This is a genomic window from Gordonia sp. YC-XJ4 (assembly GCF_059511865.1).
The window spans coordinates 3,566,681-3,622,243 of sequence record NZ_CM183447.1; the positions used below are offsets into that span (position 1 = coordinate 3,566,681).

Annotated in this window: 60 protein-coding genes, 2 tRNA genes, 3 pseudogenes and 2 other annotated features (1 of these 67 running past the window's edge); of the genes and pseudogenes, 40 read left to right on the top strand and 25 right to left on the bottom strand. The window is 64.9% G+C overall.

What is annotated here, in order from left to right:
• Positions 1–96 precede the first annotated feature (96 nt).
• The 13 genes from AC5ZH6_RS15790 to AC5ZH6_RS15850 all read left to right on the top strand — a co-directional run bounded on the left by AC5ZH6_RS15790 (position 97) and on the right by AC5ZH6_RS15850 (position 6,657).
• A complete protein-coding gene (locus AC5ZH6_RS15790; protein WP_265076603.1) occupies positions 97–1,446 on the top strand; it encodes a recombinase family protein in 1,350 nt (449 codons plus the stop codon).
• 376 nt (positions 1,447–1,822) lie between these two features.
• On the top strand, positions 1,823–2,020 hold the full coding sequence (locus AC5ZH6_RS15795; protein WP_265076604.1) for a hypothetical protein: 198 nt from the start codon (positions 1,823–1,825) through the stop codon (positions 2,018–2,020).
• Between the two features lie 575 nt (positions 2,021–2,595).
• Entirely contained in the window at positions 2,596–2,910 is a 315-nt protein-coding gene (locus AC5ZH6_RS15800) for a hypothetical protein (RefSeq protein WP_265076605.1), read from the top strand.
• Positions 2,910–3,101, top strand: a complete 192-nt coding sequence (locus AC5ZH6_RS15805) for a hypothetical protein (RefSeq protein ID WP_265076606.1) — start codon at positions 2,910–2,912, stop codon at positions 3,099–3,101. The genes AC5ZH6_RS15800 and AC5ZH6_RS15805 overlap by 1 nt, the downstream gene beginning before the upstream one ends.
• Complete coding sequence (locus AC5ZH6_RS15810) at positions 3,098–3,628, top strand: hypothetical protein (protein WP_265076607.1); 531 nt, start codon at positions 3,098–3,100, stop codon at positions 3,626–3,628. Before AC5ZH6_RS15805 ends, AC5ZH6_RS15810 begins: the two co-directional genes overlap by 4 nt.
• Positions 3,625–3,813, top strand: a complete 189-nt coding sequence (locus tag AC5ZH6_RS15815; protein ID WP_265076608.1) for a hypothetical protein — start codon at positions 3,625–3,627, stop codon at positions 3,811–3,813. The genes AC5ZH6_RS15810 and AC5ZH6_RS15815 overlap by 4 nt, the downstream gene beginning before the upstream one ends.
• Positions 3,813–4,157, top strand: coding sequence for a hypothetical protein (locus AC5ZH6_RS15820; RefSeq protein WP_265076609.1), 345 nt, complete (start codon positions 3,813–3,815; stop codon positions 4,155–4,157). Before AC5ZH6_RS15815 ends, AC5ZH6_RS15820 begins: the two co-directional genes overlap by 1 nt.
• Before the next feature lie 151 nt (positions 4,158–4,308).
• A complete protein-coding gene (locus AC5ZH6_RS15825; RefSeq protein WP_265076610.1) occupies positions 4,309–4,647 on the top strand; it encodes a hypothetical protein in 339 nt (112 codons plus the stop codon).
• Positions 4,644–4,997 (top strand): hypothetical protein, encoded by a 354-nt coding sequence (locus AC5ZH6_RS15830; RefSeq protein WP_265076611.1) that lies wholly within the window; start codon positions 4,644–4,646, stop codon positions 4,995–4,997. The genes AC5ZH6_RS15825 and AC5ZH6_RS15830 overlap by 4 nt, the downstream gene beginning before the upstream one ends.
• The gene (locus AC5ZH6_RS15835) at positions 4,994–5,155 is read left to right on the top strand and encodes a hypothetical protein (protein ID WP_265076612.1); all 162 of its coding nucleotides are present in this window, start codon (positions 4,994–4,996) and stop codon (positions 5,153–5,155) included. The genes AC5ZH6_RS15830 and AC5ZH6_RS15835 overlap by 4 nt, the downstream gene beginning before the upstream one ends.
• 7 nt (positions 5,156–5,162) lie before the next feature.
• Complete coding sequence (locus tag AC5ZH6_RS15840; RefSeq protein WP_265076613.1) at positions 5,163–5,318, top strand: hypothetical protein; 156 nt, start codon at positions 5,163–5,165, stop codon at positions 5,316–5,318.
• Between the two features lie 27 nt (positions 5,319–5,345).
• Positions 5,346–6,023 carry a recombinase family protein gene (locus AC5ZH6_RS15845; RefSeq protein ID WP_265076614.1) on the top strand — a complete coding sequence of 226 codons (678 nt, stop codon included), beginning with the start codon at positions 5,346–5,348 and terminating at the stop codon, positions 6,021–6,023.
• 133 nt (positions 6,024–6,156) lie between these two features.
• The gene (locus AC5ZH6_RS15850; protein ID WP_265076615.1) at positions 6,157–6,657 is read left to right on the top strand and encodes a hypothetical protein; all 501 of its coding nucleotides are present in this window, start codon (positions 6,157–6,159) and stop codon (positions 6,655–6,657) included.
• On the opposite strand, the gene AC5ZH6_RS15855 is transcribed toward AC5ZH6_RS15850, so the two are convergent.
• The 3 genes from AC5ZH6_RS15855 to AC5ZH6_RS15865 form a co-directional block, all read right to left on the bottom strand.
• Positions 6,654–6,869, bottom strand: coding sequence for a hypothetical protein (locus AC5ZH6_RS15855; protein WP_265076616.1), 216 nt, complete (start codon positions 6,867–6,869; stop codon positions 6,654–6,656). The two genes, AC5ZH6_RS15850 and AC5ZH6_RS15855, sit on opposite strands and share 4 nt — an antisense overlap.
• A 24-nt stretch (positions 6,870–6,893) precedes the next feature.
• Complete coding sequence (gene fadD5, locus AC5ZH6_RS15860) at positions 6,894–8,531, bottom strand: fatty-acid--CoA ligase FadD5 (RefSeq protein ID WP_496167478.1); 1,638 nt, start codon at positions 8,529–8,531, stop codon at positions 6,894–6,896.
• A gap of 90 nt (positions 8,532–8,621) precedes the next feature.
• Positions 8,622–9,449 carry an enoyl-CoA hydratase-related protein gene (locus AC5ZH6_RS15865; RefSeq protein ID WP_265076618.1) on the bottom strand — a complete coding sequence of 276 codons (828 nt, stop codon included), beginning with the start codon at positions 9,447–9,449 and terminating at the stop codon, positions 8,622–8,624.
• A gap of 183 nt (positions 9,450–9,632) precedes the next feature.
• Here AC5ZH6_RS15865 and AC5ZH6_RS15870 point away from each other — a divergent pair, with 183 nt between their 5' ends.
• Complete coding sequence (locus AC5ZH6_RS15870) at positions 9,633–10,820, top strand: TetR/AcrR family transcriptional regulator (RefSeq protein WP_211544517.1); 1,188 nt, start codon at positions 9,633–9,635, stop codon at positions 10,818–10,820.
• On the opposite strand, the gene AC5ZH6_RS15875 is transcribed toward AC5ZH6_RS15870, so the two are convergent.
• The gene (locus AC5ZH6_RS15875) at positions 10,804–11,664 is read right to left on the bottom strand and encodes an Rv1363c family protein (protein WP_496167479.1); all 861 of its coding nucleotides are present in this window, start codon (positions 11,662–11,664) and stop codon (positions 10,804–10,806) included. The two genes, AC5ZH6_RS15870 and AC5ZH6_RS15875, sit on opposite strands and share 17 nt — an antisense overlap.
• 114 nt (positions 11,665–11,778) lie before the next feature.
• Here AC5ZH6_RS15875 and AC5ZH6_RS15880 point away from each other — a divergent pair.
• Positions 11,779–11,868, top strand: a pseudogene (locus AC5ZH6_RS15880) (acyl-CoA dehydrogenase family protein); the annotation flags it as partial.
• Positions 11,828–12,580 (top strand): GntR family transcriptional regulator, encoded by a 753-nt coding sequence (locus AC5ZH6_RS15885; RefSeq protein ID WP_006371488.1) that lies wholly within the window; start codon positions 11,828–11,830, stop codon positions 12,578–12,580. The pseudogene AC5ZH6_RS15880 and the gene AC5ZH6_RS15885, both read left to right, overlap by 41 nt.
• Positions 12,581–12,599: 19 nt before the next feature.
• Here AC5ZH6_RS15885 and AC5ZH6_RS15890 read toward each other — a convergent pair whose 3' ends face one another.
• Positions 12,600–13,025, bottom strand: coding sequence for a pyridoxamine 5'-phosphate oxidase family protein (locus AC5ZH6_RS15890; protein WP_265076620.1), 426 nt, complete (start codon positions 13,023–13,025; stop codon positions 12,600–12,602).
• Positions 13,026–13,149: 124 nt separating this feature from the next.
• On the opposite strand from AC5ZH6_RS15890, the gene AC5ZH6_RS15895 reads away from it, so the two are divergent.
• The 6 genes from AC5ZH6_RS15895 (at position 13,150) to AC5ZH6_RS15920 (ending at position 15,318) form a co-directional block, all read left to right on the top strand.
• Positions 13,150–13,226, top strand: a tRNA-Ile gene (locus tag AC5ZH6_RS15895).
• Between the two features lie 174 nt (positions 13,227–13,400).
• Positions 13,401–13,473 (top strand) — tRNA-Asn (locus AC5ZH6_RS15900).
• A 309-nt stretch (positions 13,474–13,782) separates the two neighbouring features.
• On the top strand, positions 13,783–13,941 hold the full coding sequence (locus AC5ZH6_RS15905) for a helix-turn-helix domain-containing protein (RefSeq protein ID WP_265076621.1): 159 nt from the start codon (positions 13,783–13,785) through the stop codon (positions 13,939–13,941).
• Entirely contained in the window at positions 13,941–14,669 is a 729-nt protein-coding gene (locus AC5ZH6_RS15910; protein WP_265076622.1) for a hypothetical protein, read from the top strand. The genes AC5ZH6_RS15905 and AC5ZH6_RS15910 overlap by 1 nt, the downstream gene beginning before the upstream one ends.
• A 70-nt stretch (positions 14,670–14,739) precedes the next feature.
• Positions 14,740–14,940, top strand: coding sequence for a hypothetical protein (locus AC5ZH6_RS15915; RefSeq protein WP_265076623.1), 201 nt, complete (start codon positions 14,740–14,742; stop codon positions 14,938–14,940).
• 84 nt (positions 14,941–15,024) lie between these two features.
• Complete coding sequence (locus tag AC5ZH6_RS15920) at positions 15,025–15,318, top strand: transposase (RefSeq protein ID WP_496167481.1); 294 nt, start codon at positions 15,025–15,027, stop codon at positions 15,316–15,318.
• On the opposite strand, the gene AC5ZH6_RS15925 is transcribed toward AC5ZH6_RS15920, so the two are convergent.
• The 3 genes from AC5ZH6_RS15925 to AC5ZH6_RS15935 are packed head-to-tail and all read right to left on the bottom strand — an operon-like array spanning position 15,284 to position 19,105.
• The gene (locus AC5ZH6_RS15925) at positions 15,284–15,739 is read right to left on the bottom strand and encodes a DUF6262 family protein (RefSeq protein ID WP_496167482.1); all 456 of its coding nucleotides are present in this window, start codon (positions 15,737–15,739) and stop codon (positions 15,284–15,286) included. The two genes, AC5ZH6_RS15920 and AC5ZH6_RS15925, sit on opposite strands and share 35 nt — an antisense overlap.
• A complete protein-coding gene (locus AC5ZH6_RS15930) occupies positions 15,729–17,987 on the bottom strand; it encodes a tyrosine-type recombinase/integrase (protein WP_496167484.1) in 2,259 nt (752 codons plus the stop codon). The genes AC5ZH6_RS15925 and AC5ZH6_RS15930 overlap by 11 nt, the downstream gene beginning before the upstream one ends.
• Positions 17,984–19,105, bottom strand: a complete 1,122-nt coding sequence (locus AC5ZH6_RS15935; RefSeq protein WP_496167486.1) for a tyrosine-type recombinase/integrase — start codon at positions 19,103–19,105, stop codon at positions 17,984–17,986. The genes AC5ZH6_RS15930 and AC5ZH6_RS15935 overlap by 4 nt, the downstream gene beginning before the upstream one ends.
• Positions 19,106–19,224: 119 nt before the next feature.
• Positions 19,225–19,353: a sequence feature (AL1L pseudoknot), on the top strand.
• On the opposite strand from AC5ZH6_RS15935, the gene AC5ZH6_RS15940 reads away from it, so the two are divergent.
• The 12 genes and pseudogenes from AC5ZH6_RS15940 to AC5ZH6_RS15995 all read left to right on the top strand — a co-directional run bounded on the left by AC5ZH6_RS15940 (position 19,267) and on the right by AC5ZH6_RS15995 (position 30,148).
• On the top strand, positions 19,267–20,229 hold the full coding sequence (locus AC5ZH6_RS15940; RefSeq protein ID WP_496167487.1) for an IS3 family transposase: 963 nt from the start codon (positions 19,267–19,269) through the stop codon (positions 20,227–20,229). (Overlaps the previous feature by 87 nt.)
• A gap of 111 nt (positions 20,230–20,340) precedes the next feature.
• Positions 20,341–20,607, top strand: a pseudogene (locus AC5ZH6_RS15945) (transposase); the annotation flags it as partial.
• Between the two features lie 89 nt (positions 20,608–20,696).
• On the top strand, positions 20,697–21,818 hold the full coding sequence (locus AC5ZH6_RS15950; protein WP_496167486.1) for a tyrosine-type recombinase/integrase: 1,122 nt from the start codon (positions 20,697–20,699) through the stop codon (positions 21,816–21,818).
• The gene (locus AC5ZH6_RS15955) at positions 21,815–24,073 is read left to right on the top strand and encodes a tyrosine-type recombinase/integrase (RefSeq protein ID WP_496167484.1); all 2,259 of its coding nucleotides are present in this window, start codon (positions 21,815–21,817) and stop codon (positions 24,071–24,073) included. Before AC5ZH6_RS15950 ends, AC5ZH6_RS15955 begins: the two co-directional genes overlap by 4 nt.
• A gap of 40 nt (positions 24,074–24,113) precedes the next feature.
• A pseudogene (locus AC5ZH6_RS15960) lies at positions 24,114–25,512 on the top strand (IS3 family transposase).
• Positions 24,544–24,675, top strand: a sequence feature (AL1L pseudoknot). (Overlaps the previous pseudogene by 132 nt.)
• Positions 25,513–26,595: 1,083 nt before the next feature.
• On the top strand, positions 26,596–26,874 hold the full coding sequence (locus AC5ZH6_RS15965; protein WP_265076625.1) for a hypothetical protein: 279 nt from the start codon (positions 26,596–26,598) through the stop codon (positions 26,872–26,874).
• Between the two features lie 549 nt (positions 26,875–27,423).
• Entirely contained in the window at positions 27,424–27,654 is a 231-nt protein-coding gene (locus tag AC5ZH6_RS15970) for a DUF515 domain-containing protein (RefSeq protein ID WP_265076626.1), read from the top strand.
• A 175-nt stretch (positions 27,655–27,829) separates the two neighbouring features.
• Positions 27,830–28,036 (top strand): hypothetical protein, encoded by a 207-nt coding sequence (locus AC5ZH6_RS15975; protein WP_265076627.1) that lies wholly within the window; start codon positions 27,830–27,832, stop codon positions 28,034–28,036.
• Positions 28,037–28,825, top strand: a complete 789-nt coding sequence (locus tag AC5ZH6_RS15980; protein ID WP_265076628.1) for a hypothetical protein — start codon at positions 28,037–28,039, stop codon at positions 28,823–28,825. It abuts the gene before it with no gap.
• A gap of 129 nt (positions 28,826–28,954) precedes the next feature.
• Positions 28,955–29,212, top strand: a complete 258-nt coding sequence (locus AC5ZH6_RS15985; protein WP_265076629.1) for a hypothetical protein — start codon at positions 28,955–28,957, stop codon at positions 29,210–29,212.
• 200 nt (positions 29,213–29,412) lie between these two features.
• Entirely contained in the window at positions 29,413–29,619 is a 207-nt protein-coding gene (locus AC5ZH6_RS15990) for a hypothetical protein (protein ID WP_496167488.1), read from the top strand.
• Positions 29,620–29,887: 268 nt separating this feature from the next.
• Complete coding sequence (locus AC5ZH6_RS15995; RefSeq protein WP_370530137.1) at positions 29,888–30,148, top strand: HNH endonuclease; 261 nt, start codon at positions 29,888–29,890, stop codon at positions 30,146–30,148.
• Here the strand turns inward: AC5ZH6_RS15995 and AC5ZH6_RS16000 are convergent.
• Entirely contained in the window at positions 30,074–30,343 is a 270-nt protein-coding gene (locus tag AC5ZH6_RS16000; protein ID WP_265076631.1) for a hypothetical protein, read from the bottom strand. The genes AC5ZH6_RS15995 and AC5ZH6_RS16000 overlap by 75 nt on opposite strands.
• A 301-nt stretch (positions 30,344–30,644) precedes the next feature.
• Between AC5ZH6_RS16000 and AC5ZH6_RS16005 the strand changes: the two genes are divergently transcribed.
• Together AC5ZH6_RS16005 and AC5ZH6_RS16010 are read left to right on the top strand one after the other, a co-directional pair.
• Positions 30,645–31,202 carry a DUF6932 family protein gene (locus AC5ZH6_RS16005; RefSeq protein ID WP_440939896.1) on the top strand — a complete coding sequence of 186 codons (558 nt, stop codon included), beginning with the start codon at positions 30,645–30,647 and terminating at the stop codon, positions 31,200–31,202.
• Positions 31,199–32,176, top strand: coding sequence for a calponin homology domain-containing protein (locus AC5ZH6_RS16010; protein ID WP_265076632.1), 978 nt, complete (start codon positions 31,199–31,201; stop codon positions 32,174–32,176). Before AC5ZH6_RS16005 ends, AC5ZH6_RS16010 begins: the two co-directional genes overlap by 4 nt.
• A 61-nt stretch (positions 32,177–32,237) precedes the next feature.
• Here the strand turns inward: AC5ZH6_RS16010 and AC5ZH6_RS16015 are convergent, their stop codons facing one another.
• From AC5ZH6_RS16015 to AC5ZH6_RS16040, 6 genes are all read right to left on the bottom strand, one after another.
• Entirely contained in the window at positions 32,238–32,627 is a 390-nt protein-coding gene (locus tag AC5ZH6_RS16015; protein WP_265076633.1) for a hypothetical protein, read from the bottom strand.
• Between the two features lie 439 nt (positions 32,628–33,066).
• Positions 33,067–34,290: an IS4 family transposase gene (locus tag AC5ZH6_RS16020; RefSeq protein ID WP_496167491.1), complete on the bottom strand. Its 1,224-nt coding sequence runs from the start codon at positions 34,288–34,290 to the stop codon at positions 33,067–33,069.
• A 26-nt stretch (positions 34,291–34,316) separates the two neighbouring features.
• Positions 34,317–35,408: a tyrosine-type recombinase/integrase gene (locus AC5ZH6_RS16025; RefSeq protein WP_496167493.1), complete on the bottom strand. Its 1,092-nt coding sequence runs from the start codon at positions 35,406–35,408 to the stop codon at positions 34,317–34,319.
• A gap of 254 nt (positions 35,409–35,662) precedes the next feature.
• Positions 35,663–37,087: a wax ester/triacylglycerol synthase domain-containing protein gene (locus AC5ZH6_RS16030; RefSeq protein ID WP_265076635.1), complete on the bottom strand. Its 1,425-nt coding sequence runs from the start codon at positions 37,085–37,087 to the stop codon at positions 35,663–35,665.
• Positions 37,084–38,571 (bottom strand): HAD-IB family hydrolase, encoded by a 1,488-nt coding sequence (locus AC5ZH6_RS16035; protein WP_496167495.1) that lies wholly within the window; start codon positions 38,569–38,571, stop codon positions 37,084–37,086. The genes AC5ZH6_RS16030 and AC5ZH6_RS16035 overlap by 4 nt, the downstream gene beginning before the upstream one ends.
• Positions 38,568–40,814 carry a glycerol-3-phosphate 1-O-acyltransferase gene (locus AC5ZH6_RS16040; protein WP_496167497.1) on the bottom strand — a complete coding sequence of 749 codons (2,247 nt, stop codon included), beginning with the start codon at positions 40,812–40,814 and terminating at the stop codon, positions 38,568–38,570. The genes AC5ZH6_RS16035 and AC5ZH6_RS16040 overlap by 4 nt, the downstream gene beginning before the upstream one ends.
• A 569-nt stretch (positions 40,815–41,383) precedes the next feature.
• Here AC5ZH6_RS16040 and AC5ZH6_RS16045 point away from each other — a divergent pair.
• Complete coding sequence (locus AC5ZH6_RS16045) at positions 41,384–41,548, top strand: hypothetical protein (protein ID WP_172398841.1); 165 nt, start codon at positions 41,384–41,386, stop codon at positions 41,546–41,548.
• A gap of 77 nt (positions 41,549–41,625) precedes the next feature.
• Here the strand turns inward: AC5ZH6_RS16045 and dnaG are convergent, their stop codons facing one another.
• A complete protein-coding gene (gene dnaG / locus AC5ZH6_RS16050) occupies positions 41,626–43,542 on the bottom strand; it encodes a DNA primase (protein WP_265076637.1) in 1,917 nt (638 codons plus the stop codon).
• 67 nt (positions 43,543–43,609) lie between these two features.
• Entirely contained in the window at positions 43,610–44,911 is a 1,302-nt protein-coding gene (locus AC5ZH6_RS16055) for a PE-PPE domain-containing protein (protein WP_265076638.1), read from the bottom strand.
• A 332-nt stretch (positions 44,912–45,243) separates the two neighbouring features.
• On the opposite strand from AC5ZH6_RS16055, the gene AC5ZH6_RS16060 reads away from it, so the two are divergent.
• A complete protein-coding gene (locus tag AC5ZH6_RS16060) occupies positions 45,244–47,511 on the top strand; it encodes a glycoside hydrolase family 3 C-terminal domain-containing protein (RefSeq protein WP_265076639.1) in 2,268 nt (755 codons plus the stop codon).
• A 45-nt stretch (positions 47,512–47,556) separates the two neighbouring features.
• Here AC5ZH6_RS16060 and AC5ZH6_RS16065 read toward each other — a convergent pair whose 3' ends face one another.
• The 4 genes from AC5ZH6_RS16065 to AC5ZH6_RS16080 all read right to left on the bottom strand — a co-directional run bounded on the left by AC5ZH6_RS16065 (position 47,557) and on the right by AC5ZH6_RS16080 (position 51,901).
• On the bottom strand, positions 47,557–48,879 hold the full coding sequence (locus AC5ZH6_RS16065; protein ID WP_026920027.1) for a deoxyguanosinetriphosphate triphosphohydrolase: 1,323 nt from the start codon (positions 48,877–48,879) through the stop codon (positions 47,557–47,559).
• Positions 48,872–49,375: a cold-shock protein gene (locus AC5ZH6_RS16070; protein ID WP_014360458.1), complete on the bottom strand. Its 504-nt coding sequence runs from the start codon at positions 49,373–49,375 to the stop codon at positions 48,872–48,874. Before AC5ZH6_RS16070 ends, AC5ZH6_RS16065 begins: the two co-directional genes overlap by 8 nt.
• A gap of 116 nt (positions 49,376–49,491) precedes the next feature.
• Positions 49,492–50,892 (bottom strand): glycine--tRNA ligase, encoded by a 1,401-nt coding sequence (locus AC5ZH6_RS16075; RefSeq protein WP_020170821.1) that lies wholly within the window; start codon positions 50,890–50,892, stop codon positions 49,492–49,494.
• Between the two features lie 142 nt (positions 50,893–51,034).
• Positions 51,035–51,901 (bottom strand): oxygenase MpaB family protein, encoded by an 867-nt coding sequence (locus tag AC5ZH6_RS16080; protein ID WP_026920026.1) that lies wholly within the window; start codon positions 51,899–51,901, stop codon positions 51,035–51,037.
• A 126-nt stretch (positions 51,902–52,027) separates the two neighbouring features.
• Between AC5ZH6_RS16080 and AC5ZH6_RS16085 the strand changes: the two genes are divergently transcribed.
• Positions 52,028–52,456: an ArsR/SmtB family transcription factor gene (locus tag AC5ZH6_RS16085; protein ID WP_014360461.1), complete on the top strand. Its 429-nt coding sequence runs from the start codon at positions 52,028–52,030 to the stop codon at positions 52,454–52,456.
• The gene (locus AC5ZH6_RS16090) at positions 52,453–52,896 is read left to right on the top strand and encodes a Fur family transcriptional regulator (protein ID WP_006371470.1); all 444 of its coding nucleotides are present in this window, start codon (positions 52,453–52,455) and stop codon (positions 52,894–52,896) included. Before AC5ZH6_RS16085 ends, AC5ZH6_RS16090 begins: the two co-directional genes overlap by 4 nt.
• On the opposite strand, the gene AC5ZH6_RS16095 is transcribed toward AC5ZH6_RS16090, so the two are convergent.
• The 4 genes in view from AC5ZH6_RS16095 to AC5ZH6_RS16110 are tightly spaced (at most 12 nt apart) and all read right to left on the bottom strand, a layout consistent with a single transcriptional unit that may run on beyond the window.
• A complete protein-coding gene (locus AC5ZH6_RS16095; protein WP_020170819.1) occupies positions 52,869–53,282 on the bottom strand; it encodes a hypothetical protein in 414 nt (137 codons plus the stop codon). The genes AC5ZH6_RS16090 and AC5ZH6_RS16095 overlap by 28 nt on opposite strands.
• Positions 53,279–54,100, bottom strand: a complete 822-nt coding sequence (locus tag AC5ZH6_RS16100; protein WP_020170818.1) for an isoprenyl transferase — start codon at positions 54,098–54,100, stop codon at positions 53,279–53,281. Before AC5ZH6_RS16100 ends, AC5ZH6_RS16095 begins: the two co-directional genes overlap by 4 nt.
• The gene (recO, locus tag AC5ZH6_RS16105) at positions 54,081–54,872 is read right to left on the bottom strand and encodes a DNA repair protein RecO (protein WP_006371467.1); all 792 of its coding nucleotides are present in this window, start codon (positions 54,870–54,872) and stop codon (positions 54,081–54,083) included. The genes AC5ZH6_RS16100 and recO overlap by 20 nt, the downstream gene beginning before the upstream one ends.
• Positions 54,873–54,884: 12 nt before the next feature.
• Positions 54,885–55,563 carry the end of a YhgE/Pip domain-containing protein gene (locus AC5ZH6_RS16110; RefSeq protein ID WP_020170817.1) on the bottom strand. 836 nt of this gene lie beyond the right edge of the window, so 679 of the gene's 1,515 nt are visible here — the last part of the coding sequence; the start codon falls outside the window, past its right edge — the gene reads right to left on this strand; it ends in the stop codon at positions 54,885–54,887.

Sequence of the window (55,563 nt, forward strand, 5' to 3'; positions counted from 1 at the left end):
AGCGGTCGGCTCAGTTGGCCAGACCGGCGTCCTTGCTGCCGTAGGTCGATCGCAGCGTCGGCTTCCCGACTCTCCGATTGTGACACACTTGATGCCATGAGCCCTGAGCAACGTCGTGCCGCCCTCTACGTCCGCATTTCCGACGATCGCAGGGACGGGGCCGGGGTCGCCCGCCAAGAGCAGGACTGCCGCGCCCTCGCCGACGCCAACGGGTGGGAAGTCTCCGGCGTTTACAGCGATAACTCGCGGTCGGCGTACCAAGGCAAGCGCCGCCCGGAGTTCGACCGCATGTGCCGCGACATCGAGGCCGGTGTGGTCGACATAGTGCTCGCATGGCACCCGGACCGGCTGACCCGCCACCCGATCGAGTTCGAGGCGCTGGTCACGATGATCGAGCGCACCGGGGTCGAAGTGCGCACGGTGACCACGGGACAATTCGACCTCGCGACCGCGTCCGGCCGAATGCACGCGCGCAACCTGGGGACCATCGCCCGGTACGAGAGCGAACACCGGGCCGAGCGGGTCGCGCGAGCATCGAAGGAACGCGCCGAGGCAGGCAAGCCGCACGGTGGCACCCGGCCGTTCGGCTACCGCCCCGGCGGCGCAGATCTCGACCCCGCCGAGGCGCCCGTGGTCGCCGAACTGTTCGAGAGATTCTTGTCGGGGCACTCGCTTCGGTCGCTGGTGCGAGAACTGAACGACCGCGAAATTCGCAGCGTCACCGGAAAGCCTTGGGCCGCAATAACTATCAAGGGGATCCTAAGCAATCCCCGGTATGCAAGTCTGCGGGTGCACAAGGGTGAGGTGATCGGTCAAGGCACTTGGGAGCCGATCGTGACGCCCGAGATCAGCGAAGCCGCTCGGGCGATACTCGCCGACCCGTCGCGGTCGACCGGCCACGGTGGCAACGTGCCCCGCTACCTCGGTTCGTACCTGTACCGCTGCGGGGTCTGCGACGAACCGATGTACGCCAGCGACAGGCAGTCCTACCGGTGCCGCCGTCACGTCTCGGTCTCCCGAAAATTTGTCGACCCCTACGTCGAGGGCCTGCTTGTGGGCCGCTTGGCGCAGGCCGACGCCGCTCGCGTGTTCCAGCCCCGGGAGGCGAACACTGGCCACCTCGTCGCGCAGGAGTCTGCGCTACGTGAGCGGGCAAACGAGGCCGCGCGCATGTTCGCGGACGGGTTGATCACTGGGGCGCAACTCACCGAGATCACGCGGACGATCACGACGCAGCGCGAGGAACTGGCCGCCCAAATGGCCGCATCCGCCGGTTCTCCGGTAGCCCGGGTCATCGGGCCGGATATCGCCCAACGGTGGCCCTCACTCGCTCTGGACATTCGGCGCGAGGTTCTATCGACCCTGCTGACCGTGCGGATCGACCGCTCCCCCACAACCGGCCGCGCCCCGTTCGATCCGGCCCGGGTCCGCATCGATTGGCGCTGACAGCGGCCTGATGTCGTTCGGTTCGTCGAGGATGACGCGGCGATCGGGCAGGGGAGGCCGGTTCTTCCGTTCGATCCACGACAAGCGGTCCATGCCGGTAACGATACGTCACGCGTGACGTCACGCGTCGCTTCACCTGCGTCCCTGACCTGCGGTTGATCCATTATCGTCATCGAGACACGCTGTGGCGCAGCATATCTCAATGCCATCACGCCGATGATGCTGTACTCTCAGGACGGGTCCCCTGTGGGCCTCGGGCCGATCACTCTGGGCATGTGAGCGGTTGTGGAACGTAAGGCAAGAGAACCGAGAACGGAACTGCCCGACGGTTGTGCATCCCTGCCGTCAAGTTCTCGTCCCCTTACGGAGTCCTGTCTTGGCATCCCCTGTCACACATGCGAAGTGCCGCGTTGCGTCGTTGAGTCGCAAGTGCGGGCCCGACAGCGACCAGGTGGCCGACGCCCGCCGAGATCTCGCCGAGGCGAACATCGCCGCCGCGATCGAGCGGAACTTGAGTCGCGCCCCCAAGCTCACCGATGACCAGATCGCCCGTCTGAGCGCACTTCTGGCCTGACCCATGCCCACACACCCGATCACCCGTCTCAGGCCGTCTGAGCGCGCACCCGGGCCCAGCAATGAGCCCTCGCGCCCCTCAGTCGACCAGCAGGCGCGCGATGCGATCGAGGATCTGGGCTTGCCCCTGCCGACAAACGACGAGACCCACCGCCACGCGGTGGGTCTCGTGTGCATCGAGTTGATGCCTTAGGACATTTTGCGACGTGCCGTGCCGTGTGCGCCCTACGGCCAAGATTACCAGGGTGATCCGGTTAGCCGCCGGAGTCGTCGCGGGTTAGAGCCGCATGGTTTTTCCGATCGCATGAGCGCACCCGGTGAAGGCAGACCCGGACGGGGACAGCGTGGCTGCTGTAGTCGCTCATGTGAGTATCCCGGTCCTGGGGCGCGAGTAATCCCCGTGCCTGTGGCCTCCGCGACGCCGACGCAATACCGAAAGCGACCGACGACGGGGCACACCCTTTTAGTCCATGCGACCGAGAGGGTAACCCCTGCTCAACCTCGCTCCCTCTGCTCCCTCTAACGGGAAACGTGTTGGGAGAGTGGGCAATACAACAACACTTCGGGAGGATTGACTTGCCCAAGCTCGACTACTGGCTCACCCGCACGCGTAGGTGGACCTACCGCACCGCCCACCGCATCCGGGCCTGGCGTGACCGGGTGATCGCTCGTCGCGTGATGGATGCGATGCTCGCCGACCGTGCCGCCGACGAGGTGGATCTCGTCACCGCGATGCCCACCGACAACGACGCTCTGCACGTCTACGCGACGACACAGGCCCGCGTGGTCCTGGAGCTCGACGACGCCCGGGCGGTTCTGCACCCTGACGACGCGTTCGCCCTTGCTCGCGAGATCGCCCGGTCGGCGGGCGTGGCCGAGAGGTGCGACTGATGAAGGTTCGCCCCGCCGCCGAGTCCCAGAGCCCGCGTGTCGAGTTCGTCCGTGGGCAGCACCCCATCCATGTCCGCGTCATCGGCTTGCGCTTGTGCCTCACGGTCACCCAGGCCCGCTCATTCGCCACCGCACTCGTCGATGCCCTCGACGAGGCCCGCAAGGAATGTCCCACCAAGGAGGAAAAGTGATCCCGAAGAAGTCCCCGAGTAAGGCCGATTCGCCGGCCAAGTCCCCGACCCCGACCGAGCAAACACGTTGCCCCGCATGTGGTTCGCGCGTCGCACCCGCCGACATCGACGCGCAGATGCTCGCCGCCGACGCCGACCCCACCGAGATCGACGCCCTACGCGCGCAGCGTCAGGCGCGCAAGGCTGGTGCGGTCGGTGACATCCGCGCCCGGGTCGACGCCCTCGACCTGGCGGACAAGGTGCGCGCGAACGCTGCGCCGCGCCCGGGTGATGGGCCCACCAAGGGCACCGACACGTGCCCTGCGTGCGGGTCCGAGCATGTCGTCGTCGACTCGTCGAAGCTCTCGGTAGTCGGTCGCCGCATCCTGGCCCGCTCGGCCTCGCAGGCCACCGCCAAGAGCGTTGACCAGATCCGCTCCGCCAAGTCGGCACCGAGCAAGGCGAAGATGGCCGAGGACAATAGGCGCGCTGCGGTCGCCCGTGAGGGCGCGCGCAAGTCAGCTGCGCGCCGTTGGGGGCGGGCATGACCAAGGATGAGGCCAAGGGGCTGATTCACGCCCTGGCGGCGCAGGGTAGTGCGGCCCTCCAGATGTATTTCGCGGGCCGTGATCCCGCCGACAAGGCCGAGTTTCTGGATTGTGCCCGCAAGGTGCGCCGCCTGGCCGCCGCGCGGGACACGGGCACACTGCACCTGCTGGGGGATGAGATCTGATGAGCGGTTGGTTCGTCGACTCCGAGGACTTTCTCGACGGTTTGATGCTGCCGACACGGGTTGCCTATGACCCTGACCCCGTCGAGGGCGTGCGGGCCGTTGGCAAGTTCTGGGCCGACACCATTAGCGCGCCTCTCGCGTTCATTCCTGGCCTTGCCCGGGGTGGCGTGGTGCCCGCCGCGCGCCCGACCCACCACCGCCCGAAGCCGACCGCCGCATCGGCCATCGCCCGGCAGGCCCAGGCGGCTAACGACCCGACCCTGATCGAGATGCTTGTCCGTCAGGGTCGGGCGCACTGGGGTGATCGGGAGAGTTGCAAGGCGTGTGGAGGTAAGCGCCGATGAGCCATAAATCCCCGCGCGCGCGCGTGTCCCGACCGACGACGACGCCGAGGCCATCCGGCAGTGCCGCGCCGAGGGTCTGTCACAGAACCAGACCGCCAAGCGACTAGGTCTGTCTCAGCCTGAACTCTCGCGATGGTCTCGGCGTGAGGGAATGTACTGGGGCCCGACCCCGGTACTGGCGAGCACACACGCCGACCGGATCAGAGAGCAACGTCGATTGCTCGCCGAACATGCCCTCGCCGACGCGATCGAGTTGCGTAAACGGTTGTGGGACGAAGCAACCGAGCATGTTGTCACGCGTGACGGGGTCGAGTCGGTGGTGACCGAGTTGCCCAACAGTAAGGCGGTGCGAGATCTCGCCGACGCCGTCGAGCGGCTGACACGCGTCGCCGAGCACGCGGCAGGCGGTGCGCAGGATGCCACCGCCGAGGCCATTTCGATGCTCGGTCGACTACAGGCGCAGATGCGCCAAAAGGACAGTGACACATGACAATTCACGACGCGATATCCCAACTCGCACAGGTGATTTCAGGTCAGATCAACTACCGGGACGATGTGATCGAGCCGACCCCGACCACCGAGGCAGGCCGTGCGGTGGCCTCGGTCCTCACGGACCTGCGGGCGGTGATGGATCGGATCACCTACGCCCAGACCAGCGGCCTGTGGTTCGACAATTTGAACCGCCCGACCACCGAGGCACGCTTGCTCGCCGACGCGCGCCAGCGGTTCGTCCTGCTGCGCATGGCCCTGGGCCGTCACTGCTGGTCGGACGGCCTGAACTCGGGTGACCGCGCGGAGCTGGCCCAGGCGCTCGACGCCGTCGAGGCGGCACTCGGGTGAGCGAGCCATACCGCGACCGCGCGCGTGAGTCGGCGCGCAATCTGTCGATTGTGCTGCGTGACATCGAGGCGGGTCGTGTCGATGCGACGCCGTCCGAGTACGCCTATATCTCAGGCATGGTCGCTGCACTGACGGTGGTCGCCGACGAGGTGGAATGATTCACCCGTGACCGCTGACCCTGCCGACATCGCCGCCCAACTCTCGACGTTGCTTGCCCGCGTCGAAGAGCAAGGGATCGAGATCACGCCGACCGAGCACGCGGCGATCGAGGGCGCGATCGAGGCGCTGCGTCGGGTGGCCGATCCTGACGGGTGTACATAAAACGCCCAATTCGTGTACACTAGGGGCATGAGCAAGCGCCGCACCGCCCCCGCTAACACCGCCCTCGGCTACGTCCGCGTGTCCACCGAGGAGCAAGCCCAGAGCGGCGCGGGCCTCGCCGCGCAGCGCGCGACCATCGAGGCCGAGGCTGCTCGTCGCGGCCTGACGATCGTCGCATGGCACGCCGACGAAGGGATCTCGGGCAAGGCCATCGCCAACCGCCCGGGCCTGGCCGACGCGGTCGCCGCGATGGAGTCGCGTCAGGCCGAGGCGCTGATCGTCGCCAAGCTCGACCGCCTGTCGCGGTCGGTCGCTGACGCGTCGCGCTTGCTGGAGTCGGCCACCCGTGGTCAGTGGCAGATCCTCTCGGCCGATCTCGCGATCGACCAGACCACGCCTGCGGGTGAAGCTGCCGCGTCGATGATGATCGTGTTCTCGCAGCTGGAGCGCCGCCTGATCTCGCAGCGCACCAAGGATGCGCTCGCCGTCAAGCGCGCCCAGGGTGTGCGTCTGGGCCGTCCGTCTGAGACCCCCGCCGAGGTGACCAGTCGTGTCGTCGAGGCCAAGGCGCGCGGCTTGTCGCTGCGTGCCATCGCCGCCGAGCTGACCGAGGCCGGTGTCCCGACCGTGCGCGGCGGTGCGACCTGGCACGCGTCGACCGTGCGCGCGGTGCTGAACTCGCAGGATGCTGCGGCGCTGGCGTAACCGCCTGTCGCACAACGCGTTCGGCGCACGCAGGATCGATTGCGGCACAACGGATCTCGGTCACCGATTCCGTTGTGACACAACAGACTACGAGAGACCCCCCTGCCCGGTATGGGCAAGGTACATTCTTCGCATGTGGTCAGCCATTATCGCCGCCGTCGGTGCGGTTGCAGTTGCGCTCGTGGGTGTCCTGGTCACGCGGATGGAGGCGTTCGACTCCAGGACTCGGCTGAAGCGAGATATTGAACTACTGAAGTCGCTGGAGGGTAGCGACCGCTTTTCTGTAACGCTAATTACGAGGCACGTTCAGAGTGAATTGGCCGAGTTCGCGAGAGCTGAGTGGAGTCGCCGTGAGGCTAGAGCTTTTAACAAGGGTTACAGGCGACTGCTCGGCTTGTGTCTAGTCGGCCTGGCGCTGACAATGATCTTGAAGCACGGTGCGGGGGCGTACACCAGTCTTGTTCTAGCGCTGCTCGTGGCACTGCTATCCCTCGCTGTTATTGTCTTGGCGACTCTTCTAGTCGAGGTTGCTCGACTAGAACGCGTCCGAAGGAAGCGGAGTAGCGACGGGTGGACGCTCGCCGATGAACTGCTTGGGCCCTCGTTTGGGACTCCGAGGGATTCAGATGGCTAACTGACCTTGCTGATCCAGGCATCGAGGAGATCACGTAAGCGACGTGCGCGGTCGACGTCGAGGTCGACAAGCGCCTCGGCGGTGGTGGGGTCGGTGGTCACAGTGAGCACCGGGCCCTCGCCGGGGATCTGCCACGGGGCAACGATGACCTCGCCAGCGTTAATCCCGGCGACTGCCGCCCAGTTCTCGAATACGTCTGCCAGCGTGGTCATTGCGCACCGCCCTGGCCTGCGGCTTTATGCGTTCCGAGGGATGACCCCTCCGGCGTCCTGGCCTGCTTCACCGTTCTCGTCCTTACGTAGTTGCAATCGAAGCGTCGGCTTGACGACCTTGCCGCCGGCATTACGCGGCAGTTCGTCGACGATCACGAGGTCCTTGGGATGCTTGAAGCGGGCCAGATTCTCGTTGAGGTACGGCTCGAGGTCGTCGAGGGTCAGATCGTCGACGCCCTCGGCGAGCACGACGACGGCCACCGGCACCTCGCCCCACTTCTCGTGTGCGCGACCGATGATCGCCGCCTCGGCGATCTTCTCGTGGCCGAACAGCACGTTCTCGACCTCGGCGCAGTAGATGTTCTCTCCGCCGGAGATGATCATGTCCTTGGCGCGGTCCACGACGTAGAGGAAGCCCTCATCGTCCTGGCGGACGAGGTCTCCGGAATGGAACCAGCCACCGTGGAAGGCATCTGCGGTGCCCTGCGGGTTCTGCCAGTAGCCGATCATCATGTTGGGACCGCGATAAACGATCTCACCGACCTCGCCGGGGGCGACGTCGTTCATCTCCGGGTCGACGACGCGGGCGGTGACGGCCGGCACCACCTTGCCGATCGAACCGATCTTGCGCAGGGCATCCTTGCCCTCGAGGACACAGGTGATCGGCGACATCTCGGTCTGGCCGAACACCGCGACGTTCAATGCGTCCGGGAAGGTCTCGTTCATCGCGCGCAGCACCGTGTCCGACGCCGGGGCCGCACCCCAGCTGATGACCCGCAGTTTGAGATCGCGGGGCCGGGCCTGCTGCGCGGCACACACCGCCTGCCACTGCGCTGGGACCAGAAAGATCGAGGTGGTGCCCTCCCGCTCGAGGGTGTCGAGCATGTCATCGGGGTCGAAGGCCCCGAGCGGGTGGATCACCGACAGCGCACCCATGTAGATCAGCGGCGCCATCGCGCCGAGTCCGGCGATGTGGAACATCGGCGCCACACACGAGCCCACGTCGTCGGGTCGGGTACTCAGCGCCTGCAGACAGGTGACGGCCTGGGCCTGCAGATTCTGGTGGGTGAGCATGGCGCCCTTGGGCTTTCCGGTGGTACCCGAGGTGTACATGATCAGTGCGACCGACTCCTCGGGAACGTCGATCTCGGGGAGATCCGACGAATCCTCGGCGACGAGGTCTTCGAACTTCAGGTGCGCGGGGTTGTCGGTGTCACCGACGACGATCGTCGCGTCGATCGCCCCGGTCGAGGCACTCACCGCGTCGGCCAGCGGCGCGAGAAGGGACTCGGTGATGATGATCTTGGCACCGGAATCGTTGACCAGGAACGCGATCTCCGCCGGACTCATCCGGACGTTGACCGGCACCGGGATGGCCCCGATCAGGTTGGCGCCCATCACGGCCTCGACGTACTCGGAGCGGTTCAGCAACACCAGCAGGATGCGGTCGCCGAAGCCCACGCCGCGTCGGCTCAGTGCGGCGGCGAACCCGCGCGTGCGTTCGTCGAGTTGCTTCCACGTGGTGAGGGTGCCCAGGAACTTCAGGGCCGGCCCGTCGGGATTCATGAACGCATGCCGGCGGACCTGGTTGTTCCAATGGTTACGACGAGACCGGAGTGGTTCGGTGGTGAGGTCGGCGGTGTTGTCGATCGTGGCGGTCATCGTGGCGTTCTCTCCTTGGTGTGCTTCGCGGATACGCTTGTGCGGCAATGATGTACGTGCGGCGCCTGTGCTCGGCGGCAGGTCCGGGGATCAGCCTCGTCGGCCGGTGAAGGCGGCGAGCGCCGCGCGGAATTCCGGCGACTGGAGCAACTCGGTCTGCCCGTCGAGTTCCCGCTCGATCGCGGGCTCGAAGCCGGGCATCGTGTGCGCGTCGAGGGCCGCCTTGGTCAGACGCACCGCCGAGGGCGACAGACCCGCGAGTTTGTCGACCGCTGCGGCGACCTTCGCGTCGAGTGCTGCGCGGTCCTCGAGGACCTCGGTGACCAGTCCGGCGTCGTATGCCGCAGGCGCCCGGAGCTTTTCGCCAAGGAGTGCCATCGCATTGGCGCGCGCCCGACCGACTGCGGCGGCCACCAGCATCGAGGCCCCGCCGTCGGGCATCAGACCGATGTTGATGAAGGCGAGTAGGAAGTACGACCGGGCGGTGGCATAGATCAGGTCGGCGCCCAGTGCCAGCGAGGCACCGATTCCCGCCGCGGCCCCGTCGACCGAAGCAATCACCGGCACGGGCACCGCACGCAATGCGCGGGCCAGATCCGAGCCGGAGGCGATGATCCCGTGCGCCTGCTCGCGACCCAGTCCGTCGAGGCCACCGCCGTGAGCGATGGAGGTGACGTCGGCGCCGGTGCTGAAACTGCCTCCCGCACCATCGATGACGACCACGCGAACGGAGTCGTCGGCCGTCCACTTCGTCAATGCCTCGACGATGCGTCGATTGGCGTCGGTGTCGAGGGCGTTCATCCGCTCGGGCCGCGAGATCGTCAGCCGCGCCACGCCCCTGTCGTCGAGTGACTCGATCACGCCGGGAGCCTCCTGCGCCCCGCCGGCCACGTCGTCGATCGTCGTGTTCTCGCTCACCGCTCTCCTGACTCTCGCCGCTGTCCGCATCTGCGGGCGCAGGCCTCACGGTACACCACCATGAGATCTGAATCACGAGAATATCGATTAACATATATTTTATCAACAAGCGCTTCAGCAGCAGTTTTCGTGAAATTTTCCTGGATCGTCTCTGCGAATGAACCATCCGACTACGCTGTCGACGTGACCATCCGGAGTACGCCCCGGCGGCGGCCGGTCGATCGCCGCAAACACCTCATCGAGGTGGCGGCGCGTGCGTTCAGCGATGGCGGCTATCACGCGGTCCGTCTCGACGACATCGCCGAGGCCGCAGACGTGTCGGCACCGGCGCTGTATCGCCACTTCCCCAACAAATACGCCCTGTTCGCCGAGGCCACCACGGTCTTGGCGGACCGTCTCGCCGCAGCCACCTCGGACGTCCCGGCCGAGACCGATCCACGCCGGGAGTTGCATGCACTGTTGGCAGCCATCGCGGCGACCTCGATCGAGAACCGGCGCACCGGCGGTCTCTATCGCTGGGAATCGCGGTATCTGAGCGGGGCCGACGCCGCACACGTGCGTGCGGTGGTGATCGCACAGCATCGTCGTATCCGGTCGGCGATTCTGCGCGCGCGCACCGATCTCGACCGCGACGACGCCGACACCCTCGCCGCCGCGATGACCAGTGTCGTGGCCAGCCCCGCCACCCATCGGGCCACTCTGCCGGCACCAGAGGTGCAACAACTGCTCTGCGACGCGGCGATGAGCCTGCTCGACCTCGATCTCCTCGAATCCGCCGCGTCGGATCCCGTGACCGGACCCGGACTCTCCCCGACGGGCAGACGCGAGATCATCCTGTCCGAATCGATCGCCCTGTTCGCCGTCCGAGGCTTCCACGACGTGACGATCGAGGAGATCGGGCAGGCCGCGGGCATCCCGGCCTCCGGGGTCTACCGGCATTTCACCAGCAAGGTGGCGATTCTCGAGGCAGCGTTCTGGCGAGCCTCCGACCGTACCACCGCCAGTATCGCCGACGCCCTCGCCGCGTCGCGGACGCCGGCCGACGCAGTGGCGCACATGGTGCGGCGCTACATCGACCTATGTTGTGCTGCACCGGAATTGATGACCGTCTACCTGTCCGAAGCGGGCCATCTCGAGGCCCGTACCCGGACCGCGCTGCGCACCCAGCAACGCCGCAACGTCGAGGAGTGGGCAGCCTGGGTATGTCGGGCGCACCCCGACGTCGACGCGAGCCGAGCGCGCTTCCTGGTCCATGCCGAACTGGCGGTCGTCGCCGATCTGGTTCGCGGCTCCCAGCCGCCCGCGCCGGCTCGCATCGACGCGATCGGTCGACGAATTCTCTTGACCCGGTCAGTTATTCGACGACCGTGAACCCCGCCAGCATCCAGCGTCCGTCCTGTTTGGTGAGCGTCACCAACACCCTGGACTGATACGGGATGCCTTGGGGCACCTCGCTCGTCAGCTCCGGTGAGGTGATGGTCTGATCCAGGCTGACGAGCACGACGGCGTTGTCGGCGCTCATCGACTCGATACCCCCGTGTGCGGCGGTGGCCTTGGAGACTCCCTTGGCGTTGGCGTTACCCGCTCGGGCGTCCTGCGAGGACGCGATGAACGTCTTGGCGAAGTCGGGGGTGGAGATCTGGAGGATACGCGCGTCGAGATCGCCGTAGTTCGACGAGTCGTAGGTGGTCAGCGTCGCGGCGTAGTTCTTGGCGGTGTCGATCACGGTCTTCCGGTCGGCATCGGACGGCCCGGCGGCCGCCGCACTGTCGGCGCTGTGCAGGCGATAGGCCAGCACACCGGTGGACACCCCGAGTCCGACCACGAGCACGACGAGCACCGCAACCACCGCGAACAGGGCACGGCTCCCGCCCACCGTCAGGCGCCGGCGCCGTGCGGGTCCCGACGTCGCAGCCGACTCGTCGTCACCGAGTTTGCGCGGCACCCGATCCGGGTCCGACGAGCGGGCCGCCTTGCGTTCGGCGTCGGCGCGCAACCGCTCGCGCTCGCGGCGATTGGCCTCGAGGAAGCCCTCGCCGTCGAGCGGCGTGGGTTCCGAGATCCCCGATCCGGCACGCTCACCTGCACCGACCGAGTCCTCGCCCGCTGTTACGGTGTCGACGTCTCCCCTGGTCTCACTCTCATCGCCATCGCCGGCGAGCGAGCTCTCGTCCACTGGAGAACTCTGCGTTGATCGGCGTGCTGACTTGGGCATGGCCACCAATGTAGCGGCAGTATCTGTGGCGCCGGTCACGGGCAGACATATCAAACATATGATTCGGAGGCGGCCGTGATGATCCACGGGCGACGCACGCACCCGGATTCGACCCGACGCCGAATGCGTGGCGCACTCACCTCGACGGTCTACGGTGGCACCAATGAAATCCAGCGCGACATCATCGGCACGACCCTCGGCGTCCGAGCGTCCGGAAGGTCGCGCGGGCGGCGCCGACGACCGTGCGCGCCTGCGCCGCCGCCCGCAGCTGTCCGAGGAGGTCGCCGCGCATCTGCGGCACCTGATCATGACCGCGGACTTCCGGCCCGGCGAGTACATCCGCCTCGACGAGACCGCCGAGCGGCTCGGGGTGAGCGTGACACCGGTCCGCGAGGCCCTGCTCACGCTGCGCGGTGAGGGAATGGTCAGCCTCGAGCCTCATCGCGGTTACCGGGTCTCCGATCTCGACCGCATCGACGTCGACGACCTCTTCTGGCTGCAAGGTGAGATCGCGGTGAAGCTCGCTCTGCGCACCGCCGAGGTGATCACCTCCGAGGAAATCGCCGACCTCGAGTGGTGTAACCAGAAGTTGCGCTCGACCGTGGCCTCCGGCGACACGGCGGCCATCATCGACGCGGAATTCGAGTTCCACCGGCGCCACAACGTGATCGCGGCCGGGAAGAAACTCGCCTGGTTCCTGCTCTCGGCGGCGCGCTACACCCCCACCCAGCTCTACGCCTCCGACCCGGAATGGGGCGAGGTCGCCGTGGACAGTCACGACCGACTGATCGCGGCCTACCGCGCCGGCGATCGCGACGAGGTGATCGCTCAGACCCGCCGCCAATTCGACGACGGCGCCGAGCGACTGGTGAAACACCTTGAGCAGACCGGCATCTGGAACGACGTCGACAGCTGAAATCGCGTTGGACGTAGGGTCAGACGTTCCCCAGGTCCGCCGAGACCCACTGATCTGTCCGGACGGTCACGCGGGTCTGGGTACCGTGCTCGGCGGCGGCGAACTCGACATAGCCGTCCACCTTCTCGGCCGGCAGATATCGCGCGGCCATCTCCACGAGATCGGCACGCGTACCCGGTACGGAGTCGATCACCGGCCCGGACACCGCGACGTACCGGATCGACGGGTCGAGACGCTCGACCATCAGCGAACAGCGTCCGGCAGTGTCGAGCAGGCGCATCTTGCGTGAATCGGCTCCGGTCAGAAACCACAGGTCGCCGCCTGGGGTGTACTGATACCAGATCGGCACCACCAGCGGAGCGCGGTCGGCACCCGCCTCGATCGAGAGCGCACCAATATGGGGCTCGGCCAGAAAAGCTTGTCGTTCTTCGATACTCAGAGCCATGTCACCAGGGTAGGCCCCCGGCCTGCCGGATGCGTCAAGCAGCGACGGCCTCGTCAGCGACACAGCGAGGGCGACGCACGCAGGCCGTGGGGTAATGTCGCTGCTCGGGCACGAGATGCCCACCGGGGCGGTAGCTCAGTCGGTTAGAGCCGCGGACTCATAATCCGTAGGTCGCGGGTTCGAGCCCCGCCCGCCCCACCATCACCCAGCCGCAGTTCCGGGTGATCTTGTGCCGGCAACCGGGCACAGGATCACCCGGAATCACCAGAAGGTACCCGCGAACTGGCGTTTTGTTCTTTGCCCGATCCATGCGCTAGAGTCAGCGTTCGGTTCTGATGCCGCCCCGACGGGGTGACAACGGCACCACCCGAGCAGTCCCCCATAGCTCAATTGGCAGAGCATTCGACTGTTAATCGAACGGTTACTGGTTCGAGTCCAGTTGGGGGAGCTTAAGAAACCGCCTGGTCACGGGCGGTTTTTTCTTTGTCTTGATACCTCTCGTGGGTTATGCCGTGGGCTATCCATCCAGCCCCTACTCCCGCATCGCTCCGTCAGGGCTAAACCCACACGGACACGGCCCCGGCTGGTGGTCTCCTCGCCCCTGGTCTCCATACACTGGGAGACATGACCTGACAGACCGCGCCCCACGGCGACCCCTCGCTTCTTAGACACCCAACTGGGGTGATCCCTGCCGACGCAGGAGATCCGATGGGAAGCGAGAACCATGCAGGACATTTTGGAACGCGAGCGACCATACGTGACGGTCGACCGTGCCGCCGAACTTCTCGATGTGCATCCGCGAACCATCCGACGCGCTATCGAACGCGGCGAGGTCAGGGCACGCTACTTCGGGCGCTGCCTACGCGTCGAGACCCGGACTCTCTTCGGCGAGGTGTTCGGGCGCGAGGTGGCGTGATGCAGGCAGACGTGGCCGTGCTGCCTGCCACTGACGCACGGGCGCTCACCGACCGCATCAAGGTCGGCGTTGACGCTGTGTGGGAGCTGATCAAGCAAGCGTATGTGGAACGCGCATGGCAATCCCTCGGCTACACGTCGTGGGATGACTACTGCACCCGCGAGTTTGGGTCTTCGAGACTTCGACTACCACGTGAAGAACGATCGGAAGTCGTTGCGTCACTACGTGAATCCGGGTTGTCGATCCGGTCTATCGCGAGTGCGACCGGGCTGAACAAACAGACGGTCAACAACACCACTCGTGAGCTGTCCGGAAACCAGACACCTGCCGCCGACCCCGCACCCATCACCGGCACCGACGGTAAGCGGTACAAGTCCAGGCCGAAGCCACCTCCAATGAGTGAGGAACAGCTACGCAAGGAGAAGCCGGAGATGACCAAGCGCCACTTCGTCAATGAGGACAGTCCCGAGAGCATCACGCGGACCTTGGCAGACGATGCAGACATGGCACGCCGTCTGATGACCGTCGCGGGCAAGAGCCGAGACACAATCGAGATCAACAGCGCGGCTAGGCCAATCGACCTTCGCCTTTGCGAACGAATCGGCATCGACATCGCGGAGGGCGACCGAACAGTCATGGTGGCAGACGCAATCCGCCAGCGAATCGTCGCGGGCACCACCAGCGTGGCCGACGGCGCTGTCATGATCCGAAATGGGAAGAGGTACTGAAGAAATGACATATGTGACAACGGGAGTCGTGGTGGATCACTGTCCACGCTGCGGAGCATCTGGGGTGCCGATGGCGTGGGGAGCGGGCTACGACGGCGAGGTCCATCTCTACAAGCATTCGCCGGGGATCGCCTACGAAGGCAAGCACCAACGCGGCGCGAAGTGCGACGGGCCGGACGACCTGTTCTTCTACCTGCTCCGAGAGTCGAAGATGGCGCTTGCCGGTCCAAGTAAGCGATGCCCAACCACCGACGATGGATGGTGCCTGTGAACCACCCTCTCGACCGCAGTGACCCGTGGGTGTGAACCGCCCCGGGTTTGTCGGAGGCTCTCGAACCTGTGAAGGATGGAGAGCATGGCAGCACCACGCAAGTACAGTGAGGAACTCAAGGAGCGGGCTACCCGAATGGCGGTGGAAGCGCGACGGGACCCGGAGTCCTCGCGCGGCGCGGTCAAGCGGATTGCCGATCAGCTCGGGGTGCATCCCGAGGCGTTGCGCAACTGGGTTCGTCAGGCTGAGATCGACGGCGGTGTGCGGGCGGGCACCACCACCGAGGATGCCGACCGGATCGCGCAGTTGGAGCGGGAGAACCGCGAGCTGCGGCGGGCCAATGTTATCTCAGGTCTGTTCGGTCGTTTGAATGGTTGAACAGGGAGTTCGTGTCATGAACAGTGTCTATGACACTGCCTGCTTCGAGGCGATGAGTGCGGAGTTGGCCGTGGAGCCGGGCGACTTGGTCGCGCAATTCACGATTTTCGGTATCGAGTTCGCGGATGCGAACGTGCGCGAGAGCGAGACGCTGCCGCAGTGAGGCATCCGACCCCCGCTCGATACCGACGGTGGCGGCCGGGACCGCCGGCGAGGTGGTGAGGCGACGGATGTCATCGCGGAACTCGGCCTGGTTGTAGAGCCAGGCCCGGGAGACTCCGGCGCGGGCGGCAATGTCGGTGACAGTGAACCTTTTCCCGGTCTCCTTGAGCTCATGCAGGGTTCGTCGGGCACGGGCAAGAGTGTCCATTCGGCGTCGCTGGGCGGCTGCGACGAGGTGGTGACTGTTGTCAGTCGGCATCGGATGATCCCTCTCGGCAGCAGGATGTATCGGTCGCGGGGTCCTCACCGCAGCGGCAGTGACTGTCACCTTCGAGGGTGGTGATGATGGTGAGCAGGTTGGTTTCGACGGTGCGGTTCATCTCGGCGAGACGGGTGTGGCCGTCCGCGTCGGCGCGGGCGATCAGCGTTCGGGTGTCGTCGAGTTGTTTGTGATGGTGCGGTAGGAACTCGGCGGTGGTGACGAACAGTGGGCAGGTCAGGCACGCGTTGGCATGCGGGCACGATTTCTGTAGTGGCAGACCGCAATAGCCGTTCGGAAGGACCATGGTGGCTCGGGACAGGTTCTGTTTCATCCACTCGGCATCGGCGAGTGGGCCGTCGATGGTGGTGTCGACGGGTTCGCCGCGGATGTTGATCTTCTGGGCGCGTTCCCACTGCTCACGGATGGTGGTGTCCGCCAGGCGTGCGTAGACCGCGGTCATCGTATGGCTGGTGTGATCGAGCAGACGCCGGACCACTTCCTGAGGCACCTCGTTGTTGATCAGTCGAGTCGCGTAGGTATGCCGGAACTGGTGTGCGGTGACATACACCGGACTTCCGAGTTCGTCTGTGATATTTCTACTTTCAAGCCAGAGTCCGAGCTGGCGGACGAAGGTGGCGGTGGGCATCGGCAACCGGCCGTCGGGGTTGGATGTCGTGCGCGGCAGCAACACCGCGGTGGTCGGGAACCGCTGCCGGGTGCGTGCCTGTTGCGCCTCGATCATGGCGGTGAGCTCGTCGTCGATGGGCACGATCGCGTCGCGTCGCATCTTGTGGTTGCGGTAGCGCAGATAGACCGCGCTCTGTCGGTCTCGAATCAGACAGTCCAGAGGCAACCGGGTCGCATCGCCTACACGCAGGCCGGTGCGGATGAGGATCTCCACCAGGAGCCGGATCCGAGGGTCGGCGATCCGGTCGAGGTTGTCGGTGCTTTCGATCTGGTTCATGACGAACTCGGGAATGAACCGTGGCCGGGATGTCTCGTCGCGGCGAGGATGGTCACTGGGATACAACTCGGCGTCGGCCGACAACGACGCCCAACGGTGCTGACGGACAGCACGCAGAAACCCGGCGACGGAACTGATGTCGCTACTGCGGGTCTTCGGGTGGGGAACCTCGACAGCGAGTCGGGCCAGGTATCCCTCCAACGCTGCCCGATCGAGATGCGCCGGGCCGGGCGCCGTGGTCAACCCGGGTGTCAGCTGTGACAGTCGCACCAGCGCGATCCGGTCCTTGCGCAGCTGACCCACCCCGAGCCCACACGATATCCGCCAGCGGCACCAGCGTTTGGCCAGCTCACGGAGCCATGGTGGGTGCACAGGGGTGAAATCGCATCGAGCATCGTCCCCGGCGGCGATGCCGAGCCGCCGTAGCAGCCACACATCTCGCCGGTATTCACCGTCCCATCCGGTGTCGTCGCGCAGGTCGTGCAGTCGCTCGATCGCGAAGCCGAGAAATGCTCGAGGCGAGTTGGTCGCGGCGGAGGCCGGTAGCCCGGCGAGCCACTCGGTCAGTGAACGCTCGAGCAGCGATTCGACACCGGAGGTGGCCAGATGGTCCAACAGTGGTTTGATCGAGCGTGGTGTGGTGCGGGTCCGGTGCGTATCGACCCGGCATTGCAGCGTGTACTGGATCTCGAGCCGCAGGTGCGGTGGCATCGCTCGCAGATCGAATCGGTCCTCGCCGTAGTGGGCGCAGTAGCTGATGAACTCGTCGACAGGTGGGCGGCCCCGTTGGCGCCAGCGGACATGGTGGGAACGACACCAGCCTTGTCCCAACTCGGCCCACAAGCGGCATTCCGGGATCGCGCAGATCGTAGTCTGTTCGCCGTCCACGTGCGGATGCCACTGCGCCACCGGTGGTCGTCCTGCCTTGTCCCAGTCTCGGGAATGCTTGTAGCACAGCTGATACCGATGCTGACCGAACCCGCATTCGGTGATCGAACACGACTGCAGCGGTCGATGGCCTGTCACCTCGGGATCCGCGGTGGCTGCCCAGGTCTGTCGGTCCGGATGGCCGGCACGCGTCCACCGATGACGATGCGCCAGGCACAGCCCGCCGTAACGGCTCGAGTGCACGCATCCCCGGACCATGCACGCGGGCGTGCCGAGAATCGGATCACCGACTGCCGGCACCAACACATCGACGCGGAACTCCGGGCGTACCACGGACGTCAACTGTCGCGCCGCTGCGGGAACGAGGGTCCTCGCCGCCGCCTCGGCACTCATTGTTGTTCCTGCTTTTCCGGAAGCCAGCCCACTGCCACCAACGCTCGCCGCGCATCCTCGACTTTCAGGTGTGCGTAGGCGTCGCTGGTGGTGGCGATCGAGGCATGTCCGAGCAGATGCTGTACCACCTCCACCGGCACCCCGCGACGCAACAACTCCGTCGCATAGGAATGACGAAAGGTGTGCGGACCGAATCGGATTCCGGTCCGAGACCGGATCCGGCAGACCAAGTCGTAGACACTGGGATAGGTCAGCGGATACCCGATCCGACCGGACCACAGGTTGACGAACACGTAGTCGCTGTCCAGGTCGCCGTACTCGCCGTGCAGGTAGTCGGCATAGAGGCGGATCACTCGGGCTGGTACCGGTACCTGCCGGGATCGTCCGCTCTTGGCCCGCGCCCGATTCACGTTCACACGCGGCACCACCGACACCAGCCGAGATGCAGCGTCGATGTCACTGTGCCGCAACCCCAATGCCTCACCCACCCGAAGCCCGGACTCGGCGAGCAGGACGAGCAGGAACCGGTCCCGCAGCCGATCGCACGCGGCCACGATCACCGAGACCTGATCGGTGTCGAGCGTGTCGGGAATGCTCCGATCGTCCCGCAGCCGGATCCGTTTGGTACGTTCCAGTCGAGATCCCAAGTGCGCCAGCAACGGACGCCATGACCCACCGTGCACTTCGCGCCGTTGCCAGGTTGTCAGGAGATCACCCAGATCCACGCCGTGACGTTGATGGAACTCGTAGAACGCCGACACCGCGGACAGTTTCCGGTTCACCGTCGCTTCCGAGCACACGCTCTCCGCGGTCGGCAAAGCGGCCACGCCGGCCGCCCGTGCCACCAGCGGCAGTCGCAGCCACGCAACGAAACGGCCCACATCCTCGAGGTGCACCCGCGACCACACCAGTGCGCGCTGGTTCAGGAACTCGAACCAGTCCCGCAGGTCATACGCGTAGGCCTTGACGGTGTTCGGTGAGTGTTCGATCGCGTGCAGATGCGACAAGAACCCCTCGATCGGTGCCACCACCGATGAATCGCGATCGACAACCGTCCACGATTCCGAATCGCCGAATGGCATCGCCACCGACTGCACTCGCAGACTACGGCTCGTCATGGACACCAAAGATAACCTGTCTACGGCACACTTCCCGGCATCTCGACCGGCGTGTCGTTTACATCCTTGACTACCTTGGTCGGGCCTCAGATAACGAACACGATCTTGAAGCAGGCGTCGGCTTTTTTCGCGGCGGAGATCGACCGCCCACAGCGTTGATCGTGGAGTTCGTCGCCGCGTATCGCGATGAACACGGAGTCGATCCGATCTGCGCGGCCCTGCGCGACACGGCCGCCCAGATCGCTCCGTCCACGGTACGAGCCCACCTGAGCCCACAGAAGACCGAGGCGCCACGAGCAGTTCGTGACCGCGAGATGCTCGGTGAGATCCGCACCGTGCACGCCGACAATCTCGGTGTCTACGGTGCTCGCAAAGTACACGCCGAACTCTGTAGAAAGGGGTTCGGCGTGGCCCGCTGCACCGTCGAACGATTGATGAAAGCCGATGGGCTGCAGGGGATACCGCGGTTGAAGACACGTAAGACCACTCGCAGTGAGGGAGCCGAGACGCCACAGCCGGCTGATCGGGTCAAACGGCAGTTCACCGCCCAAGCGCCGAATGCCTTGTGGGTCGCCGACCTGACCTACATCCGCACCCACTCCGGCTGGGTATATGCGGCATTCATCCTCGATGTGTTCTCCCGCATGGTCGTCGGCTGGCAGGTGTCCACGACCATGCATACCGGCCTCGCGCTCGATGCCCTGGACATGGGGTTGTGGGCGCGCTCGCGGGCCGGCCAGGATGTGGCCGGGCTGATCCACCACTCCGACCGCGGAGTGCAGTATCGAGCCATTCGTTACACCGAACGTCTCGCCGAGGCGGATGCGGTGACTTCTGTTGGCTCCAAAGGTGATTCGTACGATAATGCGATGGCCGAGGCGTTCAACTCGCTGTTCAAAGCCGAGTGCGTTCGTAACCCAGTGATGCGCCCGCGTGGTGGTTGGGGCGGTGTCGGCGAGGTCGAAATCGCGGTCGCCGAATACATCGAATGGTTCAACCACCGACGCCTGCACGGCGAGATCGGACACGTCCCGCCCGTCGAGTACGAGGCCGCCTACTGGGCGACCCACACAGCCACCAGCTACCGTGAGAACCCGGTCCCAGCAATCGCTGGAACCAACTAACCGAGCCTCCAGCAAACCCGGGGCGATTCAGTGTGGGCCTACCTGGAACAGGCCGAAACTGAACCGTCCTGGGTCTGGTGGAGACCGTGATCTCACCAGGAGAATACGGATATGGGAGCACCACGGAAGTTCGACCAGGAGACCCGTGAGCGGGCGGTGAGGATGTATCGGGATCGGCTTGCCGAGCCCGGCGAGTCCAAGTCAGGAGCGCGTCGTCATGTCGGGGAGTTGCTCGACATCAATCCGGCGACGCTACGCAACTGGATCGAGAAGGACACTCCGATCGTCTCCGGATCGGGGACGACGGTGGCCGCCCATGACGCGGAATTGCGTGAACTTCGGCGGGAGAACGCCGAATTACGCAGAGCCAATGTTATCTGAGGCCCGACCAAGGTAGTCAAGGATGTAAACGACACGCCGGTCGAGATGCCGGGAAGTGTGCCGTAGACAGGTTATCTTTGGTGTCCATGACGAGCCGTAGTCTGCGAGTGCAGTCGGTGGCGATGCCATTCGGCGATTCGGAATCGTGGACGGTTGTCGATCGCGATTCATCGGTGGTGGCACCGATCGAGGGGTTCTTGTCGCATCTGCACGCGATCGAACACTCACCGAACACCGTCAAGGCCTACGCGTATGACCTGCGGGACTGGTTCGAGTTCCTGAACCAGCGCGCACTGGTGTGGTCGCGGGTGCACCTCGAGGATGTGGGCCGTTTCGTTGCGTGGCTGCGACTGCCGCTGGTGGCACGGGCGGCCGGCGTGGCCGCTTTGCCGACCGCGGAGAGCGTGTGCTCGGAAGCGACGGTGAACCGGAAACTGTCCGCGGTGTCGGCGTTCTACGAGTTCCATCAACGTCACGGCGTGGATCTGGGTGATCTCCTGACAACCTGGCAACGGCGCGAAGTGCACGGTGGGTCATGGCGTCCGTTGCTGGCGCACTTGGGATCTCGACTGGAACGTACCAAACGGATCCGGCTGCGGGACGATCGGAGCATTCCCGACACGCTCGACACCGATCAGGTCTCGGTGATCGTGGCCGCGTGCGATCGGCTGCGGGACCGGTTCCTGCTCGTCCTGCTCGCCGAGTCCGGGCTTCGGGTGGGTGAGGCATTGGGGTTGCGGCACAGTGACATCGACGCTGCATCTCGGCTGGTGTCGGTGGTGCCGCGTGTGAACGTGAATCGGGCGCGGGCCAAGAGCGGACGATCCCGGCAGGTACCGGTACCAGCCCGAGTGATCCGCCTCTATGCCGACTACCTGCACGGCGAGTACGGCGACCTGGACAGCGACTACGTGTTCGTCAACCTGTGGTCCGGTCGGATCGGGTATCCGCTGACCTATCCCAGTGTCTACGACTTGGTCTGCCGGATCCGGTCTCGGACCGGAATCCGATTCGGTCCGCACACCTTTCGTCATTCCTATGCGACGGAGTTGTTGCGTCGCGGGGTGCCGGTGGAGGTGGTACAGCATCTGCTCGGACATGCCTCGATCGCCACCACCAGCGACGCCTACGCACACCTGAAAGTCGAGGATGCGCGGCGAGCGTTGGTGGCAGTGGGCTGGCTTCCGGAAAAGCAGGAACAACAATGAGTGCCGAGGCGGCGGCGAGGACCCTCGTTCCCGCAGCGGCGCGACAGTTGACGTCCGTGGTACGCCCGGAGTTCCGCGTCGATGTGTTGGTGCCGGCAGTCGGTGATCCGATTCTCGGCACGCCCGCGTGCATGGTCCGGGGATGCGTGCACTCGAGCCGTTACGGCGGGCTGTGCCTGGCGCATCGTCATCGGTGGACGCGTGCCGGCCATCCGGACCGACAGACCTGGGCAGCCACCGCGGATCCCGAGGTGACAGGCCATCGACCGCTGCAGTCGTGTTCGATCACCGAATGCGGGTTCGGTCAGCATCGGTATCAGCTGTGCTACAAGCATTCCCGAGACTGGGACAAGGCAGGACGACCACCGGTGGCGCAGTGGCATCCGCACGTGGACGGCGAACAGACTACGATCTGCGCGATCCCGGAATGCCGCTTGTGGGCCGAGTTGGGACAAGGCTGGTGTCGTTCCCACCATGTCCGCTGGCGCCAACGGGGCCGCCCACCTGTCGACGAGTTCATCAGCTACTGCGCCCACTACGGCGAGGACCGATTCGATCTGCGAGCGATGCCACCGCACCTGCGGCTCGAGATCCAGTACACGCTGCAATGCCGGGTCGATACGCACCGGACCCGCACCACACCACGCTCGATCAAACCACTGTTGGACCATCTGGCCACCTCCGGTGTCGAATCGCTGCTCGAGCGTTCACTGACCGAGTGGCTCGCCGGGCTACCGGCCTCCGCCGCGACCAACTCGCCTCGAGCATTTCTCGGCTTCGCGATCGAGCGACTGCACGACCTGCGCGACGACACCGGATGGGACGGTGAATACCGGCGAGATGTGTGGCTGCTACGGCGGCTCGGCATCGCCGCCGGGGACGATGCTCGATGCGATTTCACCCCTGTGCACCCACCATGGCTCCGTGAGCTGGCCAAACGCTGGTGCCGCTGGCGGATATCGTGTGGGCTCGGGGTGGGTCAGCTGCGCAAGGACCGGATCGCGCTGGTGCGACTGTCACAGCTGACACCCGGGTTGACCACGGCGCCCGGCCCGGCGCATCTCGATCGGGCAGCGTTGGAGGGATACCTGGCCCGACTCGCTGTCGAGGTTCCCCACCCGAAGACCCGCAGTAGCGACATCAGTTCCGTCGCCGGGTTTCTGCGTGCTGTCCGTCAGCACCGTTGGGCGTCGTTGTCGGCCGACGCCGAGTTGTATCCCAGTGACCATCCTCGCCGCGACGAGACATCCCGGCCACGGTTCATTCCCGAGTTCGTCATGAACCAGATCGAAAGCACCGACAACCTCGACCGGATCGCCGACCCTCGGATCCGGCTCCTGGTGGAGATCCTCATCCGCACCGGCCTGCGTGTAGGCGATGCGACCCGGTTGCCTCTGGACTGTCTGATTCGAGACCGACAGAGCGCGGTCTATCTGCGCTACCGCAACCACAAGATGCGACGCGACGCGATCGTGCCCATCGACGACGAGCTCACCGCCATGATCGAGGCGCAACAGGCACGCACCCGGCAGCGGTTCCCGACCACCGCGGTGTTGCTGCCGCGCACGACATCCAACCCCGACGGCCGGTTGCCGATGCCCACCGCCACCTTCGTCCGCCAGCTCGGACTCTGGCTTGAAAGTAGAAATATCACAGACGAACTCGGAAGTCCGGTGTATGTCACCGCACACCAGTTCCGGCATACCTACGCGACTCGACTGATCAACAACGAGGTGCCTCAGGAAGTGGTCCGGCGTCTGCTCGATCACACCAGCCATACGATGACCGCGGTCTACGCACGCCTGGCGGACACCACCATCCGTGAGCAGTGGGAACGCGCCCAGAAGATCAACATCCGCGGCGAACCCGTCGACACCACCATCGACGGCCCACTCGCCGATGCCGAGTGGATGAAACAGAACCTGTCCCGAGCCACCATGGTCCTTCCGAACGGCTATTGCGGTCTGCCACTACAGAAATCGTGCCCGCATGCCAACGCGTGCCTGACCTGCCCACTGTTCGTCACCACCGCCGAGTTCCTACCGCACCATCACAAACAACTCGACGACACCCGAACGCTGATCGCCCGCGCCGACGCGGACGGCCACACCCGTCTCGCCGAGATGAACCGCACCGTCGAAACCAACCTGCTCACCATCATCACCACCCTCGAAGGTGACAGTCACTGCCGCTGCGGTGAGGACCCCGCGACCGATACATCCTGCTGCCGAGAGGGATCATCCGATGCCGACTGACAACAGTCACCACCTCGTCGCAGCCGCCCAGCGACGCCGAATGGACACTCTTGCCCGTGCCCGACGAACCCTGCATGAGCTCAAGGAGACCGGGAAAAGGTTCACTGTCACCGACATTGCCGCCCGCGCCGGAGTCTCCCGGGCCTGGCTCTACAACCAGGCCGAGTTCCGCGATGACATCCGTCGCCTCACCACCTCGCCGGCGGTCCCGGCCGCCACCGTCGGTATCGAGCGGGGGTCGGATGCCTCACTGCGGCAGCGTCTCGCTCTCGCGCACGTTCGCATCCGCGAACTCGATACCGAAAATCGTGAATTGCGCGACCAAGTCGCCCGGCTCCACGGCCAACTCCGCACTCATCGCCTCGAAGCAGGCAGTGTCATAGACACTGTTCATGACACGAACTCCCTGTTCAACCATTCAAACGACCGAACAGACCTGAGATAACGACGGAGATTTTGAAGACAGCGTCGGCGTTTTTCGCCGCGGCGGAGATCGACCGCCGACTTCGTTGATCGTCGAGTATATCGACGCTCACCGCGACCGGTTCGGGGTCGATCCGATCTGCCGGGTACTCACCGAGTACGGAATGCAGATCGCCCCGTCCACCTACTACGCCCACAAACAGCGGGGCACGATCTCGGCAGCGACACTGTCCGAGGCGTATGCCGCGCACGCCGTCTACCAGCAGTTTGAGAAGAACCGCAGTGTGTATGGGGTGCGCAAGATGTATCACACGATGTGGCGTGCCGGTCATATGATGGGACGCGACCAGATCGGCCGGCTGATGGGGATCTGCGGAATCTCCGGCGCGGTTCGTGGCTCGCATCGCATCACTACGACCCGTCGCGACGAGACGGCACCGCGCTTCCCTGATCATGTTGAGCGGCAGTGGAATACACCCACACATCCCGATCAGTGGTGGGTCGCCGACTTTACCTACGTGTGGACATTGGCCGGGTTCGTCTACGTGGCGTTCCTCGTCGATGTGTTCTCACGGCGCATCCTCGGATGGCGGGTCATGACCAGCAAGCACACACCGTTGGTGACCAGTGTGGTCGAACAAGCACTGTTCACTCGACGGAGGTCCGGATTCGCTTTTACTTCAACGGGTTTGGTGCATCACAGCGATGCGGGAAGTCAGTACACGTCGTTGGCGTTCACCGCCGCCTTGACCGAGGCCAACATCACCGGTTCCATCGGATCGGTGGGCGATGCTCTCGACAATGCGCTCATGGAATCGGCGATCGGCCTCTACAAGACCGAGTTGATCGACACCGGCCGCACCTGGACCGATCGGGGCCACGTCGAACGAGAGACCGCCGCCTACGTCCACTGGTTCAACACAGAGCGACTGCACTCGTCTCTGGACTACTGCCCACCCATCGAATACGAGACGCGCTACCGTGACACCGTCGCCTCCAAAGCGGAGGTGGCCTAAACCAGGTCTCCATCCGATCCAGGACGGTTCAAACCGATGCTCACAACCGAGAACTACCAATCTGGCTGCGGGTGTCTCAACTGGCCGTGGCACGGGTTCGGGCAAACGGTCACGCACCCTTCGGACCCGGCAAGCTGCCAAGCCTGCTGAGGGTGGACCGACGCAACCTACCAAGGGCCATCAACAAGGCCGTTCAGTTCGGCTATCTCGTGGACGGGTCGTCCCCACGGTGCCTACTCCCACACCCGTCTCGGTACTACGTCGGCAAACTGAAGAACCGTGGCAGCAAGTATGCGGTGTGCGACTACCACGAAACCGCCGAGACGGAAGAGCTTGCGCGCCTGCTGGACACGGAGGCAACAACAACAGACCTGGACCAGACCAGTGTTGTCATCACATCTGATGACAGTTGTCATCAAAAATGATGACAACGACCCCATCTGACCTGCGGCGATTCAGACGCCCTTCTATGAATCTACATATCCTCACTCACGGGACACGATGAAACCCGGTCGATCAGACCCAGCCTGGTGGGTCGTCGCCACCGACATCGCCTGATTCTTTCATCGCGTTCACCAACAAAGATCCCGTGAATCTGATAGATCGCCAGCTTGCTGGTGATCGCAAATTCCCACCAGCGGGATAGACAGCTATCCAGTAGGTCCACCAGGCACCAACATGTGGAAACGGGGGAAGTCCTCGGCGCTTCGCGCCTGCGGGGAGATTGCGAGCAGCAAAGCTGCTCCACCATTCCAATAACGACTCTCGGAATCAAAGAGGGACGCGAAAGAAAAGCGAGGATGCATTGGGTAGAACGCCAGTGGAACTACCACAAGGCTGGCATATCAACGCGGGGCACGTCACAGCGTGCAATCGCCATGGGATCAACGCGCGCGAGCTGGCCAAGATCTTCAAAGCCTGGGCAAAGGGTCGACGTCGGTCGAACTGGGACCAGATATTCGCGGGACTCATCCGAGCGATCGGAGAGCACGAATTCGACCCTGACCGACTGCACAAGGACATGGTCGGATACGGCGACGTCGAGGACTGGTGGGAACGTGGCTCTGGTTCGAGGATCTGGCTATGACGTGGATCTCGACTGACGAGTGGATCTGCGAAGAGGACGCCATACGTCTGGTGAATCGCAGCCGCTACACACTGCGCAGGTGGAGGCGAAAGAATCACGCGCTGGCCCGCCGACACGAGGGCGATGGTCTCTGGTACAACCGGGCCGCCCTGCTGGCCATTCGCGATTACATGCAGGAACGCTACGACACCCGGCGCATTGTTCCGGGACCAGGGCGCGGCAAGTGGCATTCACGAGATCAGTTGGCGTTCGACTTCGACCAGGAGGGGCCGTAATGGCTACGGGTGCGGATTCTGACGGACTTTCACGCCGATCTGGTATCCACGAGTACCCCACGACTCAAAGATCGGTTCTAAGAGCCGTTCTGGTTGCACGGCGCAACTAAGTATCAGGTGTTTCAGAATCGAATACCTGCCGATCCCGCACCCATCACCCCGAACCTCTCCGTACACCCTACGGAGCGGCGTTGGTCATCACCGGCCCGGACACTTTCGATGAATTCCGGAAGACTTCGAGAACCTTCGCGAAGAAGGTTCTACTAGTAAGGGTAAAAGGTCGTGGTACACCCGTGTGCGACAATCGAAAGACTCGCTACTAGTAGCCGCATTCACACCCACGATGTCTATCCCGTGGGATTCCGAAGAAGAGAGGAGTATGACTCTCAGCCGAGAAAACGTGTTGCGTATCGCAACACCAGGTCGTGTACCGCTCACGGTGTCGAAAACGACACGCGGTGACGTGTCAATCAACCAAAGCCGATCGACGGTCTATGTCGCCCCCGAAGCTGTCGCGGACTTTATCGCGGCCCTCACCGAGGTGATCTCGTGAACGACGAAGTCACCATCGGCAGTGGTTCACGGCAGATACGTGTGACCAAGCTGCGTACACCATCGCCGAACTTCTTACTGGAGCGCGGTACCGCTCATTTCTTCATCACGCCAGATGAATTGACCGAGGTAGTCAACGCGATTGACTCGCTGACTGACAAACCGACCACGGTCACGCCAGCCAAGTGGGGACTTGGCAAGATATTTCGCTCTGGAGATTCGCTATGAGCCACTACAAGCCACACACCAGGGATCGCAGCGTCGACCCGCATGAGATCTCGGTACTTCGCCAAGGCGACGACCAACTGAGTGTCTTTGTGGGCCTAAGAGAAGTGGCAACCAGAATCCCCATTTGTTTGGCCGAGGAGATCGCGGACGCCATCATGGATTGGTGTGAAACGCATTGACCATCGACTACAGCCGAATTCGGGGCGGCGAGGTGACCATGCGCGACTCCGATGCCCATCCAGGATTCGTGTCGGTCAGGCTTAGAACCTATTCCAAGACTTACATGTTCGCCTGGCCCGCTGAGCGCCTCGTGGATCTGGCGAATGCCATAGTCGATCACCTGAGCGGTGATCGTGAAGATGAAGAATTCGAGGACGAATAAATGACGATAAGCATTCACGCGCTAGGCAATGCCTTCCAGCAGCTCGGCGTGGCTATCAAACACCCACGCCCTGTACAGCTGGCTCTCCAGCGCCACGAAAAGCTGTCAGCGTTCACGGGCCAGCAGCTACCGAACGCGGCTGAGCTGGCCGCAGCTGGAGACATCGACGGAGCCTGTGCAGCTATCACGCTCACCGCTCAGGTGGACACCTTGCGACATAACGGCGCTCTGACGCTGACCGAGAACGCCATCACCGAAGCCGTGGCCAACGTGGACAACGCGAACAAGTACCTTGCGCAGGTCGCTGACATCGTGACCGAACACGCACTGAACGTGGAACGTCTGGCCGGTGAGCTACCCACCAACCGTCCTGACTGGGCCTCGTGGGAAGTGGCGTCCCGTCTCGGCTACGGTTCGCAGCTGGGATCTCTGCTGGACAGCGCGAACGCACTACAGCTATACGCACGTAAGGTTGCGGGCGCACTCCTGGTGTCACCCCGCGACCGGATGGGCCGTGTCACCGCTGTGGCGCATACCCTCTTCGAGGTGCCCGATGAACTGACATTCGCGAAAGCCGTTCACGCGCAACACAACTGTGACATGGCGGTAGATCTACACCAGACATCCACTGTCGACGGTATCGTCCAGGTGGCCATCGGTGCCTATACCCCGGTCTCGCTGGCACCCGTCACGACAGCCGCAGACTTCCATGAACGATTCGATGGATGGGTGCGAGCAATCGCGTTCACTCAGAGTGCACGAGCTGCGGAGGCGTTCGCCAATGCATGAGCCGACCGAAGAACAGCGACGCGCTGTCGAAGAGATCCGGCGTGAGCTTGGTGGCAGGTCTGACCTGGATCGTGAGCTGTCGAAGGTGCGCGCAGCAGACGCGCTGCGGGACGCGTTCCGAGGTGACGAATGACCGACAAGGAACAGGCGAAGGCCGACGCCCTGGCCGCATGGAAGAAGTCACTTCAGCTCAGCGAGTCGGAGCCCAAGGTCTCTGACGACGACCGCAAACAGGCAGCTGCCGATGGCCTGCGCTCGCTGCTCGCGTCACCCGTCCGCGCGGACTCGACCACCTCAGCCGCAGCCGACGGCCTGGCCAAGGCGCTGGCCGACCGGCAGGTAACCGGCGATGGCAGCACACACGCACCGGGCGTGAGACACAGCTGATGCCTCGCGCACCTGAGGAGATCCGACGCGAGATCGAACGCGTGCAGCGGCAGTTGGATGCCGGAGTGGGCGCACGTGAGCTAGCAGCGCTTCAAAATGCGTTGCGGCGCTTGTGGTCTGAGCTGGACAAGAGGTCGCCGGGGCGTGTTGAAAGATGGACCCCCGGCCAGTTAGAAGAGTGGCGGGCCTACCACGCTAACGTGGCCCTGGTCGCAGAGCGCACCCACGATCCGGGTCTTGTGGATCGTATGGCTTCGGGCTCAGTCGACGGTCCAAGTGCTGACTGCCAGATCGCACCGGCCACCGCGCTCTGGGAGTTTTTGCGGATGGTCTACGCGAAGCGGGCTGCCGTTGAGAACTACGGCACCGATGACGATGACGGCGATGGAGTCCTGGCGCGGCTTTGATGTGGCACCCGTTTGAGATGCGCCCTCGCCTTTGCGCCCGGGGGGTGGTTGGTGACCGTGACCCATACCCGGCGAATGGTTGGGGCGGTCTAAAAGAACCTGGGGCGCACGGTCGTAGCACGGTGCACGCCAACAGAGCCAGGCTTGTGCTACTGCCTGGAATGGATCGTGGTCTGCGTGGTGTCCGAGGGAACGGCACGCGCAGGCCACGACCACCTGTGCCCGTGTGCCCACGCACCACCTTGATGCCCACGAGAGGCAGAGGTATATGACACGTACTGGTGATAGTCGTTACCGACGAGCAAGAGCAAAGCTCAAAAGAGAACACGACATTTGTCATCTCTGTGGAAAGTGGATTGATCCCGATCTCAAGACTCCACATCCCATGTCGTTTGAAGCCGATCACATCGTGCCTATCGCGCGCGGTGGGGATAACCGTGGAGCCCTCGCTCCATCACATCGCATATGCAATCAACGTCGCGGCAAGAAGGACATTCAGCCATCCAACAAGCACATCCGGGACTTCTAAAGCCATGACGTTCTGACCATGGCGCAGGAATGGCCTGTTTTCGGTTACAGAGATGGCCAAAGAGCGCCTAGAAGTGCCTTTGGGGGTCCGGGTGAGGGTCGGCAGATTCAAGCGCTGAGAATCGAACTGATGCGGGGCCTGGCATTCGAGATGGGTGACGGTGGACCAGAAGGTGCGGTGGTCCTGAGTGACCATCCCGGCCCATGCTGACCATCGCGGCACCAATGAAGCATCGTCGCAGGTCAGAGGGGTGGGCCGGTGACCCATGGGCCGCGAAAACCGCCCCATAGGCTTTGCTGTCCCAGAATCCCCACGTTTCCGTTTCCGCCATAAGAACAAAGGCGCAGGTCACAGCCGTCCTACGGGAAATACGGACCGTGGCCTTGTTGCCCATGGGCGTCTGGTGGCGTAGTCCTAGCCTTAAACCTCCTCCTCAATGGGTAAGGCCAGCCAGCGTCATCCCATCAGAGGACAGCACCCCCTCGCGTCACCTCGCATGTCACAATCCGTATCTGACCCGGACGAAAGGCGAGGCCGAACGGTGGCGATTCCATTATTGAGCGGTCCGTACTCGACGCTACCGGCAGGCCGACATCCTGCAACACTGGAGGAGATCCACCAAAAGTTCGTAGTCGACGCACCCCATCGCGACTCCCGTGAACTCGTATATCGAGCGTTCGTGCTCTATACGGACATTCTCCGTGTTCGCCTTGGTCCAGTGACTCTCTGGGTCGACGGCGGCTTCATCAGTCATAAGCCGTGGGCTCCGCCGTCCGACATCGACGTGGTGGTAATCGTTCCCCAACACGACTATACAAACATATGTTCTAATGGACAGGCGTGGCCACTCAGTACCCTGCAACACGTAAGTTCCAACCTCACCCAGGGTCTCGACAGACTGCAGCCGATGGGAGGACTCATTGATGGGTTCGTGGTTCCTGATTCGGCCAGCCAGCTTGCTGTCTGGGATGCCACCTGGTCTCGTGTCAAGGACGAACATGGGAACCTGTTACCCGAGACCATACGCAAGGGGTACCTGGAGGTGACACTGTGAGCAATAGTGAAATCGCAGCACTACTTCGGGAAGCTCTACGCGAAGCCGGAGGGTCGTCACCTTCTGACGAAGCACTTCGCGCAACCCTCCGCTCCGGTGTCGTTGGAGACGATCCCATCCTTAACAATGTCTATGAGCAAGAGGCCGGTCCTGAGCAAGCCGAAGCCGACCTGCACCTGGAGGGGCCGGGTGTAGAAAGCCATTCAACGAATGCGCTGCAATTCTCACGATTCGTTAGCGGCATGAGTGAGGCAGTCAAACAAACAGCGAAATTCATGTCAGGCCGAGCCGCTTACAGTAATCGACTACTAATCGAGGGCGCTACCCCCGGTTCGGTTCGTGTTGTATTTCGAGTTCCATCGCAGATGATTCCGGAAGATCAAACTGCTGATCCGGCAACCGTTGCATCCTCGGTCGACTCAGACGCGCTGCGTACTGTGGTGTCGATTCTTGGGCACGCAAGCGACACCGATCCCAACAGCCCACTTGCAGCTGAATTATCTGAGCTACCCCCACAAGCGCGAACTGCACTCAGGCGTATGGTATCTGCGTCGGAGAAGGGGGGGTGGAACCTAAAAGGAGCAATACGCCAACGTCACATCGGCCTCACTCCCGTCGAATTTACTCACGAGGGAGTAGTCAGACTGAAAATTGAATTGCAGTCGACCGTGGAACGGCGACGTGAATCGCACGAAATCGGAAGAGTTGACGGCTTCAGATGGTCTTTGGGTTCGCTGTACTTCATTCCATCCAGGGGAAATCCGTTTACTGCGGGCGTGGTAGACGGTGACGTCGCCCATCGGGTGACCGAATTAATGGCAGATCCAGACCAGTCAGTGTCTGCGGTCTTTGATGTCGTAGAATCCCACTTGCCGGGCGACAATCAACGACCTCGCGTTAGTCGAATCCTGAAGAGGATTGCACCGCTCGGAGTTCAACAGCGCCTGGACGACCCAACGCCCCCCATGATTTAGCGAAACAGCCCGACCCACGCAATCACAACGTGGGCGGGCTGTTTCGTTCGTCTATGCGCAACTACCGAGCCAGTACGCGCCATGCACGCGTCTCCAGGTACGCCACGCGATCCTCAACTGCCATCGCGTCGATGTCCTCACCCGTGATGACCCTCTCGCGTTCGGCCCGCAGATCTGCGGCAACCTCTTCGCAATGGTCACTGGCGAACCTCTCAGCATCGCTCCAGTGGTCGGCTACGAACTGTAGACGTCCGATGAGCGCGCGAAGGTCATCGAGACTGTCGAACGACTGGTCCACGTCCACATGAGCCGATACCGTCGTGCTCTGGTCTAGATGGATCTCAGTCGTGAGACTTACCCTGTCGTCCCCCCAAGTGAACCGCGCTGAGGTCTCATCTGCCGTGAAGCCCTCAACATCAGCGGCGTAGTCGGCTGCATCCTTGGTAATCATTGCTCCATCACTTTCGTTCGGGCACGGTCCAGCGCCGCGCGTTTAGGGCCAAACAGTGATGTGTGCCACCGAAGGTACGCCTGACCCGAAGAGCTGTCACCACTCCCCTCACGCCGACTTGCGGCGACCCTTCTTCGACTTCTTCGCGAGGTTCGACATGCGGTCTGCGATGTCGCGGTCACGCTGTTGGGCGGCGTGCTGGTACCGCATCGCGGCTGCGGGTGTGGTGTGCCCTAGCCGCAATACCGTTCAGTTAAGCGGGTCGGTTGTGTAGATCGGTGACTGTGTCGGTTGCGGCCAGGAGGCGTGGTGAGCGCGTTTGACGTGCCATTTCACGTATTTGCGTTTGACGACGCGTGGGTTGGCTCGTCGTCGACGTGCGGGGTTGAGTCTGCGTGTGAGGCGAGTGAGGAAGGTGAGCCAGCTGCGGCTGGTGGTGTCAGGGTCGTGAGGGGGGAAAGTCGCCCTGGTGGGCGACCGATTGGCGGGTAATCCTCAGTGCGGCAACGAAACTGACCCTGTCGGGGTCGTGGCCGGCGTGACCGGCGGCCTCGACCATCAACGACCGGATCGCATAGTGACAACACAGATGCCCCCAAATCTCCTGCAGCACAAGATCAGGAGACTTCGAACGCAGCACGGTACGGGGCCCGCGCTGGTGGGTTTTCAGCTCATCGAAGGCAATCTCGATCTCCCACCGCTCGGTATAGGCCGCAGCCAACTCGACCGCACCGACTTCGTCAGGGTCCAGGATCGTGGTCAGCAACCGATAGTGGTCGGCGTTCTCCCGGCCGTCATCGATGGTGTAGTCGATCACCCGCACCAGCATCGGCTCAGCGCGCCGCGCCGCGGCCGAATGTGTCTGGTGCAATTCGGCCAGCCACGAGCCATCCGGAAAGTCCTTCACATGTCGTGGTAACGGCCCTGTACCTGAGGTCTTCACCCGCCACAACAGATCCGCGTTGGTCGCTATAGCTTTGCGCCACAACGCATACGAGAACACTCCACGATCAGCCGTGACCAGCATCCCCGGTGTCAGATGCGGTAGCAACGACTCGATCAGCACCGCCTCGGACTGGGCGTAGGTGCCCACCGCGGCGGCGAAAATGGCGTGCGTGCCGCACTCGGCGAGCGCCACCACCCGCGCCATCGGGAACGCCGCCCGCTCACCCTTGTTCACCCCGGGCCGCCCGAAATACTCATCGTTGACCGGCGTGTCGGCGACATCAAGACACGTCCCATCCACAGCAACCAGCCGCCGCCCCGCCAACCACACCCCAGGCGTCGATTCCCGCCCCAACGGCACTGCGACCCGCTCAAACAACGCCTTCATCGGCGCCGACCCCAGACGAGACCGCGCCTGAAAGATCGCCGACTTCCCCGGAACGCGATAGGACTCCTCCCACCCCGACGCCCACGACAAACCATCCGTGAGCTGGGATAACACATCCTCATACGAGCCCTCGGCATACAACGCCATCCCGATCGAGAAATACGCCATCACCCGCGCCGGCAACGCCCGATGACGCACCTCGGTCCGGCCCGCCGCTGCGATCACCTCGTCCACCACATCCGGCGGAAACGTCCGCGTCAACACGCCCACCGACACCACATCCGACAACCGACGATCCGACTCAGGCTTCACCCACCCAGCACGAAGCATACCCTACAAACTACACCCATGTAACCTTAACTGAACGGTATTGGCCCTAGCCGCGCCTGTAGCTCAGCGATGGTCGCGCCTGTCTGGCCTGCCCATGTGGCCCCGGCATGACGCAGCCAGTGGAATCGGTACTTGGGAAGACCTGCCTTCTCCCGCGCCTTCTCCCAGTGATGCTGAAAACTGCTCTCTGACACAGGCTTTGAAGGATCACGCGATGGAAAGAGGTAGGCGTTGGGATCATTGGAGGCCATAGAATCCATGTGCGCCTTCAGATCTGGGATGATGTGACCTGGTATTGCGACAGTGCGGACACCGGCAGCTGTCTTGGGGTCGGCCACCTGTACACCCTTGCCAGTCAGCCAGACGGCACCATGGCGGACGTAGACCACTTTCCGCGTGAGATCGAGATCCCGCCGACGCAGCGCGGACACCTCACCCCAACGCAGAGCGCACCAGGCACCGAGGTAGACCGCAGCCGCGTACTTCGGACCGATGGCCGTCGCGAGCGCTTCGATGTCCTCTGGCTGAGGGTCGTCGTCGGGCTTCACCGCCGGTTCGACGTGACGTCCAGCGCCACCCACCTGGCACGGATTGACCGTGACGTAGGCCAGCTCGCCCATGTGCTCAGGCATCGCTTGGGTGAAGACGGTTTTGAGGAACGCATAGGCGCGCGAGGTCTGGGTCGGTCGCTTGGCTGCGCACAGCCCGTCGTACCAATCGCGGATCTGCTGTGCAGTCACCTGATCGACGGGCAGCTTGGCGATGCTGTCGGGCACTGTCGCCTTCAGCAAGCGCCGGTACTCCGCAGCCGTGCGAGGCTTCATCTTGCGCGTACCGATGGCCCCGGACTCGCGCTTGGTGATCCACGACTCGGCGAACTCTGCCACCGTCGGAACCGGCTTGGGCTCGTTGGGGATCTGCGGATGAGCCTTTTCTGGTGGGAGCCAAGTACCGGACTCGATCGCGAATTTCACCGAACCGAGGTAGCCGCGTGCCAGCTTGTCCGTAGCGAACGGTTCGGGCGCAGTCCACCGCTTGCCCTGGTGGCTGTAGCGGGCGCGCCACTGACCCGATGCCATCTGCTCCACGCTGCCGAACGTGCCTGCCGTGCGGGCCATGATTCCGTCCTCCTACTGGATCACCAGTTACGACTTCCACGGGCTAATCCGTGGGCTAAAACTAGTCTACGTGGGTTATCCAGAGTCACCTTGGGTCCAAACGGCCCGACCCGGCTATCACCCCATTCTACCAGCGCAAACGGCTATTTCTGCACCTCAGATTCGCGGCGATCTAGCACCACTCGTGACTGGTTCGAGTCCAGTTGGGGGAGCAAGAGAACCGCCTGGTCACAGGCGGTTTTTTGCTTTTCGCCTCACACCACGTGGGTCATCGCTGCCTGCGAGTCGGCCCCGGACAGCGCGAGCACCTCATCGAATCCGGCGACGACACTCTCGGCGAAGATCTCCGGTTCGGTGATCGACGCCGCATCGAAATTGATTCCCAGACAGGCAATGCCGTTATGGGTGATCATCGTCGCCATCACCGCGCAGCCGGGCAGCGGGCCGAAGGGATACATTCGTTCCACCTTGGCGCCGGCGACGAAGGTCTCCCATGGGATTCCCGGTACGTTGCTGGCCTGCAGGTCGTTACCGCTCGTGGCTCCGCTGAACTGTCCCAGCAGTCGTCCCGGTATCCAGGCCAGTACCGATCCCATGGTGTTGAACACGTCGACGGCGGGTTCGGTGCGTGCCGCCCGCACCTGCTCGCGGATCGTCAGCACCCGCTCGAAGGGGTCGGCGATGCCGACGGGACCGGCCATGCGTCCCACCGCAATCCGATTGCCTCCCTCGGGGTCCTCGGGTCGGCGTACCGAGATGGGAATCGCCACCGGGATCGCCTCGACCGGCCGGCCGAGGCGTTCGTGATAGATGCGGAATCCGCCGATCAGGCCGCCCAGGTACACGTCGTTGACCGAGGCACGCACCGCCGACCCGGCGGCCCGCAGATCGGCGAAGGGCACCTCGAACGCCGCGAGCCGCCACGACAGACTGCGATGGGCCAGCAGCGGTGACCCGGGTGGGCTCACCAGACCGGCGACCCGCGGCACCGAACGTCCGTAGCGAAGTACCTTGCTCAACGCCCGTTTCGGGTCGACGAGTGCACGGGCACCGCTCACCACGACGTCGACACGATGCGGTACCCGCGCCACCTCGTCTCCGATCTGACGACGTAACACCTCCAGTGCCGAGACGTTGACCGGCACGGGTTCGGGCGGCTGCGGCTTATCGGGTTTCGGCTCGCGGGTGGTCGAATGCAGTTGCGCCAGTGCGATGATCGCGCCGAGACCGTCGGTCAGCGCGTGGTGGCCCTTGAGGAAGTACGCCGCCTTGCCGTCGGGCAGACCCTCGATGAGATAGCCCTCCCACGGTGGCCGCGCCGGGTCGAGCGCGGTCATCGCCAATTGTTCACAGGTGGACAGCAATTCGCGCATCGAGCCGTCTCCTGCCAACCGTAGCCGGCGCACGTGATAGTGCAGGTCGAACTCGGGGTCGATCGCCCAGCTCGGTGTGCCGGTACCGAACGGCGAGTCGATCACCCGCTGCCGAAAGCGCGGTGCCATACGACTTCCCCACTCGTGGGCGGCGATCAGCCGATCCCAGTCCGGCGCACGGTCGTAGATCTCCAGCATGCAGATCGTGCCACGCAGCCGGCGGTCGCTGTCACCGCGCCACATCACGGTGTCGACCGGGCTCATGTGGGGTTCGGTGCCCCAGTCGAGTGGGCGGTCCTCGCTCATCCGATCACTTCCTGGTCCGGCGCTGCCCCGCCGTCCTCGCCATAGTCGACCGGCCAGTCGGCCAGCGTCGAGATGAATTGTTGCCGAACCTCTTCGGCGTGGCGCCCGATGTCGTCGGCGATCCACGACGAGGTGTCCACCGGCTCGAGCACCTTGACCTCCACCACCCCGGGCTTGATCAGCTGCGCCCCGCGCCACATCAGCTCCCCGGTATTGCGCAACACGACCGGGACCACCGGTACCCCGGCCTGCATCGCGATGTGAAAGGGCCCCTTCTTGAACGGGCCGATTCGTGGTGTCGCCGAACGGGTTCCCTCGGGTGCGACGACCAACGAGGCGCCCTCGTCGCGGAGTTTCGCCACCGCGGGCGCGAGTTGCTCGATGGCCTTCCCGGCGTCGGCGCGATCGATGAACACCACCCCGGCGGCGTCGAGGACCTGCCCGAAGACCGGTAGCCGGCCGATCTCCTTCTTCGCGACGCCCGTGGCATCGGAGCGCACCAGGTGGATCATCACCGGCAGATCGAGTGTCGACTGATGATTGAAGACGAAGACGCACGGGCGCGCCGACGTCAGATACTCTGCGCCACTGATGACCTCGACACGCACCCCGGCCAGCGCGAGCCCGACGTCCATACCTCCGGACACCGCGGACTGCATCATCTCCGCCGACCGGTCCCGCCGCACCAGCCCACCGAGCACCCCGACCGCCGCCGAGGTGAGAAAGGTGCCGTAGAACGCGCCGGTGCGCACCGCCATCTCGAGTCGATTGTGGGTCGGGTTGCGCAGATCCAGGATCGGCCATCCCCGGGCTTGCGCCTCGGCGCGCAGGACATGTTTGGGCGACACCGCCGCCGGATGCCCCACCGACTCCAGGTACGGAATGTCCTCGTTGCCGTCGCTGTAGGCGAACGACGCGTCGAGATCCATATCGTGTTCTCGCGCCAGCGCACGCACCGCCGCCGCCTTACCCGGCCCCCACAATGGCCGGCCCACCACCCGGCCGGTCACCACGCCGTCGATCACCTCCACGTCGGTGGCCAGGGCGTGATCGGCGTCGATCTCACGGGCGATCGGGGCTATCTGGAACCGCGTCGCCGACGACGCGATGACGATGCGGTGGCCCATCGCCCGATGGGCACGCAGGATCTGCCACATCTGTGGTCGCAGCTGCGCGGCCGTCTCGTGCTTGAACAGGCTCTCGCCCAACGCGAGTAGGTCCTCATAGGTCTTTCCGGCGAACGTCGGTCGGGTCGCGTCGAGCACCTCGGCGTAATCCTGCTCGGACTCGACGCCGCGCAGTCCGATGAGCAGGAAGTCGGCGAGTTCACCGAGTCCGAATTCCATGCTGCGCACCCGCGCCCCGATGATCGCGGTCGCCGAGAATCCCTCGATCAAAGTGCCGTCGTAGTCGAAGAACGCCCCGATCTGTTTGCCGCGCTTGGCCGATCGGATCTCGGCGAGTCGCGCGGCGAGCGCGCTCACCGGATGCCCCCGGCCTGCTCGCCCTCGATCGCCGCGATCTTGGCCAGCCTTTCGCGCATCTCCTCGACCTCGTCGAGCCACGCCCGCCGCGCCACGGCGAGATCGACACCCCGCTCGGAGCCCTCCGCCGGGCTGATCAGATGACGGTTCTCGGCAAGGCGGAATGCGGCGTCGTACAGCTCGGTCGACACCGAGTCCTTGCTGCGGATCACCGCCTGCAATTCCAGCTGGCGGCCGAGTCCGAGACAGTCGGCGAGCACCTGCTCCTTGTCGATGGGCGCGTCGTCGAGGGCGACGAGTCGTTGCGCGACAACGAGTTGCGCGTCGAAGAACGTCTGCAGTGTGCGCCGGGCGAACAGCGCACCGGACATGGCGAGCAGGGTCTGGTGGATCCATTCCGGGGTCGGTGGGGTCTCGCGCCACTCGGGTGCGATGAGATCCAATTCTGCGCCGAGTCGGTGCAAGAACACCTCTTTGGTGGGAAAGAAGAACTCGAACTTCAGCAGATCGCGGATCCGCAGTGCTTCCTGCTGCGACGCAGCCAGCATCGCATCCACATCGGCCTCGAGATCGCCACGATCGGCGGCCACCAACGCCATCTCGACGATGGCACGGTCGACGAAGTGGTGCAGGGCGCCGTTGCGGTAGTACGCGGCGACGGCATGATTGCCCGGCGCGATCGACCAGACGGTGTCGGTGCCGCCGTCGAATCGGGTGAGCACGCCCGCGGTGGTGAGCTCGCGCAGGGTCGAGAGCAAACCGAGGCCGCGGCACAATTGTGCGTCCGGACCGGGCAGCCCCCGGCGGTCGATGTAGTCCAGCAGCGGCTCGAGGATCTCCTCGATCTCGCCGGCGGTGTAGGCGCGCTCGCCTGCGCCCAGCAGTGCGAAACCCGCCAAGGACGTGGCCGAAATCGGTGTGGCGGCGTTGATCTCGTCCATCACCCGGAACGCGATCTTGTCCAGTGCCGCCGGATCGTCCCCACCCTCGACGATGGCCTGCCGCAGCGAGAAGGGCGTCCCGAAGCGTACCCGCGCCTCACCGAGGTGGGTGCGTTGAGCCTTGGCGTACTTCAGCAGCCAGGTGACGTCCTCGGGCTTCTTCGCACCACCGGACGATTCCCGTGCCATCGCCGCGATCTCGTGGAGTTGGTCGTAGACGATCGAGGTCGGCACCACCATCATGTCGGCGTCGTCGAGCTGTTCGATCGCATCGACCACATACGACAGCAGGCCGAGTTTCGGTGGGCGGAGTTTGCCGGTTCGGCTGCGGCCGCCCTCGATGTACCACTCGAGGTTGAAGCGCTTCTCGACGATGAACGACAGATACGAGCGCATCGCGAACTTGTAGACCGGGTCGGCGCCGAACTTGCGCCGGATGAAGATCACCCCCGCACGGCGTGCCACCGGCGCGATCGGCCAGATCGTGAGATTGTTGCCACCGAGGACCAGATTCGGCGGGAAGTCATGGCTACGAAGGACTTCCGAGAGCACCAGGGTGTCGACGTAGGAGCGGTGCGAGGGCAGGAAGATCAGACCGTGGCTCTTGTTCAGCGTGCGCAGCCGGCCGAGGGTGTCCAGATCGACCGATACCGTCCACGCGCGCTCGTAGAGCGCGCGGAATGTGGAGGAGAACACGTCGTCCATGAGTCGGCTCTGGGTGGCCACGAAGGCCGACATCTTGTCGGTGGCCTCGGCCATCACCGCGGCCACCGGCCGGCCGAGGTCGGCGGCGAGTTTGGCCGCATTGTCACGGAAGCGTGCCGAGGAACCGATCTGTTCGGCCACCAGCCGCGGCACCTTGTATCGGTCACCGACGATCTGGCGTTCGGCCCGTTCGGCCGACAACGCCGCCTGTACCCCCACGAATGCGGTGAAGGCCTCCCCCTCCGCCGACGACTGCTCGTGCCTGGCACGCAGATCGGCGACCGTGGCCGCCTCCCCGACGGCCACCCGCACCCGATCGGGTCGGCGTTTCTTGATCGCGTTCTGCCGGAACGCCGGCGGTCGCCGCGGATTCGACAGCACGAGAACGTCGGCCACCGACACCCGCCGCTCGCCCTTGCGGACCGGGGGGAGCCACACGACGCGCGCGGGGATGAGCGTGGTCTCGGGTTCGAGGTTCTCGGCATCGATCTCGTCGAGGGTCCGCAACAATGCATCGGGATGTGCGGTCTGCGCCCACTCCGCCACCACCTGCCGCTCGCACGGCGTCCCGACCTCCGCGAGCACGATGTCTGTCAACGACCGCCACCTCTCCTCATCCCGACGACTCCGGGCAACGGCCATTGTGGCCCACAACACACCGCACGCTCAGCTGAACGCCGGGAATCGCCTCGTGTCGCCGTCCGACTCGGCCCGGGCAGGCTTGCCGGGCCCAAAGACCCGACTTGGCGGGCCAAGGTCCCGATCTCACGCAAACACCCCGTCACCGCGGGCGCCGAAGCGTAGCGTTCCCGACATGAACGCAATGTGGGTGATGCCGGCCGTCGCACTGGTTTCCTGCGTGATCATCGGCATCGGATTCGCGATCGGGATTCCCGGCAGAAAAGACTGACCAGACCAGAACCAACTGACGTTGAGCCCGGACCGGTGATCACATCGGTTCGGGCTCAACGTGTTTGCGTGCGGCCACAGCGCCCACGTCGCCGTCGTTCGGATCCGACTGCGCGGGGTCCGACGCGTCACCCGCACCGGAGTGTGAGACACCTCACCTGCGCTCATCGCGAGTGAAACACCGCGCTCACTGCCCATTCGGACAGGTATGCCCCCATACTTCTGTGCATCGTCCACGAAGTACCGAGGAGGCGACCATGACTGCGACCGCCGATCACATCTGGGGGCGTCCGCGCCCGATCCCCGACCGCTGCTCGGGCATCCACACATATGCGGGTGGCTGCGTCTACAACGCCGACGACCCGCATCGACCGATGTATCCGGCCGAGTTGCGTCCGGGTATCCGTTCCGAAGCGGCCTGAGCGCACTGCCCGGCAACGGCCTCTGAGCGCACTGCTCGGCAAAGGCCTCTGAGCGCACTGCTCGGCAAAGGCCTCGGTCAGCCGACGCCCTGGGTGGGGTCGACGGCCTGCTCGAGCAGACTGCGGCGATAGGCCTCGAGTGCGACGAGATCACCGAAGACGGCGTTGTACGCGTCGGGGTCCTCGCTGGGCGCCATCCGCCGCAGGCGTGACTTGATGTCGGCGATCTGCGCACCGACCCACACCTCCTGCAAGCGGGCGAGCACGCTGTTGACGTAGCGCGGGATGTTGTCCTCGGTCACGCTCATCGGCTCCACGGCGAGTTCGGTGACCATCGGTGAGAGCACCGGGTCGTCGACCTCGTGGTTCACCGAGTCCACCCATTGCGCGCCACCCATGCCCGACGACGTGCCGCCGAGGTCGGCCATCGCCTGGCGCAACCGCATGTAGATCGGCTCGGTGAAGCACTCGGACGGAAGCGAGTCGAACACCGTCCCGGCGATCGCCGGATACTGCAGCGCCGCCTTCAACGCCTCGCGTTGCGGCCAGAGCCGCGGGTCGTCGGGGCGGGGACGCGCCGACCCCGGGTCTTTCGCCGCCTCGGGTCGGTCGCGTCGCATCCCCGAAGCCCCGGATGTCTGTGCGCGGCCGGTGGCGCGGTTGTGCCGGGCGGCTTCCTCACGGACCCGGGCGAGCACCTGCGGCACCTCTTCCCAGCCCACCCAGCCGGCGAGTTGACGTGCGTACTCGTCGCGCAGCGCAACGTCTTTGATGCGGGCCACCACCGGCACCGCTTCACGCAGCGCATGCACCCTGCCCTCGGCGGTGTCGAGATCGTGCGCGGCGATCAGTGTCTTGATCGCGAACTGGAACATCGGGATTCGGCGAGCGATCAGGTCGCGTACTGCGGCCTCGCCCCGCTCCTGCCGCAGTTCACACGGATCCATGCCGTCGGGGGCGATCGCCACGAAGGTCTGTCCGGCGATCGACTGCTCTCCTTCGAACGCCTTGAGCGCAGCCGCTTTTCCCGCGTCGTCGCCGTCGAAGGTGTAGATCACCTCGCCACGGAAGTACGAGTCGTCCATCATCAGCCTGCGCACCAGCGCCAGATGATCCTCACCGAAGGCCGTCCCGCACGAGGCGACCGCCGTGGTCACCCCGGACAGATGCATCGCCATCACGTCGGTATACCCCTCGACGATGACCACCTGATGGCCCTTGGCGATGTTCTTCTTCGCCAGATCCAGACCGAACAGCACCTGAGACTTCTTGTACAGCATGGTCTCCGGGGTGTTCATATACTTGCCGAGGTTGTCGTCGTCGAAGAGTTTGCGCGCTCCGAAGCCGATGATGTCGCCGCCGAGATTGCGGATCGGCCAGAGCAGCCGCCGATGGAACCGGTCGATCGGCCCCTTGCGGCCCTCCTTCGACAGTCCCGCCTCACGGAGCTCGTCGAACTCGAAGCCCTGACCGAGCAGGTGTTTGGTCATCGTGTCCCAGCCGGCCGGGGCATACCCACAGCCGAACTGGGCCGCCGCGGCCGCGTCGAAGTTGCGTTCGGTCAGATAGTCGCGCGCGATCTGCGCTTCGGGTGAGCGCAGTTGCTCGACGTAGAACTTGTGTGCCGCGGCATTCGCGGCGGCCAAGCGCGCCCGGGTGCCGCGATCACGCGCGACACTCGGTCCGCCGCCCTCGTAGTGAATCTGATAGCCGATCCGGTCGGCGAGCTGCTCGACGGCTTCGACGAAGCCGATGTGTTCTTGCTTCTGCAGGAAGCTGTAGACGTCGCCGCCCTCGCCGCATCCGAAACAGTGGAAATGGCCGTGCACCGGGCGGACGTGGAACGACGGGGTCTTCTCGTCGTGAAAGGGACACAGTCCCTTGAGCCGATCGGGACCGGCCTGGCGCAATGCCACGTACTCGCCGATGATGTCCTCGATGCGGGTCTGCTCACGGATTGCCGTGATGTCGCGATCGGGGATTCGGCCTGCCACTTCGACCAGTGTAGTGACCGTGACCGGGGTGATCGCGACCGACGTGACCGGCGAGGAGGAACCGCCCTCAATTCCCCGAATCGGCCTTCGCCGAAGCCGCCGTGGTCGACGCGCCCGATCCGGCCGAGTCGGCCTGCGCGCGATCGCTCGTCGCTGCTGTCGGGGATGCCGTTGATGATGTGGTCGCCGACGGCGAGATCGCAGGTGGCACGGCGGCCACGGACGACGGCGCGGCCGTGGTGGGTGCGGTTGCTGCGGGCGTCGGGCTGGTGGTTGCCGGGCTGGTGGTTGCCGGACTGGTGGTTGCCGGACTGGTGGACATCGGGGCAGGTGTTGTACTCGACGAGGCCACCTCCGGGACCGGTGCGGTCGTGGAAGTGGTCGTGGGGGCGACCGCCGCCGCGAGCCGGGACTCCGGTGCGGGGGTCACGAGCCCCGTCGAAGCTGTCTGACTCTGCGTCGTAGACGTCGTCTGACTCTGCGTCGTAGACGCAGCCGCGGTGTAGGCGTTCGCTGCCGCCTGGGTCGACGGTCGCGTGTAGGCGCTGTCGACGATCGGCTTCCATTGTGCGTTGAGTTCATCGGCGACCGAGGTCAGCCCGAGCCAGCGCAGCGGATCGAGCAGCGGCAGATCTGCGGTCGGCGCCATGACATACGTCATATTCCCGTCGGTCCAGGTTATGTCGTTCGGGTCATCGGGATTCATCGAGAAATACGCGGTGGGGTGAATGAACATCATCCCGGCGATGGCATTCGCGACGGCGAGGGGATTCGGGTCGGAGGGCCAATCGGCCCAGCCGTCGTATTCTTTCCAGAATTCCGTGACGTGATAGGGCGTGGTGGTCGGTACCTTCGGCAACCACCAGGGGCCGTACGTATTCTCGGGATCGCCCACGAGAAGGAACGACGTGGTCGCCGGCGGGGCGTAGGAATCGGCATCGGCACTCAGGTTGCGCAACCAGAATCCTGCGACCTGCGCACCTTGCGAATATGCGAAAACCAGAATCGGGTGGTGCGCGTCGGCGCCGTTGGCCCGCAGGGTCGCGTCCAGGGAGTCCGCACCCAGCGAGATGGGACCGAATTCGCCTGGAACACCGAACAAATGCGAAGGGTCCGGCGACGCCGAGGTCGGCACCTGCCGGCACTCGGCACCGGCCGCGCTGCACCGTCCCTGAAAGAGCATCGCCATCGCATCGATCAGATTGAAATCCAATGGCTCGATGGTGTAGATCTCCGTGCCGGATCCCGACGACGGGAATACCGATGCGCGCGCCATGGCATTCGGAAACGCCGGGACGAACACCGCGGGAACAACGAGCATGGCGCAGGCGATGATCATTCCGAGCAGGCTGCGCCGAACATGCACCATCACGGGTGTCCTTTCATGGCCCCCGTCGAGATGAGTGGACTCTCATCTATTTCAAGGACGCCCTCATAGTGACGCTCTGAGCATAGAAAATGCTCGGTTCCACGTACAGATGGTTTTCGGGAAAAGGCACCAACAATATTGTTGTGAAAACGGCGAGGTTGCACGGCGCCGCGTTGTCAATGCACCACAATGCGTCACACCACCACGCATTTCCGGCGCCGGACCGACCGCCGAACGACCCACCATGCTCGGCGTCCACGGCTACGGTCGGGGGTGAACGGTCGCCTCCCGCGCCCGCCACGACCCACCAGAGCCCACAGAGGAGTTCTCCCGTGACACAGCAGCCGGACGGAGCCCCTTCGAGCATCGCGGAGCAGGCTCGCCTGACCAGCGGCCACGATTTCTGGACCACCGAGTCCGTCGGCGACGTGCCCTCGATCCTGATGACCGACGGACCCCATGGGCTGCGCAAACAGGACGGCCCGACCGACCATCTGGGAATCTCCGGCAGTGTGCCCGCAACGTGTTTTCCGCCGGCAGTCGGACTGGCCCAGACGTGGAGTCCCGCCTTGGCGCGACGCGTCGGCGCGGCCATCGCCGACGAGGCACGCGCACAGTCTGTCGGTGTGGTGCTCGGGCCGGGCGTCAATCTGAAGCGGTCGGTGCGCGGCGGTCGCAACTTCGAGTACTTCTCCGAGGATCCTCACCTCACCGCGGAGCTCGGCGGTGCGTGGGTTCACGGTCTGCAGGCTCGTGGCGTGGGCGCGTCCCTGAAGCATTTCGCGGTGAACAACCAGGAGACCGACCGGATGCGCATCAGCGCCGACGTCGACGAGCGCACGCTCCACGAGCTGTATCTGCGTGCGTTCCGGACGATCGTCACCCGACAGCAGCCGTGGACGGTGATGTGCTCCTACAACCGGATCAACGGCGTCCACGCCTCCCAGCATCGGGAGTTGCTCACCGAGATCCTGCGCGAACAATGGGGTTTCGGCGGTGCGGTGATCAGTGACTGGGGCGCGGTCGCCGATCGGGTGGCTGCGCTGGCCGCGGGTGTGGATCTGACCATGCCCTCCCCCGGGCCCGCAGCCGATGCGGCGGTGGCCGAGGCCGTCGCGAACGGCCGCCTCGCTCCGGAGGCGTTGACGTCGGCGGCCGTCCGTGTCGCCGCACTCGCGCGCACCGCTGCCGCGCACGCCCCGAGAACGCCCGAAACCCCCGATCTCGACGCGCATCACGCTTTGGCACGTGAGGTCGCCGGTCGCGCAATCGTGTTGTTACGCAACGACGACGACCTCTTGCCCCTCACCCCGACCGCGGATCTGGCCGTCATCGGCGAACTCGCAGCGCACCCGCGATATCAGGGTGGCGGATCATCGCATGTGCACGCCACCCGCGTCGACGTCCCTCTCGAGGAGATCCGCGCCCGCGCCGGGGCCGGCGTCGGATTCGCTGCCGGATACCGCATCGGTGCCGAAACCGACACCGACGCCGCATTGCTCGAGGAGGCGGTCTCGGTGGCTCGAGCCGCGTCGACGGTGGTGCTGTTTCTCGGACTCGCCGACGAGCAGGAATCCGAGGGGTTCGATCGGGCCGACATCGAGTTACCGCCTGCCCAACTCGCCCTGGCCGAGGCGATCGTCGCCGCCAATCGGCGCACCGTGATCGTCCTGGCGCACGGCGGGGTGCTGCGGCTGTCGCCGTTGACGGCTCCGGCGCTCCTCGACGGTGCACTACTCGGCCAGGCGGTGGGCGCCGCGATCGCCGACGTGCTGTTCGGTGACGTCAATCCCTCGGGCCGACTGGCCGAGACGGTTCCCGAGCGTCTGTCCGATACCCCTGATCATCTGTCGTTTCCCGGCGAATTCGGGCACGTGATCTACGGCGAGGGCCTGTTCATCGGCTACCGCTGGTACGACGCACGTGAGTTGCCGGTGACGTTTCCCTTCGGACACGGCTTGTCCTACACCACCTTCGAGTACCGGGACCTCGAGGTGCACACCACCGACGACGGCGGCCTGCGGGTGGCGGCGACGATCACCAACGCCGGCGCACGGACCGGACGTGAGGTGGTACAGGTCTACCTCGGCGCTGCCACCTCCGCGCCGGCGACCGGGCCGACCCCCGTCACCATGCCGACCCCGGTGACCGCGCCGCGTGAACTCAAGGCGTTCACCGACATCGACCTCGATCCGGGCTGCAGCGCGCGGGTCGAGATGACGGTGACGGCCGACGACCTGTCCCGATGGGACCTCCGGACACACTCGTTCGTGGTCCGGTCCGGGCGGTACACGGTGTCGGTGGGGGCCTCCAGCCGCGACATCCGGCTGACCGCCGAGGTCGACGTCGTCGGTGACGACACCACCGGTGACCTCACGTTGGAATCGAGCATCGCCGAGGTGCTGGCCGATCCGGTTGCGGCCGAGGCGATGACGAAGATCGCCGGCGCCCTGACCGATGGCGCCGACACCGGCGAGGGCATGGACCTGGTGACCATCATGGGCTCGGTCCCGGTGGGCCGGATCGTCGACTTCTCCGCCGGGGCGCTACCCCGAGAGGTGCTGCAGGACATCCTGGATCGGGCCAACGCCGCGCGATGAACCCGGCGCCCGGCCCGAGTGATCTGCGGCGCCGCGCCCGACCACTCAGCCCAGATGTGCCTGCGCGCCCGAGTTCTGCTTGTCCATCCGTTCGAGCCTGCCCTCGGTCATCGACGCGATCTGGTCGACGATGACCCGTTTGCGGGCAGTGTCGTCGGCGGCGTGTTCCCAGCTGGGAACGAAGACCGGGTCGAGCCCCCCGGGAGCCGCGGCGCTGAGCCACTCGCCGACGCGGTGGATGCGTTCGCGCTGCCGGGCCTGATGGGTCTTGTGCCGCACGTTGGAGAAGATGAACCGCAGCGCAAGGGTTTTCAGGATCGCCACCTCGGCGGCGATGAGCGGCGGCACGGACAGGTCAGCGTCGTACCGGGACAGCGACCGCCCGCCCACGACCTCGCGGGTGCCGGTGATCGCGGCCGAGGCGAACCGGCCGATGAGTTCGCTGGTGAGCCGCTTGAGCCGGACCGACGCGTCCAGACTGCCGTCGAACACCCCGACCGCACGCACGATATCCATGCGCGAGAGTCGTTGTGCGGCATCGATCAACGGTTCGGGCTCGAGACCCGGGAACTCCTTGATCCCGATGTCGGCGAGCGTGCGCTGGTCGTCGGGATCGGCGAGCGTGCGCAGATCGATGCGGTTGGCGATGACACCGTCCTCGAGGTCGTGGACCGAGTAGGCGACGTCGTCGGACCAGTCCATCACCTGCGCCTCGATGCACTGCCGATCGCCCGGCGCCTCGCGTCGGACCCAATCCAGAGCCGCGGCGTCGTCGGCGTAGGCGCCGAACTTCACATTCGGCGGCCGGCGGGTCCACGGATACTTCAGGGTCGCATCGAGAGAGGCGCGGGTCAGGTTGAGCCCGGCACTGCGGCCCTGGTCGTCGAGCAACTTCGGTTCGAGCCGGGTGAGGATTCGCAGATTCTGCGCGTTGCCCTCGAATCCGCCGATGTCGGAAGCGAATTCGTTGAGTGCACGCTCACCGTTGTGCCCGTAGGGGGGATGGCCGATGTCGTGGGCGAGGCCGGCCAATTCCACCAGGTCCGGTTCGCAGCCGAGGCCGATCGCGATCCCGCGGCCGATCTGCCCGACCTCGAGCGAATGGGTCAGACGGGTACGCGGCGTGTCGCCCTCGCGCGGGCCGACGACCTGGGTCTTGTCGGCGAGGCGACGCAAGGCAGCCGAATGCAGTACGCGCGCACGGTCGCGCGCGTACTCACTGCGGTGGTCGGTCCGGGTTCCCGGCAGGCTCGCGACCTTGGCGCCCTCGGGCACCATCCGCTCGGTGGCCTCGTCGCCGTAGAACGCCGTCGGGGGAATCCCGGATTGGGACACCCCGGACCGTCCCGTCGGAGGGCGGTCAGTCAAGCACCCAGCCCCGGGCGACGGCGAAGTCGGTGATCCGGCTGCGGATTGCGACGATCTGCGCGGCCGTGAGGTCGTCGGAGGAATCGAGCAGCAGTTCGGTCACCTCTTCGGTGAACGCGGCGGCATCCAACGATCCGCCCCCACCGGCGCGCGGACGGCGCGGACGGTCCCGATCGCCGCCGTGCGAACGACCGTGGTCATCGCGGCGATGGTCGTCACGTCGGTGATCATCGCGTCGGTGATCGTCACGGCGCGGCGGCCGTCCACCGCCGGACTCCTCGGCCGGAGCGGCCTCGGTGACCGCGACGTTGATCGCCTTGGAACCACGGTCGGTCTCCTCGACATCGAAGGAGACCTTGGCGCCCGGCTTCAGGTCGTTCTCGTCGATGTCGATGTCATTGATGTGCAAGAACACATCTGCCCCACCGGATTCCGGGGCCAAGAACCCGAATCCACGGTTGGCGTCGTAATGGACGACCTTGCCACTGACTGCCACGATTGCACTCACTCTCTACTGATCGCTGCGGCGGACCCCGTGCCCGAACCTCGCGACTCCGTCCCCAATTGTGACAGACAGCCGCAGGTCAGGCCCAATCGAAAGCGGTTCGCCGATCAGGAGCCGAGGAGTTTGCCACCCAGATACTCGGCCACCTTGTCCAGGGCGACCCGCTCCTGGCTCATGGTGTCGCGCTCGCGGATGGTGACCGCGTGATCGTCGAGGGTGTCGAAGTCCACGGTCACACAGAACGGCGTGCCGATCTCGTCCTGGCGCCGGTAACGCTTGCCGATGCCCTGCGCATCGTCGAATTCGACGTTCCAGTTCTTGCGCAGCTCGGTGGCGAGATCCTTGGCCTTCGGCGAGAGTTTCTCGTTGCGCGACAGCGGCAGCACGGCCACCTTGACCGGGGCCAAACGGCGGTCGAGACGCAGCACCGTGCGGGTGTCGGTGCCGCCCTTGGCATTCGGCACCTCCTCCTCGGTGAGGGCGTCGCACAGAAACGCCATCACCGACCGGGTCAGTCCGGCTGCCGGCTCGATGACGTAGGGCGTGTAGCGCTCGCCGGAGGCCTGGTCGAAGAACGACAGGTCCTCACCGGAGGCCTTCGAATGCGTGGAGAGGTCGAAGTCGGTGCGGTTGGCGACGCCTTCGAGTTCGCCCCACGGGTTACCGGAGAAACCGAACTTGTACTCGACGTCGACGGTGCGCTTGGAGTAGTGCGAGAGCTTCTCCTGCGCGTGCTCATAGAGCCGCAGGTTCTCCGGGTCGATCCCGAGGTCGACGTACCAGTTGAATCGCTGATCGATCCAGTACTGATGCCACTGCTCGTCCTCGCCGGGCTTGACGAAGAACTCCATCTCCATCTGCTCGAACTCACGGGTGCGGAAGATGAAGTTGCCGGGGGTGATCTCATTGCGGAAGCTCTTGCCGATCTGGGCGATGCCAAACGGCGGCTTCTTCCGCGACGTCGTCATGACGTTCTTGAAGTTGACGAAGATGCCCTGCGCGGTCTCCGGCCGCAGATAGTGCAGCCCCTCCTCGTCGTCGACCGGGCCGAGGTAGGTCTTCATCAGACCGCTGAATGCCTTGGGCTCGGTCCACTTTCCGGGCTGGCCGGTCTCGGGGTCGTTGATGTCGGCGAGGCCGTTCTCCGGCGGGTGGCCGTGTTTGATCTCGTAGGCCTCGATGAGGTGATCGGCCCGATACCGCTTGTGGGTGTAGAGCGACTCGACCAGTGGGTCGGTGAACACCTCGACGTGACCGGAGGCCTCCCACACCTGCCGCGGCAGGATCACCGACGAGTCGAGGCCCACCACGTCGTCTCGGGAGGTGACCATGGTGCGCCACCACTGCCGCTTGATGTTCTCCTTGAGCTCCACACCGAGCGGCCCATAGTCCCACGCCGAGCGCGTTCCACCGTAGATCTCACCACTCGGGTAGACCAGACCGCGCCGCTTGGCGAGGTTGACGACGGCTTCGACTTTGGACGGGGCGGCGGCCACGATGAATCGCACTCCACAGACGTTGGGACAGGGTCACGCCACCGGCACCTTCGATGACGGCAACCCCTACAGGGTAGCCGTCGATCACAAGCGGAGAACAATCACGGATCCGCCCGGCGGTCCCGACCCGAGGACCACGCCACCGCGCGCTGGCTCACACCAGCGGCCGACCCAGTCGATGCCGTATCCGCGTGTCCCAGAGCAAGAGCCGAAATCCCAACTGGGAGCGCCAGCGGGGCCGTCGACGTTCCGCGGCGACGCAGCGCGCGATGTAGTCGTCGAACCAGCGCTGGTCGTCGGCGGTCCATTCCACGCGCAGCGCGGTCCGGAACGCCGGCGGCAGATAGCCGATCGTGCGCCGGTATTTGACCGGGCCGTACCGGCGTTGCACCCACTGCGGTGCGTACCCGAAGCGGGCGATCGACAGGAGGAACTCGCGCACCTCGTCGCTGATCGAGATCTCGGCCACCCGCCGATCCCAGTACTCGTCGAAGGCGTCGCGGTCGGCGGGCCAGCTCTCGGCAGGCATCTGCAAGGTGGTGCCGCACACCATTCCCTGGCGGTAGAACTCGTCGCGGAGGTCACCGGACAGCGGCCCGTACACCCGCTCGTAGATGTCCTCGAGACCGACGTAGAGACACGCCGCCACCCAGAGCTGCAGGTGCGGATTCATGGCGTCGTACTCGACCGGACTGTCCGGCGCGGACCGGACCTGCGCGTGCTGGCCATTGACCGCACGCCGAAATCGGCGCCGGTCGTCGGCGTCGCCGAGGATGGCGACGGCCAGATATGACGCGGTCGTGCGCGCCCGCTTGACCGGATGCCGATCGAGCCGCCCATTGTCGACGGTGCTGTGCGCGACGCCGTAACCGACCGCGGGATCGGCGAGCTGCATGATCACGTTCGCAGTGCTCATGGTGTTGCCCATCGCCATCAACGAGCGGGCGAACAAACTCGCGTCGAGTGCGTCGAGTTGCGCACGGGACACCCTCGTACGATGCGGCTCATCCTCATCGGTCATCTCGAAGCCCTCCCACTCTGAACCGCCACATTCTGGCAACATGCGTTTCCGGTCTAGCGGGTATGCCTCTCGGTGTGTGGTGGTCGTCGGCAACGCTCATCCCAAATGACAACGACTTCCCATAAGATGGTCGACATGGACACCCACCGACCCTGCGACGCCCTCACCGAGCGCACCGACGCGCAGGCCCGTGAGGCCGCCAGTGACCTCCTCCGTGCGCTGGCCGCGCCGACCCGGATCGCCATCGTGTTGTCCCTGCAGGAGAGCGCCAAATGCGTCCACGAGCTCGTCGGCGGACTCGGGCTGAGCCAACCTCTCGTCAGTCAGCACCTCCGGGTGCTCAAGGACGCCGGCGTGGTGCGCGGGCACCGCAACGGGCGCGAGATCATGTATGAACTCATCGACGATCACCTCGCGCACATCGTGACCGACGCCCTGGTCCACGCCACCGAATCGTCGGTCGAGACCGAGTCGGCCGGCGACCCCGAATCGGTTGGCGCCACCGGCGACCCGGCTGATCCGGTGGCGCAGGACCGAACCGGAGCCGCCTCGTGAGCAGCCGATCGGCCGCGGGACCCGTCACCGGCATCCGCTCCACCCGGCAGCGTGCGGCCATCGCCGACGCCCTGGCCGACAGCGAGGACTTCCGGTCCGCGCAGGAACTCCACGAACAACTCAAGGCCCGTGGCGAGTCGATCGGACTGACCACGGTCTACCGCAACCTGCAGGCCTTGTCGCAGTCCGGACAGATCGACGCGCTGTGGGACGGGACGGGTGAGACCCGCTATCGCAACTGCTCGTCCGGTCACCACCACCATCTGGTCTGCCGGGAGTGCGGCACCACCGTGGAGGTCCAGGCCGACCCCGTCGAACGCTGGGCCGCGACGGTCGCCGAGGAACACGGATTCACCGACATCCACCACACCGTCGAGGTCTTCGGGCGGTGCGCGCAGTGCCAGGCCCGTCGTCAGGAAATGGCGCCGCCGACCAGATGACCGGCGACGTCGGCGCCGGTCACCAGCACCAGATGCAGCATGGTCAGCAGCGCCATGTCAGCGAGGCCACCGATCGGAAACGTGTAGTAGAGCAACACGTCGGTGGTCACGCCCTCCGGGTCGCTGCGTCGTAGACTGCCGAAACTGAGCTTCGCGTCGTGGGTTTCGACGTCGTCGCGTAGTTCCGGGGTGTTGGGCAGATTCACCGCGATCAGTTGCGTGACACTGAGGACCTCGAGGTTCTCGGCGATGTCGACCGCGCGGATCGAGGCGCGGGTGCGTCCCACCCGGACGACCACCGAGTCGGCGTCACCGCCCACCACGTCACCGACCTCGGTGAGTAACCTGCGCACGCGCGCAACCGATGTCGCGTCGTCGTCGGTCATGTGGGTCTGACCCCGCCGAAGCGCCGGTCGCGTGAGGCGTATTCGAGACACGCCGCCCACAGGTCGCGGCGATCGAAATCGGGAAAGAGCTTCTCCTGGTACACCATTTCGGCGTAGGCCGACTGCCAGAGCAAGAAGTTGGAGATGCGCTGCTCGCCGGAGGGACGCAAGAACAGGTCGACGTCGGGCATGTCCGGCTCATCGAGGTATCGCGCGAAGGACGACTCGGTGATCCGTTCCGGGTCGATCTCGCCGGCCGCCGCTCGCCGCGCGATTTCCCTTGCGGCATCCGCGATCTCGGCACGTCCACCGTAGTTGACGCACATGGTCAGCGTCATCACGTCGTTGTCCTTGGTCAGTTCCTCGGCGACCTCGAGTTCCTTGATGACGCTGCGCCACAACCGCGGCCGCCGTCCCGCCCAGCGCACGCGCACCCCCATCTCGTGCATCTCGTCACGCCGACGTCGGATCACGTCACGGTTGAACCCCATCAGGAACCGGACCTCGTCGGGACTACGCGACCAGTTCTCGGTCGAGAACGCGTACGCCGACAACCACTTCACGCCGATCTCGATACATCCGCACACGGTGTCCATCAGCACGGCCTCGCCGCGCTTGTGCCCCTCCGTGCGGGGTAGGCCGCGGTCGGTGGCCCACCGTCCGTTGCCGTCCATCACCAGGGCGACGTGATTGGGGACGAACTCCGGAGGCAGATTCGGTGGGGTGGCACCGCTGGGATGGGGATCGGGCGGGCGGATGAGCGTACGTGCCCGGTGCGCGGTCTGCTTCTTGGCGGAGCTACCCGGCCGCAACGCCATCTTCGACTCCTCTCACGCCTGACTCGATCACCCTATGAGGAGCGGCGCGCTCGATCAGCGGCAGGGTGCGCAGCTGCCGTTCCAGGTGCCATTGCAGGTGCGCGGCGGTCAGTCCGCTGGCCTGGCGACGCAGCGAATCGGAGGCGTCGGTGGTGTGCTCCCACTGGCCGCGGAACAGCGCATCCATCAGGTCGAGCACTCCCGGGGAGGGGGTCGCCGCGCCCGGCGGCCGGCAGTGCAGACACACCGCTCCCCCGGCGGCGACGTGAAACGCACGGTGCGGGCCGGGGGTGGCGCATCGTGCGCACAACTCCAGCGCAGGCATCCAGCCCGCACAATGCATGGCCCGCAACAGGAATGCATCGAGGATGAGCTGACGTGGGCGACGATCCTCGGCGAGCGCCTCGAGCGCCCCGACGGTCAGTCGCTGCAACTGGGTGGCCGGTGCACGCTCCTCGCCGGCGAGTCGTTCGGCGGTCTCGAGCACCGCGCACGCGGTGGTGTAGCGCCCGTAGTCGGCGACGATGGCGTCGGAGAAGGCGTGCAGACTGTGCACCTGCGTGACGACATCGAGATTGCGGCCCGGATAGAGATGGATGTCGACGTGGGCGAACGGTTCGAGGCGTCCACCGAACTTGGACCGGGTGCGGCGCACCCCCTTGGCCACCGCGCGCACGAGCCCGTGGTCGGCGGTCAGCAACGTGATGATCCGATCGGCCTCGCCGAGCTTGTGCTGGCGCAGCACGACAGCCTCATCACGGTAGAACCTCACCGGGTCATTCTGTCACCGATCAACGACAGAGCCCGGCGGTGACACCCCGTCATCGGCAACTCCCACCGGCGAGTGGTGCGGCGACGGTGTGGTGATGGTGGGCGTGCCGGTCTTGTCCATGGCCTTCGCCAGCCGCTCGGGCAGACGCATCCCACCGGGATAGCGATGCCAGCCCTTGCGGTCGTAGAAGGTGGTGCCCAGCCAGCCGAGCAGCACACCGACGACGAGCCCGATCACCATCTGGATCACCGACCGTCCCAGCCCGGCGTCCCAGTCGGCGTCGAAGTACAGGACCGCCCGCACGCCCAGGTACACCAGGTGCATCGGTTCCACCGCGGCGATCCAGGAGAACAGCCGCGGACTCGCCTCCAGCGGCACCGTCCCACCGGAGGACGGCAGTCCCAGGATGACGAAGAAGACCAGATTGAGGATGAGCCCGGCGTTGCCGAAGACCGCCATCATCGAACTCGCCGACACCCCGACCGCGAAGATCGCGAGCACCGAGACCATCCACAGGGTGAACGCGTTGGGCAGGGAGGTCCCGACCGCGGTGCACACGCCGATGTACATGGCCGACTGGATCACGGCCACCAGCGCCATGATCGTCCATTTGGCGGCCAGGGTGCCCCACCGCGAGATCGCCAGCCGGACCCGCAATTGGTAGAACGGGCCGTACTCGATCGGGGTCTGG

Excerpts from the sequence above, each read along its gene's own strand:
- AC5ZH6_RS15890 (WP_265076620.1), bottom strand. The coding sequence starts at position 13,025 with ATGGCTCTGAGTATCGAAGAACGACAAGCTTTTCTGGCCGAGCCCCAT.
- fadD5 (WP_496167478.1), bottom strand. The coding sequence starts at position 8,531 with ATGACCGCCACGATCGACAACACCGCCGACCTCACCACCGAACCACTC.
- AC5ZH6_RS16015 (WP_265076633.1), bottom strand. The coding sequence starts at position 32,627 with ATGATTACCAAGGATGCAGCCGACTACGCCGCTGATGTTGAGGGCTTC.
- AC5ZH6_RS15815 (WP_265076608.1), top strand. The coding sequence starts at position 3,625 with ATGACCAAGGATGAGGCCAAGGGGCTGATTCACGCCCTGGCGGCGCAG.
- AC5ZH6_RS16055 (WP_265076638.1), bottom strand. The coding sequence starts at position 44,911 with ATGGTGCATGTTCGGCGCAGCCTGCTCGGAATGATCATCGCCTGCGCC.
- AC5ZH6_RS15820 (WP_265076609.1), top strand. The coding sequence starts at position 3,813 with ATGAGCGGTTGGTTCGTCGACTCCGAGGACTTTCTCGACGGTTTGATG.
- AC5ZH6_RS16030 (WP_265076635.1), bottom strand. The coding sequence starts at position 37,087 with ATGAGCGAGGACCGCCCACTCGACTGGGGCACCGAACCCCACATGAGC.
- AC5ZH6_RS15925 (WP_496167482.1), bottom strand. The coding sequence starts at position 15,739 with ATGCCGACTGACAACAGTCACCACCTCGTCGCAGCCGCCCAGCGACGC.
- AC5ZH6_RS15830 (WP_265076611.1), top strand. The coding sequence starts at position 4,644 with ATGACAATTCACGACGCGATATCCCAACTCGCACAGGTGATTTCAGGT.
- AC5ZH6_RS16005 (WP_440939896.1), top strand. The coding sequence starts at position 30,645 with ATGTCACAATCCGTATCTGACCCGGACGAAAGGCGAGGCCGAACGGTG.
- AC5ZH6_RS15790 (WP_265076603.1), top strand. The coding sequence starts at position 97 with ATGAGCCCTGAGCAACGTCGTGCCGCCCTCTACGTCCGCATTTCCGAC.
- AC5ZH6_RS16020 (WP_496167491.1), bottom strand. The coding sequence starts at position 34,290 with ATGCTTCGTGCTGGGTGGGTGAAGCCTGAGTCGGATCGTCGGTTGTCG.
- AC5ZH6_RS16100 (WP_020170818.1), bottom strand. The coding sequence starts at position 54,100 with ATGGCGTTGCGGCCGGGTAGCTCCGCCAAGAAGCAGACCGCGCACCGG.
- AC5ZH6_RS15930 (WP_496167484.1), bottom strand. The coding sequence starts at position 17,987 with ATGAGTGCCGAGGCGGCGGCGAGGACCCTCGTTCCCGCAGCGGCGCGA.
- AC5ZH6_RS16025 (WP_496167493.1), bottom strand. The coding sequence starts at position 35,408 with ATGGCCCGCACGGCAGGCACGTTCGGCAGCGTGGAGCAGATGGCATCG.
- AC5ZH6_RS16085 (WP_014360461.1), top strand. The coding sequence starts at position 52,028 with ATGGTCGACATGGACACCCACCGACCCTGCGACGCCCTCACCGAGCGC.
- AC5ZH6_RS15985 (WP_265076629.1), top strand. The coding sequence starts at position 28,955 with ATGACCGACAAGGAACAGGCGAAGGCCGACGCCCTGGCCGCATGGAAG.
- AC5ZH6_RS15950 (WP_496167486.1), top strand. The coding sequence starts at position 20,697 with ATGACGAGCCGTAGTCTGCGAGTGCAGTCGGTGGCGATGCCATTCGGC.
- AC5ZH6_RS15805 (WP_265076606.1), top strand. The coding sequence starts at position 2,910 with ATGAAGGTTCGCCCCGCCGCCGAGTCCCAGAGCCCGCGTGTCGAGTTC.
- AC5ZH6_RS15980 (WP_265076628.1), top strand. The coding sequence starts at position 28,037 with ATGACGATAAGCATTCACGCGCTAGGCAATGCCTTCCAGCAGCTCGGC.
- AC5ZH6_RS15995 (WP_370530137.1), top strand. The coding sequence starts at position 29,888 with ATGACACGTACTGGTGATAGTCGTTACCGACGAGCAAGAGCAAAGCTC.
- AC5ZH6_RS16095 (WP_020170819.1), bottom strand. The coding sequence starts at position 53,282 with ATGACCGACGACGACGCGACATCGGTTGCGCGCGTGCGCAGGTTACTC.
- AC5ZH6_RS15855 (WP_265076616.1), bottom strand. The coding sequence starts at position 6,869 with ATGACCACGCTGGCAGACGTATTCGAGAACTGGGCGGCAGTCGCCGGG.
- AC5ZH6_RS15935 (WP_496167486.1), bottom strand. The coding sequence starts at position 19,105 with ATGACGAGCCGTAGTCTGCGAGTGCAGTCGGTGGCGATGCCATTCGGC.
- AC5ZH6_RS15915 (WP_265076623.1), top strand. The coding sequence starts at position 14,740 with ATGGCGTGGGGAGCGGGCTACGACGGCGAGGTCCATCTCTACAAGCAT.
- AC5ZH6_RS15920 (WP_496167481.1), top strand. The coding sequence starts at position 15,025 with ATGGCAGCACCACGCAAGTACAGTGAGGAACTCAAGGAGCGGGCTACC.
- AC5ZH6_RS16000 (WP_265076631.1), bottom strand. The coding sequence starts at position 30,343 with ATGGTCACTCAGGACCACCGCACCTTCTGGTCCACCGTCACCCATCTC.
- AC5ZH6_RS15825 (WP_265076610.1), top strand. The coding sequence starts at position 4,309 with ATGTACTGGGGCCCGACCCCGGTACTGGCGAGCACACACGCCGACCGG.
- AC5ZH6_RS16080 (WP_026920026.1), bottom strand. The coding sequence starts at position 51,901 with ATGACCGATGAGGATGAGCCGCATCGTACGAGGGTGTCCCGTGCGCAA.
- AC5ZH6_RS15965 (WP_265076625.1), top strand. The coding sequence starts at position 26,596 with ATGACGTGGATCTCGACTGACGAGTGGATCTGCGAAGAGGACGCCATA.
- AC5ZH6_RS15910 (WP_265076622.1), top strand. The coding sequence starts at position 13,941 with ATGCAGGCAGACGTGGCCGTGCTGCCTGCCACTGACGCACGGGCGCTC.
- AC5ZH6_RS15955 (WP_496167484.1), top strand. The coding sequence starts at position 21,815 with ATGAGTGCCGAGGCGGCGGCGAGGACCCTCGTTCCCGCAGCGGCGCGA.
- AC5ZH6_RS15875 (WP_496167479.1), bottom strand. The coding sequence starts at position 11,664 with ATGCCCAAGTCAGCACGCCGATCAACGCAGAGTTCTCCAGTGGACGAG.
- AC5ZH6_RS16045 (WP_172398841.1), top strand. The coding sequence starts at position 41,384 with ATGACTGCGACCGCCGATCACATCTGGGGGCGTCCGCGCCCGATCCCC.
- AC5ZH6_RS15845 (WP_265076614.1), top strand. The coding sequence starts at position 5,346 with ATGAGCAAGCGCCGCACCGCCCCCGCTAACACCGCCCTCGGCTACGTC.
- AC5ZH6_RS15850 (WP_265076615.1), top strand. The coding sequence starts at position 6,157 with ATGTGGTCAGCCATTATCGCCGCCGTCGGTGCGGTTGCAGTTGCGCTC.
- AC5ZH6_RS15885 (WP_006371488.1), top strand. The coding sequence starts at position 11,828 with ATGAAATCCAGCGCGACATCATCGGCACGACCCTCGGCGTCCGAGCGT.